Genomic DNA, 55,935 nt, shown 5'->3' with positions numbered 1-55,935 from the left:
ACGACGCCGACGACGAGCGGGTGCGCGCCGCGATCCGCACCGCCGTGGCCCACGACGTGGCGTCCGACCTCGGCCGGCCGATCGAGTGGTCCGGCCGCAACATCTCGGGCGGCCAGCGGCAACGGGTGCGACTGGCCCGGGCCGTGCACGCCGACCCCGAGATGCTGCTGGCCGCCGAGCCGACCTCGGCCGTCGACGCGCACACCGAGGCCGCCATCGCCGAGCGCCTCACCGCCACTCGCCGGGGCCGCGGCACGGTCGTGGCCACCACCTCGCCGGTGCTGCTCGACCAGGCCGACGTCGTGCACTACCTGGTCGAGGGCCGGGTCGCCGCCACCGGCACCCACCGCGAGCTGCTCGCCTCCTGCCCCGGCTATCAGGCCCTGGTAACCCGCGTCTTCGGGGAGGACATGTGAGCACGTCGCTTCCCGTCGCCGATCAGCGGCAGGTCGCCCGGGCCACGCTGCGCCTGATCGCCGCCGACCGGCGCTCGATGACCGCCGTGACCGTCCTCAACGTGCTGGCCGCCCTGGCCGGCCTGGGCGGCCCGTGGCTGCTGGGCCGCATCATCGACACGGTCGCCGAGGGTGGCGGCGTCGCGGCCGTCGACCGGCTGGCCCTGGGCGTGCTGGCCTGCGCGATCGCCCAGACCCTGCTGGCCCGCCAGTCGCTCGGCATCGCCTACCGCTTCGGCGAGCGCACCGCCGCCCGGATCCGCGAGGGCTTCCTGCGCCGCTCGCTCGGCCTGCCCGCCGCCGTGATCGAACGCGTCCCGGCCGGCGATCTCGCCGCGCGCGGCACCACCGACGTCGACGCGGTCGCCAACACGCTGCGCGACATCCTGCCCAACATCCTCATCGGCGTCGTCCAGATCATCTTCATCGTGATCGCCGTCCTGCTGCTCAACCCGCTGCTCGGCATCGTCGGCGTCCTCGGCCTGTCCGGCATCTGGTTCGCCACCCGGTGGTATCTGCGCGTCGCCCGCCCCGCTTATCTCAAGGAGGGCGAGGCCAACTCCCGCCTGGCCGACGAGCTGGCCGCGACAACCTCAGGCGCCCGTACGGTCGAGGCGTTCGGCCTGGCCGAGCGGCGCCTCGACGCGGGCCGCCGGGCGATCGACGAGACCCGGCGCACCCGGCTGGCCACCCTGGGCCTGCGCAGCGTCTTCTTCCCGTCGGTGGAGATCTCGTACGCGGTCCCGAGCGTCCTGGTGCTGCTGGTCGGCGGGTTCCTCTACTTCGACGGGCACGTGTCGCTGGGCACGGTCGGCGCCGCCGTGCTCTATCTGCGCCAGCTGGTCGGCCCGCTCGACATGATCCTGATATGGATCGAGTCGTTGCAGAGCAGCAGCGCGTCGTTCGCCCGCATCGAGGGGCTCTCCGCGGTGCCCGCCGGGCCCCCGGCGTCGACGACGCTGCCCGACGGTGACCGCATCGAGATCTCCGGCGTGCGTTACGCGTACGACGAGGGCCGCGACGTCCTGCACGACGTGACCTTGACCGTACGGCCCGGGGAACGGCTCGCGATCGTCGGCCTTTCCGGCGCGGGCAAGTCGACGCTGGGCCGCCTGATCGCCGGGGTGGACCGGCCGGCGTCCGGCTCGGTGGCCGTGGGCGGGGTGCCGGTGGCCGACCTGCCGCCCGACGAGCTGCGCCGCCAGGTCGTGCTGGTCACGCAGGAACACCACGTCTTCCGCGAGTCCCTGCGCGACAACCTGATGATCGCGGCCCCCGACGACGAGCTGCGGCGGGCCCTCAAGACGGTCGGGGCCGACTGGGCCGACGACCTCGACCGCGACCTGGGCGAGCACCCGCCCGACGGGGCCCAGGCCCAGCAGCTGGCCCTGGCCCGGGTGGTGCTGGCCGACCCGCACACGGTCATCCTCGACGAGGCCACCGCGCTGCTCGACCCGACCGCCGCCCGTACGGCCGAACGCGCCCTGGCCGCGGTGCTGCACGAACGTACGGTGATCGCGATCGCCCACCGCCTGCAGACGGCCCACGACGCCGACCGGGTGGTCGTGATGGAGGACGGCCGGATCATCGAAGCCGGCACGCACGACGCCCTGGTCGCGGCGGGCGGCCCGTACGCGGCCCTGTGGCGCTCCTGGCACAGCTAGCTTCTGAACACACCGTCCAGGGCCAGGTCGATAGTGCGATCGGCGGCGGCGCGGGCCTCGACCTCGCCGTCCAGGGTGCCCTCGAGCACGCCCTCGACCATGGTGAAGATCAGCACGAGGTCACCGGGTTCGAGATCACGGCGTACGTGCCCGTGCTCCTGCGCCCTTCTCAACGGCTCGGCCAACAGCGCCACAATGCGGCGCAGATAGCGGCCCTGCACGGCGGGCTCGAGGCGGCGGGCCAGCCGGACGAGGGGACGCATGCTCACCTGGGCCCGCAGCACGCCATCGAGCACCGCGCGGAAGGCCGCCGGCTGCTGCCCGGCCGCCTCAACACAGGCCTCGAGCCGCTCAACCTGAAAGGCGATCACGGCCGAGGTGAGGGCGTACCGATCGGGAAAGTGCCGATAGAGCGTCGCCTGCCCGACACCGGCGCGGCGGGCAATCTCCGGCATCCCCACGGCGGCGCGCTCACTGGTCATCAAATCGCAGGCGGCCCGCACGATGGCATCCCGGTTCCGCTGAGCATCACGGCGCCGCGGCGTCTGAACCCCGTACAGCATCCGGCCGCCCCTCCTGCCTGGGCTTCTGCTCCCCGAAGTGACCTACGTTACTGGCTAGTAACGATAATGTCATGAAGTTCAATTTCTCGGAACCGGCTCTTACGCTGCCGAAACTGGAGCGCTCCAGCCCCTCCCACAGGTGAACCCCTTCCCCGTACGGACGTGCCACCACGTCCGCACGCCGGGGCTCGCCGCCCTTGCTCTGCATGAGGAGAGCGCATGGAGCCCCGTCGCAAGATCCTGCTCAGCGTCGCCCTGTCCGCCGGCCTCGTCCTCCCCGGCGTCCTTCCTGCCCCGGCCTCGGCCGCGTCCCTCACCGCCGTTGCCCCGCCCGCTGCGCTCGCCGCCGCACCCGTCGCACTCGCCGCCGCACTTCCCGCCGCCCCGCCTGCCGGACTTCCCGCCGCCCCGCCTGCCGGACTTCCCGCCGCCCCGCCTGCTGCTCTCCCCGCCAAGGCGGCGGTCGCCACCACCGGCTACAAGTTCGTGGACATTTCGGGCGCCGGGGTCACGCTCAAGGCCAACGTGATCGCCCCGGCCGCCGCCGGTCGCTACCCCGCCGTGATCCTTCCCGCGAGCTGGGGCCTCAACGACCTCGAATACCTGGCGCAGGCCAAGAAGCTGGCCGAGGGCGGGTTCGTCGTCGTCTCGTACACGCCGCGCGGCTGGTGGGCGTCCGGCGGGGAGATCGACACGGCCGGCCCCAAGGACATGGCCGACCTGTCCAAGGTGGTCGACTGGACGCTCGCGAACACGTCCGCCGACCCCGCTCGCGTCGGCGCGGCCGGGATCTCGTACGGGGCCGGAATCTCTTTGCTGGGCGCCGCGTTCGACAAGCGCATCCGCGTCGTGGCCATGATGAGCGGCTGGACCGACCTGGTGTATTCGCTGTTCAGCGACTCGACCCGGCATCGCCAGTCGGCCGGGCTGCTGGAGCTGGCGGCCGAGCTGCTCGGCAACGCCGGCCCTGAGCTGAGCGGCAAGCTGGCCGACTTCAAGGCCAACCGCGACGTCGCCGAGGTGATGGCCTGGGCCCGCGTCCGTTCCCCGGCGACCTACCTCGACCGGATCAACGCCAACGCCCCCGCCGTGCTGATCGCCAACGCGTGGGGCGACTCGTTCTTCCCGCCCAACCAGCTGGTCGACTTCTATCGGCAGCTCACCGGCCCCAAGCGCCTCGAACTGCGGCCCGGCGACCACGCGATCGCCGAGCTGGGCGGCGTCTTCGGCTTCGAGAACGACGTCTGGACCGGCGTACGGGCGTGGTTCGACGAGCACCTGGCCGGCGGCGCGCCCGGCACCCAGCCGCCGGTGCTCGTGCGGCCCGACAACGCGGCCACCGAGTCGTACGCCGACTGGTCGGCCCTGAGCACGTCGACGACCCGCTACGGACTGGGCCGCATCCGCACGCTCGACGGCACCGGCCTGCTCGGCGGCGCGCCCACTGCCGGCTGGTCGAAGGCGCTGCCCACCGACAAGGACACGATCGCCAACGGCGGGGTCGTCCTGCTGACCAACGGTGTTTCGGCCTTCACCAACCAGCGCCCGTCGATCTGGCTCCCGACGGTCGACCGCGGCCGCGCCGGCGTCTGGGCCGCCGCCCGTCCCGGCACGGCCCTCAAGATCCGGGGGATTCCACGGCTGCACCTCGACGTGACCCAGTCCCAGGGTTCGGCCGTGGCCTACCTGTACGACCTGGACAGCCTCGGCACGGCCCGCCTGATCACCCACAGCCCCGTCACGTGGTCGGGCACCAACCAGGTCGACCTGGCCCTCTCGGCGGCCGCCTACGACGTGCCCGCCGGTCACTCGCTGACCCTGGTCGTCGACACGGTGGACCCGCTCTACTACGACGCCAACGCCCCCGGCCAGCAGATCACCATCACGGGCGGCTCATACCTGGACGTCCCGACCCGCTGACGCACCCGCCGCACTGCCCGCCCGGCGCCCGGCCTGCGCGGGCCGCGGTCGGAGCCTGGCCCACAACCCGAGGTCGTCTCACCCCGCCGGGGGTGGGGCGGCCTCAGCCGTGCTTACGCCCGCGCCCGCCCGCCGTGCCCGTGCCCGCCGCGTCCGCCGTGGCCGTGCCGGTGTCCGCCCCGGCCGCCCTGTCCCCCGTGCGCCCCGCTGGCCATGACCGCCCGCCGCGCCCGCCAGGCCAGCAGCGACCCGATCGAGACCGCGGACAGGATCGACCCGACCGACACGAACGAGGCGATCGACCCGACCGAGCCGAAGGACCCGATCGACCCGATGGACAGCGCCGACCCGGTGGAGCCGATCGACAGCACCGACCCCTTGGAATAGATGCTCAGCACGGAGCCCTCGGACTTGTACGACAGGATCGAGTCCTTTCTCATGCCGTGATTATCGCCCTCCTCCCCGCTGCCGCGCTGACCCCGGCGTCCGTCAGAAATCCGAGAAGATGTACGGCATCTTGCGCGGGAACATTCTGGTCAACGCACTTATGGCCGCCCCGTCGGCCCGCCCCAGCCCACGCGTGATCACCTCGATCGGGTCGAGCACCCCGTACAGCAGGCCGCTGAACCCACCCACCGAGAGCGTCGCCGCCGGATCGGCCGTCCCCTTGGTCACCGTGAGCCGCCCGCCCTCGCCGACCAGGCGCCACGACCCACCCACGAGCTCGTCGTCCGGGATCTCGATCGTCACGTCACCGTCCCCGACCGCCGTGCCGCTCAGCGCCGGCATGTCGAGCACGCGCACCATCGCCCCGCCGTGCGTCGGAAAGTCGACTCGCCCCTCGCTGGTGACCTGGAAGTCGGTGCCCCACAGCTCTGGCACTTCGTCGGTGCCCACCCGCACGTGCACGCGCGCGATCTGGTCGACGTGCCGCGCGAAGAACTGCAGCAGCAGCGCCCGCCCCAGCGGCCCCGTGGTCAGCAGATCAGAACCATGAAGATCCGCCCCGTACGCCTTCACCCGGTAATCCACGGCCCCGACCACCTCGCCGCCGGCCCGCGCGATCGCCAGCCACCGCTTGTCCTCCCGGAACTCGGCCGCCCGGGTCTCGTCGTAGATCGCGAACCCGTGCCGCTCGGGAAGCAGCCGGTGATGCAAGGCCCGCCACTCGTCGAACCCCTCCCGCATGGGCAGCCGCTCGACCTCACCGGGCAGCTCGGTGCGGGTCAGGTGAGAAAGCCCTTCGGGGGCAAACGTCGCGATGCGGTGGCGAGGCGTCCCGACATACCCGAACCGGGCATAGAAGCTCGGGCGGAACGGATACAACGCGCTGACCGTGTGCCCCTCCTCGCGAGCCTGCCGCAGCAGCCGCTCGAGCACCCCGCGCACCAGCCCCCGCCGCCGCGCCGACGGATGCGACGCGACCGAGGCGATGCCCGCCATCGGATGCACCGTGCCCCGCACGTTCTGCCGCATCCGCAACGCCGCCGCGCAGGCCAGCGTCACCCCGTCCTCCTCGGCGACCATGTTGATCGCCGTCTCGAAGAACCTCATGCGGCGCGCGTACACCACCTCGTCGTCCTCGGGCCAGGGCGAGGCCGAGAACGCGTACGACTGGAGGGGGAACATGGTCGCCGTGCGCTCCGCCGCGCTGATCTGTCGGAACTTCATGGGCCCATCCAACACCGGGAGGACCCTCCGCCGCCTGCCGGATTTCCGGCCTGTGGATAACTCGGAACGCCCTGGTGAACCCCGCCCCACGACTCGCCGGGGTACCCCGGTTTGGCAAGGCCCCTGGTGACCCGCTAATGTTTCTTCCGTCGCCGGGCAAGCCCGCAACACAGGGTGGAGCGAAGCGACATGCGGACGTAGCGCAGCTGGTAGCGCATCACCTTGCCAAGGTGAGGGTCGCGGGTTCGAATCCCGTCGTCCGCTCGGATGGGCCTTCGCAGTCGTGCTGGGCCTGCTCGGTGGAGTGGCCGAGAGGCGAGGCAACGGCCTGCAAAGCCGTCTACACGGGTTCAAATCCCGTCTCCACCTCGGCAGTATGCTGTACCCCAAAGGGCGATTGGCGCAGCGGGAGCGCGCTTCCTTGACACGGAAGAGGTCACTGGTTCGATCCCAGTATCGCCCACAAGTCGGAGGCGGCAGTGTGTCTGCGGAAAGCGCAGACCCTGCCGCCTTGTTCTTTCCGGCGCGACTTCGTCGCGCCAAAGCGGGGGCTTCGCCACCCGCACCCCCTCTGCCGCTCTCACCCTTTGGCCGCGGCTGGGCTGGAAATGGCTACGCCACCCTGCGCCGGCTCCGCGGCCCTCAACAGCAAGGGCTTCGCCACCCGCACCCCTTGCCGCTCTCACCCTCTAGCCGGGGCTGGACTGGAAGCGGCTACGCCACCCTGCGCCGGCTCCGCGGCCCTCAACAGCGGGGGCTTCGCCACCCGCACCCCTTGCCGCTCTCACCCTTTAGCCGGGGCTGGGCTGGAAGCGGCTACGCCACCCTGCGGCTCCGCGGCCCTCAACTTCGCTAGCTCTCGGCACTTTGCTGCTGCCCTTGCCCTTCGCGGGCTGCCTGAGCTGGAGAATGCTTTGCTGGCCGGTGAGTTTGAGGGGCGGGGACGCGGCTCGTTGTCCGGGCATTGTGGGAGCGGGCGCGAACAGGTTGGGAGTGTCGCTTGCGTCAGTCGAGTAGTAACATTGCTACACGGATTCGGGGGTGGGGGCAGTGACGGTCACCAGATTGTCAAGTCGCGAGTTCAATCAGGACACGGGCCGGGCCAAGAACGCAGCTCGCAGCGGTCCGGTTTTCATCACCGACCGGGGGCGGCCGGCACACGTGCTGCTGACGTTCGAGGATTATGAGCAGCTGACCGGCGGGCGAGAGAGCATCGTTGACCTGCTCGGCCTGTCTCCGGATGAGGCTGACATCGAGTTCGAGACCACCGCGTCCCGTGACCTGGCCCGGCCCGCGGATCTGAGCTGATGTTCCTGCTGGATACGAACGTCGTCTCCGAGTTGCGGAAGGCCAAGGCCGGCCGGGCCGACAAGAATGTTGTCGCATGGGCGGCCGGTGCTGCGGCCAGCAGTATGTTCGTGTCGGCGATCACCGTTCAGGAGTTGGAGATCGGGGTTCTCCTGGCTGAACGACGCGATCCGGCGCAAGGCATGATCCTGCGTCGTTGGCTGGAAGCGCAGGTGCTGCCCGCATTCGCCGAGCGGATTCTCTCGGTCGACACCGCGGTTGCCCGACGCAGCGCCACTTTGCACGTTCCCGATCCACGGCCTGTTCGTGACTCGCTCATCGCAGCGACCGCACTCGTACACGGCATGCCGGTCGTCACTCGTAACGGAGCCGACTTCGCGCCCTCCGGCGTTGAGGTGATCGACCCGTGGCGGCCCCTCGACGAGGGTGCCTGAGAATTCCCCAAACCGCGATCGAAGATCCGCCATCGCTCGCAGGCCCGGGTTTGCTACGCCTTTCGCCTTGTTCAGGTCTATCGACGGATCACCTGCAGGTTTGCGGTTGATCGGCCGAGCATGACCCACGAGATGCAGAGGCTGTGTGAAGTGCGGACCGCGGCCTCTCGTCACTTCTGCTCAAGAGCCGAGCCCTCAAGAACCGACCACCTCTCTGCGGAGGTCCGTTCCGGCGAACGAGCAGGCAAGTCGAAAATGGTAGATGAGGCGTGAGCGTCCAGGACTTCTCGAGCTACTGATCGGGCCCAACTCTGCCACGGCGGGGCCGTGACCCCGGGCTACCGCACCGGCACCTCGTTGGTGTAGCCGGTCCGTAGCAGGATTGTGTAGCGGGTCAGTTCGCCGGCCGTCCGGTCCTCCTCGGCCAGCGCCTGGCCGGTGCGGGGGTCGATGATCAGCGAGGTCTGGCCGGTCTTGCCGTTGTCGCCGACGCGTGTGTAGGTGATCGCCAGGCCGGGGCGGCCATGCCGGTCGGTGGCCGGGCCGAGCAGGGTGACGCCCTTGACGTCGGCGAGCATCCGGTATGCGGCGGCCCGCACCCCGGGCGAGACAGGCAGGTCGAAGACGAGGTGCCGCCCGCTCCAGAAGAGCGCGTAGTCGACCGGCTCGGAGATGCCGACGTCCTTGAAGAGCTTCAGCAGCCAGCTGCGCAGCGCCGCCGGATCGGTCGGCAGGGCCTCGAGCTGCGCGGCGGTCAGTGACGTGCCGCCGAGCGGATAGGTCCGGCTCCGGTTCGGCTGGTCGATGTGGCGGCGCGTCCGCGGGCCGGCCGCGCCCTCGACGGCCACACCGCCGTCGGTCCATCGGGTGGGGGAACCGTCGGCCTGCCAGGCGGCCCGGTCCGCGGCGGTGACCGGGGTGGCGGCGAGCCGCTGGAAGAACACCAGGCTGGTGTCGGCGGCTCGGGTCGGCTGCCACTGCTCGTCCTGGAGACGGAGCAGCATGTGGTACGGCCGTTTCGCGGGACCGAGCTGACGGAGCTCGCCGTGTTCTCGGACGACCAGCCAGTACCGCCCGTCGGCGGCGGCGGTGGCGGACCGCTCGGCGGCGACCAGGAGGAGTTCGCGGGCAGTCTTCGGCGCGGCCTCCGGCGCGGGTCCGTTCGTGCCGGTCGGGAAGGGCGCCGGCTGACCGGACTGGCCGAGGACCAGCACGCCGGCCACGGCGGCCGCGGCCACCGGAACCAGGGCGGCCAGCACGAGCCGGCGGGCGGCGGGGCGCGACCGCACCGTCGCCGCGCGGCGGGTCGTCAGGACGTCGTCCAGGACGCGCTGGCCGTCGCTGCTCTGCGCCCATCCGGCGGGTGGCTCGGGGCGTGCCGCCCGGACCATTTCATCGATGTTCATGAGGTCTCCTCACACTGCCAACGGGTTGCGGGCGGGCTTCGGCGCGGTCGACTCGTAGGCCGCCCGGAACCGTTTGCGGGCGCGGTGCAGGCGCACCAGATAGGTGGGCCGGGAGACGTCCAGCACCTTGGCGGCCTCCGCCGGGCTCAGGTCGAACCAGATTCCGGTGATCAGCACCTCGCGGTCCGCCTCGCGCAGTGCCGCCAGCGCCCGGTGCACCTGGTCGCGCAGGGCGACGTCGTCGTCGAGCCGGCCGGCGCCGACCGGCTCCCGGGCGATCCGGCCCTCGACCGCCGTCGACGCGGCGCTCTGCCGGTGCCGGGACAGCACCACTTTGCGGGCGACGCCGAAGAGCCACGCCCGCTCCTCACCCGCCCGGATCCGGTCGAGCGACCGCCAAGCGACGAGGAAGACCTCGCCCACCACGTCTGAGGCGTCCTGGCGGCCGACCCGCCACGAGGCGTACGCGTGGATGTCGTCGGCATGTCGCCGGAAGAGTTCCGTTACCCGTGCCTCGGGATCTTGCATGGCACCTCCGCAAGTAGCTCACTCGGACAGCGGGTACTTGTCGGCGCGGGTGCCGCGGATTACACCGGCGCAAAGATCGATGCTGAGCGAAAGCGCCCAAGTAAACATCGAAAGCGCCCAAGCAAACATCGAATGCGCTCAAGTGAACATCGAAAGCGCCCAAGTAGACCCAGCGCGACCACGCCGCTTGCTGGGTCCGGATATCTGGTCTCGTAAGCTTCTTGATCGATGTCGAAGATGCACAAGGCCTGGAACGGCAGCTGGGCGATCCTCTCGCTGCTCGGGATCACTTTCGGCGCGTTGGCGTTGGCCGGCATTCTCTACTTCGGCCCCGCCTCGAACGCGCAAGCCGTCCGCGACGCGACGGTCAGCAGCGCCTGTTCGCTGACCGGGTGCGACAACCGGGCGATGGCGGTCGTCGGTGTCCTGCTGGTTGCTGTGCCGCTGGGCTGCTGGCAGCTGTTCAAATACTTCTGGACCGGGGATCGGGAGCCGAAGGGCCACCCAGACTGGTACGTGGCCGGCTATGCGGTGCTCTGTTCGATCCTCGCGGTGTCCATCCTGTGGATGCCGGCCCCCAGCCACTCGGGCCGCGGCAACGGCCCGCCCGAGGTGGTGACCAGGCCGGAAGCCGCGTCTCTGGAGGGCGGCATGGGCTGGGGTGTGCTCGCCCTCATCATCGCCGCGATCGCCGTGCGGGTGCTGGAGTCGCGCGAGGCGACCAGGCAGCGCACGGTCTGGCTCGTCGGCCTGGTCCCCTTCCTCCTGGCCGCGATCGTCGCGGCGGCCCGGGCCTGACCCGCCGGTCAGCGGGCGCTCGGGGCGGCTCACGCCAAAACAAAGGGGCGGCTCGCGCCAAAGCAAAGGGGCGGCTTGCACCAGAGCGAACATGGACGATGATCGCTGCTAATCTGTCCGCTGAGTCGATCGGCCGGCGTCACTTTGTCCCGGCCGAACGGGAGTCGACACGAGGAGAGAAGTTTTGCGTACCCCTCTGCGTGCGGGCGCCATCGCGCTTGCCATCACCGCCGCCCTGCTCGGTGGCGCGCTCGCCGCCCAGGCCGCACCGGCCGCGGTCGCCCAGCCGACCGTCACGGTCGGGCCGTTGATCTTCAACCCGCGGGCGCAGGGTGATCACACGGGCAGCATCGACATCGCGATCAAGAACAACTCCGAGCAGCCGTTGAACAGCGGCATCTCCATCACCGAGCCTGTCGCGAACACCTTCGACTTCAACAGCTTCGACGGCGCCGACGGGTGCATCTTCGACTACACCGACGACAACCGCACGATCGTCAACTGCGGGCTCGCGGTCAGCGTCCCCGCCGGTGCGACCGAGATCGTCACCATCGGCTTCCAGTCGTCGGCGGCCCCGCAGCCGTACGCGCAGATCGTCTCGACCCTGGGCCACGTCAGGGTCGGCACCGCCACCGCCGACTTTCCGGCGCTGTTCCGCTCGACCACCGGCTCGCTGCACGACGCCCGCCCGTACGTGCCGGCACCCGTGACCGCCGGCTGACGATCCGCTCCACCACGACGGGCCCTAGTCATGATGACCAGGGCCCTTTCGTATGCCCTAGGAGCCTACGACGGCGAGGATGAAGCCGTCGTAGCCTCTTTCGCCGACTGTCTGGATGGCCACCGCCTCGACGTCGTTGCGGTTGGCCAGCATGTCGACGAGCCGGCGTACCCCTTCCGATCCCTCGTCGGTGGCGTGCAGGACACGGCCTTCGCGTACGACGTTGTCGACCACGATGACGGTGCCCGGGTGGCCGAGCCGAACCGCGTAGTCCAGGTAGATCGCGTTGGACGCCTTGTCCGCATCGATGAAGACGAAGTCGAACGGTTCCGGGTACTCGTCGACGAGCGCCGCCAGGCCGTCGGCTGCCGGCCCGACCCGGATCTCCACGAGATCTCCGACGCCGGCCTGATCGACGGCGGCCCGGGCGACCTCGGCGTGCAGGGGATCCAACTCGAAGGTGATGATGCGTCCGGGTGACCGGATCGCCCGAGCCATCCAGACGGCGCTGTGGCCGCCGAGAGTGCCGACCTCCAGGATCCGCTGGGCCCGGGCGCCACGGATCAGGAGGTGCAGGAATTTGCCTTGGGCCGCCGACACGCTGATCGGGGGCAGCCCCGCCTTCTCACTGGCCCGCTCGACCTCGACGATGACGGGGTCGGAGCCGATCAGGGCGGCGTCGAAATACTTGTCTACGGACGTCCAGGTCTGCTGGTCCGCTGTGGTCACGGCATGAGGCCTCTCGCAGTGCGTCTGCTGTCGGAGCGACGCTAGGCGCGCGGGGGTCAGGCGGTGAAACGATTCGCCGTGGCCGAATCGTGGCCCGGCTGCTCGAACACCTCCAACAACGCCCGCCCGGCCGGTTCGAGGGCGTAGAACACCTGCCGACCGGCCCGGACCTTGCGCACGACACCGGCGCCGTGCAGGGCCGCCAGCTGCTCGGACACCGTGCTGGCGGGCAATCCGAGCCCGGAGGCGAGCCCGGACGTCGTCGCCGGCGTCGTCAACGCCCGCAGGATCAACGCGCGGCGCGAACCGAGCAGGGCGCCCATCCGATCCGGACCCCGTACGTCTCGGCGGTCCGGTTCGGACGCGAGCGCCGCCGCACCGCGACACTGGTACGTCAGTCGCAGGACCGCGGCGTCGTCGGTCGAGCAGCCGACTCGTTGATCGGCGAACAGCATCGGCACCAGCAGCAACCGGCGGCCGTCGGCGGCCAGCCGGGACTCCTTCGCCTTGGGCAGGCTCAGCACCGGCCGTGCCCACCGCGTCCCGCCGTGCAGGTCGCTGAGAACAGCCTCCGGCCCGGCCGTCGCGATGACCCGGCCGCGGCGGAGGATCTCCTCGTCGAGTGCCGAGCGCATCCGTGACCAGAACGGCCGCAGCGCCCGCTGCCAGAAATCGAACAGGCTCTCGGCCAGCAGCGTGAACGATCGAGCCGGGTCCCGCTGATAGCCGGCCAGCCAATCCGGTGCCCCGGCCGGGAAGTGCTCGGCGAACTGCGCGTCGATCGTCGACCGGGGCGTCGCGCACAGCACCTCGAGCTCCTCCTCGACGCTGGGCGCCGGGGAGTCCGCCAGCGGGTGGAACACGTCCGGCGTCCGTTGCCGGGCCCGCACGGCCAGCAGCCGGCCATAGACCCGGAGCGGCGCATCGGCCGCCGTCGAGTCCAGCACGGCACCCGCATGTCGCGCCCATTGCGAATACGGCCACGGCACCGCCGAGCGGCCCCGGCTCAGCAGCTCGACCGCGCCGACGAGCTCGGAGAACTGGCTGACCCCGATCCTCATCGACGCCGTGGCCGAACGGTCCAACTCGATCCGAATCACGGCACCAACCTACGACCCGGCGGCTCGGACGGGTTCGATCGCGAGGTCGGTGATCTGGTCGTTCTTGATGCCGAAGACGAACGCGAAGGACAACGGGCCGCCCGGGAAGTCACCGTCCCCGGAGGCCACCAGCCGGTCGCCCGCGAACGAGGCCGGCGTGAGCACGATCCGGGGATCGATCAGGTGTCCCCGGATCCAGTCGCGGATCTCGGCCTCGCCGGTCCAGGTTTTCCCGTCATCCCGTACGGCGGCACTGTCGCTGAAGACCGCGGCCAGCGCGTCCGTGTCGTGCGCGTTGGTGGCCGCGACGAACTTCTCGACGGCCTTGGGCAGGGCGATGTCGTCGAAGTCCGCGCTGCGCGAAAGCTTCTCGTTCGCGCGTAGCTCCGCCAGTGCGTTCTCGTGCGTCGCGACGACGACGTCGTAACCGGAGTTGCCGAGCACGAGCCGTTGCGGTGGCACGGGTGCGTTCATCGCGGTGATCACGGCCTGCACCCCGCGTACGGGATCGCCGGCCTGGTTGCCGTTCTGGTCCACGAATGCCGCCTTGACGCTCTCGACCATCGGCACGTAGGCGTCGACGGTCTCGTTGACGGGCTCGTTCTGGAAGCCGGCGTAGGCCCGGGTGCGGAAGGCTCCCGGCTCCACGACGAGCACGCGGATACCGAACGGCTCGACCTCCTGGCGCAGGGTCTCCGACAGTCCTTCGAGCGCGAACTTCGCCGCCGTGTAGTAGCCGAAGCCCTGTGCGCCGACGAGGCCGGCCACCGACGACATGGTGACGATCCAGCCCTCGCCGCGGGCCCGCATGCCGGGCAGGACCGCGCGGATCACGTCGGCCACGGCGAACAGGTTGAGGTCGAACGTGCGGCGGATCGTCTCGTCGGGCGACCCCTCGACCGAGCCGAACCAGCCACGGCCCGCGTTGTTGACCAGCACGTCGATGCGGCCGAACTGTTCCTCCGCCGCCTTCACCGCCGTACGCACCTGCTCGGCATCGGTGACGTCGAGCGGGAGAACCAGCACCCGGTCGCCGTACGGTTCGGCCCATTCCCGCAGTTCGGCGGGGCGGCGCGCGGTCACCGCGACCTGATCGCCCTGGCGCAGCGCCGCCTCGGCGTAGACCAGGCCGAACCCGCCGGGCGTGGCCCCCGTGATGAACCAAGTCCTCATGGACTTCTCCCTTCGCTATAGAGCGCAATGTAGCGCTATAGCGTGTACTGTAGCAAGCATGCAGAACGCACGGGATCGCCTATTGCTGGCAGCGGCGGAGTTGTTGGAGAGCGGCGCCACGGTGTCCACCAGGGCGGTGTGCGAACGCGCCGGGGTGCAGGCCCCGACGCTGTATCACCACTTCGGCAGCAAGCAGGGCCTGATCGACGCCGTGGCGAATCACGGCTTCACCCAGTACACGGCGGTCGAGAGTTCCGGCGATCCGCTGGGCGACCTGCGCGAGGGCTGGGACAAGCACGTGCGGTTCGGGCTGGAGCACCCGTCGTTCTACGGGTTGCTCTACGGCCGGGCCGAGCCGGGGAAGCCCTGCGCCGTCACCGCTCCGGCGCACGCCGCGTTGCGGGAGCGGTTCACCGCCGCGGCCACCCAGGGCCTGCTCAAGGTGCCGGCGGAGGACGCGGCCGAGCAGCTGTTCGCCGCCAACATCGGCGTCACGCTCACCCTGATCAGTCAGCCGGAGCCGGACTTCGGACTGTCCGAGCGGGTGCGCGAGGCCGCGCTGGCCGGGGTCCTGCACACACCCTCCGCCGACGCCCCGGCGACCCGGGCCAGCGCCGCGCTGACGTTGCGGGCGCTGGTCGACCACGACCCGGCCGGCCTCACCCCGGGCGAGCGCACGTTGCTCGGCGAGTTGCTGGACCGCCTGGCCCGCTAGGGCATAGGCGGTCGGCTACAGGTTGTTGATCCGGGCCAGCAGCTCGGCCTCGGTCAGGTTTTCCAGGACCGCGTCCTGCTTGCGGCCCAGGACGGCGATCAGCTTCTCCTTCTCGAGCTTCTTGGCCGCCGCCGCCTTCGCCGCCTGGTCCTCCGCGAGGCGGACGGCGATGACGCGCTTGACGACCTCCAGCTTGGTCTCCAGGATCGCCTTGGCCGGGTTGGCCTCGGTGGCCACGAACGACTCGGTGTCGACGGCCTTGAGCTCGGCGTTGACGGCCTTGGCCACGTCGTCGAGGCTGAAGCCGGACTTGGCGGTCAGCGGCAGCTCCCACAGCTGTTCCGTGGTCAGCAGGCCCTTGGCCGACGGATAGCGGAACTTCTCGCGGGTGGCCTTCTCGAAGATGGTCACGATGCCTCTCTCACGTCTCAGAACTGGATGCTGATCAGGCGGCGCCGGCCGCCGGTCATCGTCACCTTGGCGACCACGGAGTTGCGGACCGTGGAGCTGAAGCCGACACCGGAGAGCTGATCCTCCGACGGCTCGCACTTGGTGCGGTCGCCGAGCACCTCGAACACCTTGCGGTGCGGCTGCAGGTCGCCGCGGAGGAACTCGTTGTAGATGCCCCGGGCCGGCTGGTCGTTCACGCACCCCTTCAGCATGAAGAAGTAGTGGCGGTTGCCGACCTCGTTGTCGTCGAAGTAGTTCGGCGAATACATGATGGTGGACACCGGCACGAACTGCTCGGTGGTGATGCCCCACAGCTCCTGACCGGCGCTGCCCGCCCGCATGTCCTTCCCCGGCCGGAAAGCGGTGATCACCTCGCCGGCGACCGTCATCCGGCCCACCTCGACTGTCTCCTTGTGGCCGACCGCCCGCTCGTGGCTGTAATGCTCCAGCTTGCCGTTGCTCTCGGTCTCGATCACGAAGCCGGCGTGGGCGCTCTCCCGCTTGTTGAACTGGTTGACCTCGATCCGGTACTCGCCGTCGGCGATCTTGCCGGCCCAGGTGACGTTCTCGACCGGCTCGCGGGTGAACCGTCCGCCCGCGTTCATGTCGACGTCGAGCTTGTCGCGCTTGTCCTTGTACCAGATGTGGTCGCCGTTGGGCTCGAACACGTGCAGGTCGAGGTCGTCATGGTTGAACCAGGACAGGCTCACCCGCAGCTTGCCGGTCACGTTGCCACCGGCCCGCTTGACCTTCTCCTTGATCGAGTCGGTGACGTTGCCGCCGTACGACCAGGCGAAGTCGTTGTCCCACGTGAACAGCCGCGGGGCATCCGGGTGCCGGCCGGTGGTGAGGCTGACGAAGTGCGGTTCGTGGCTGTTGGCGACCCAGAGGTCGATGGCCGCGGCACCGGGCAGGACGTCCTTCATGAACGCGACCACCGGAATCCGCTCCGGCTCCGCGTCACGAAGGCCCGCACCGGCCGGCTTGGTGGCCGCCCGCATGAGCAGCCCCTCGATGCCGTCCTTCATCCGCGTCTGGGTGTCGTTGTCGACCCACAACACGTTGTTGACCGAGATGTCGGACAGCCGGGCGAACCGCCGCTGCAACGACTCCTCGAGACCCAGCTCGTCGATGGTCTTCATGGCGGCCTTGACCATGGCGGGGGTGATCAACGCCGTCGGGCGCCGGTAGTTCTGCGGCGCCACCTTCGTCTCGAACGACCGGACCGCCTGCTCCAGGCCGACGCCCGCGGAGAGATCCTGGACGAGGGTGCCGATCACCGTGTTGCGGAACCGGGCCGCCGGGTTCGAGGCGAAGGCGTACACGAAGGCCCGCTTGTCGGTGGCCTGCGTCCACTGATTCCGCAGATATCGGAACTCGGTCACCGCCCGGAGATGCTCCGTACCGCGGTAAAGGGCGTTGGAGTCGATGAGGTCGGCGACCGTGTCCAGCGCGTCCGGGGTCAGCTCGGCCAGGCCCCGCTGGAACACCTGCACCGCGGTGTCGAACGCGCCCCGGGCCGCACCGACGTCCTGGGTGCGATGCCGCTTCGCCACCTGGCCGTGCAGGTGGTGCCACACCTCGACCTGGCCGTCGTGCAGCGAGCGGGTCGTCTTCGCCCCGTACTGCGCCTCGGTGGACCGGAAGACGCCGGACAACGGCAGCGTGCCGACGAACTCGTCCAGCGCGGCGGCGACCACGGAGAAGACCGGGTCGGCGGCCGACACCCCGGACCAGACCGTACGGACGTGTCCATTGTGGATCTCGACGACGTTGCCGAGATTCTTGACGAACCCGCGGCAGGTCGAGCAGTCGTACTCGGTCCGCTCCCGGAACCGGAGATTGGTGCCGGCGGGGAACGACTCGAGGAAGGTCAGCCAGAGCGAGTCGCGGTCGAGACCGTCGCCGACGACGTACAACTCGTCCTTGGACATCGCGGACAGACGCGCATTCACATCCGTCACGAACTGCTGGAAGTCGCCCACCGTGTCATCCCCCTTGATCTGCGGAGATCCTACGGAGCGCACGCATTCTTCAGAAACGCATTTCCGCCCGTCCGCACGGTCGCGGACGGGCGGAACGACAACGACCGGGGTCAGCGGTGGGCGCGGAGCCAGGTGCGGATGTCGGTGACGACCTGGTGGTCGGGGTCGCCGAACTCGGGGCGGAACTTCGGGGTGATGTTCATGGTGTGGGCCATGCCGGGGTAGACGATCACCTGGTGGTCCTGGTTGCCGGCCGCGGCCACGGCGGCGTCGGCGGCCAGGGCGACCCGGGCCGGGGTCTGCAGGTCGTTCTCGCCGTTGAGCAGCAGGGTGGGGCCGGTGAACTTGGGCAGGGCCTCGGTCACCGTCGGGAAGCGGGCGATGTCGGTGACGTAGTCCTTCAGCGTCTCCAGGCCCGGCGTGTCCGGGTAGTTGTCGATGCCGCTGGCCCTGCGGAGCACCGCGCCCGCCTCGGCGTCGATGGCGATCTGGCCGTCGTGGTTGGTGTCGGTGCTCGCCTTCACCTTGGAACCGTCGAGCAGCACGGAACGGAACTGGTCGGCCACCTCCTTCGGCTGACCGACGAGGCCGTCGGTCGCTTCGCGCACGGTGAGCCGGCCGTCGCCGTCGACGTCGAACTCGTCGTGCAGCTGCAGCAGCGAACGGCCGAACAGTTGCAGGGTCAGCAGGGTCTTGATGTCCTCGCCGACGACACCCATCGCGACCACCCCGGCCGGCTTCGGGATGCCGTACTTCTTCGGGTCGGCGGCAAGGTTGGCGGCCACGTTCGTACCCTCGCTGTGGCCGAGCAGGACGATCTTCGACGGGTCGATCCGCGCCGAGGCGGCCCCGAAGCGGATGGCCGCGGCGGCGTCGCGCTGGATCAGGTCGTACGGGTTCTTGGGGTTGAGCTGAGCGGGGTCAGTGCTCTCCACCGGCCCGATGCCGGTCACGCCGCGCTTGTTGAAGCGCAGGGTCGCGTAGCCCTCGCGGCTCGCGGCCTGGGCGAGCGGGACGAACGTGGCGCCCTTGCCCTCGGGCAGCGTCTGGTTCATGTCGTTGTGCCCGCTGCCGTGCAGGAACACGACCAACGGCAGCCGGCCCCGCGTGTGACTGGGGTACGTCAGCTCGGCGTCGGTGACCCAGCCGCGGCCGAAATCGATGCGGACCTGCTCGCGGGTGATGCCCTGCCAGCCCGGCGAAGGCGCGGCGGCGGCAGATTGAGCAGATTGAACAGCCCCGCCTCGGGTGTTGCCGATGACGTCCGCGTGGGCGACTCCGACACCGCCGGCGAGCACAGCAGCGGCAGTCAGACCGATGGTGAGGCTTCGGAAATTAGTCTTCGCTGTCATGGGACAAACGCTATTGAGCGCGCTCATCAAGATCGATCCCGTGAGCCCTACTTCTGCTGGTGCAGCAGGCTGTACCAGCCGCGTTCAAAGGACGGTCTCGCGCTCGCCCGCCTGCAGCTCGCCGCGGTCACGGGGCACCTATGCTCGCCTGTGGGAGGCCTGGGACTCTCGGCTCAGGACACGAAAGTGACGTCGGGGAACCGGGGCGACGGCCCGTCGAGCTCGTGACCGTCCCGGCCGCGCAGCCACTTGTCGAAGAACGCGGCCACCAGCTTCCGCTCGGTGTCGACGGCCCGGGCCGGGTCGATGCTGCCGATGATCCGGGTGACGAAGCTGTCGGGCAGGCCGAGCTGCCGGGCGATCTGCGGGATGAGCGGCACGGCGTCCTTGTAGGAGTCCTCGCCGCTCGCCCCCTTCAGCTGCAGGTCGACTCGCCAGCCGGTGCTGTTCTGCCACAACAGCTGCCAGGACGGGGTCTGATGGTGGTCGGTGCCGGGATAACCCATGAACATGAACGGCTGGGCGAGGCCGTGCCGTGCCACCGGCCACAATGCGAGAACGTCCGGGATGAGCGGTGACTCGATGCTGCCGCCGATGTCGATGGCGGCCCTGATGCGGGAGTCCTCGCCCATGGCCCGCAAGGCGGTGAGGCCGCCCGCGGAGACGCCGAACATGCCCGTACGGGAAAGGTCGAGGGCGCCGGAGAAAGCCGACGAGCCGCGGTTGAGGGCGGCGAGCCGGTCGAGCACGAAGCGGGTGTCGGCGAGCCGCGCGTCGAAGATCGTGCTCGCCAGCCGCTGGAAGTCCTCGGGCTGCTGCGCCTCCTCGAACAACTGGTTGAGCAGGCCCTCGACGACGCGACCGTCGGGGAACTGCACCTCGGAGGCGTCGTAGGTGTGGTCGATGGTCACCACCACGTATCCCCGGCTGGCCAGATCCTGCACCACGGTCGTCTCCCAGGTGCGCGGGTCGCCGGCGCCGGGTGAATACAACACCACCGGGAAGGGCCGGCGATGCCGCGCGATCGGGGCGCCGCGGTGACCGCTGGTCCGGGTCGCCGCGAAATCGATCGCCCCGGCCGGGATGCCGTACAGGGTGGAACCGGCGCCGGCGGCACTGCCGAAATGGGCCGCCGCTCCGGGCAACATGTGCGGCGTACGGGGAAAATGGGTGGTGCGGGCGGCCGGATACCAGAGGCTGACCATCAGTTCGCGATAGGGCGGACCGGCCGGCCACGGGTTGGGCCGGGAACGGTCGATCAGGTGCAGGTCCACCGTCCCGACCGGATACTCACCGGTGGGCGGCGGCAGCGTCAGCCGGCCCTGTGATGTGGCGTACGCGGCTGTCGCGGGCGCGATCGCAACACCCCCGACCAGCAACGAAGCAGCTAAGAACGTACGGCGATTCGTCATGAACTGACGCTATGAACGCCGCCCGCCGCGCAGAAGGCGGCTGCCACCCCTCTGCGGCCGGAGGAAAACCCCCTGGCGCCGCCCTGACAAGATCGGCGGTGTGAACCTGCCCGCGAACGTCGAGGCCGTCGTGTTCGACTGCGACGGTTTGCTCGTCGACACCGAAACCGCCTGGACGCGCGCCGAGACCGCGTTGTTCGCCGAGAACGGGCACCCTTTCGGCCTCGAACAGAAGCAGCTTCTGATCGGTCGCACGCTCGCCGACGCGGGCCGGGCCATGGCCGCTTACTTCTCCCGTACGGGTGAGGCGGCCGCGCTCGCGCAGCGACTGCACGACCTGGTCGCGGTCGAACTCGCCGCGGGCGCCGACGCGCTGCCGGGAGCCCGTGACATGGTGGCGAAACTGCGCGACCGCGTGCCGATCGCCGTGGCCAGCAACAGCCCGCGCGCTTTCGTCGACGCCGCCCTGACCTCGGCCAAGCTCGACGACCTGTTCACCGTGGTGGTCACCGCCGACGACGTGGAACACCCGAAACCCGCGCCCGACCTCTACCTCGCGGCGTGCGCGGCCCTGCAGGCCCACCCGTCGGCCGCGGTCGCGTTCGAGGATTCCCGTACGGGGGTCACGTCCGCCCGCACGGCCGGCATGTTCGTCGTCGGCATCCCGTCCCTGCCCGGCACCACCCTCGACACCGACGCCACGTTCACCACCCTCGCCGACCCCCACCTGACCCGCTGGGCGGCCACTGTCTGAAGAGGACCAATACGCGTGTTCAGGTGGTGCTGACGACGGTCTCGGGGGCGGCGGCCTTCGACTCCGTTCCAGCCGACTCGTGTTCCGCAGCAAGTTCTCGTCCCCGTCGCGGGCACAAGAACGCGAGCAGGCTGAGGGCATGCAGGCGCTTCTTGTCGTCGTCGGTACGCATGGACCACACGGTCACGGCGACGACGAGAAGCCATCGAACCAGCAGGACAGCGGCGCTCGCCCCTGCCGCCAGGCCGGCGGCGGCGCCCGCTGTCGCCAATAGATCAAGCACTTCAGTCACGTCCGCCTTGCATCAGAGCCGATCGGTGGGGACTGATCGCGGCCGCCGTTGCGGTAGTTTCGCCGTTCTCAGCGCTCAGCACCTTACTAGCGGGGATGGCTGAATTTAGGGTGCCTGAAAATGATCTAAGGCAATGGGCCGCTATGCGCTAATGATCCCGATAACGCCAAGTAAGTCGATGAGCCTCATCGATCCGCTCGGCGCAGCTGGGTTCCGTAGCTAGACGGCGGCGGGGAGGTTGGCTGAGCTGAAGGCGCGGCCGTCGTCGGTGACGACTGCGGAGTCGTAGCCGTCGGCGGCGCGCTTGGCCAGCCAGGCGATGCCGGCCTCGCCCATCGCGAGCGCGGCCGTGGCGTAGGCGTCGGCGATCGACAGGTCGGGGCCGACGACCGTGACCGAGCGCAGGCCCTTGGCGGCCTGGCCCGTTCGGGGGTTGATCACGTGGTCGCCGCGTTCGTAGGTGCCTGAGGTGGCTACCGCGCCGTCGGTCAGGGCGAGGACCCAGCTGACCTTGTCGGCCTCCCACGGGTGGCGGATGCCGACCCGCCAGGGGCCGCCCTCGGGATGGTAGCCGCGCATGCGGATGTCGCCGCCGGCGTTGATGTAGTGGTCGTGGGAGCCGGCCGCGGCCAGCCGGTGCGACGCCACCTCGACCGACCAGCCCTTGACGTAGCCGGACGGGTCGAGCGACCCCGCGGCGTACGCGTCGAAGTAACCGTCCGTAGCGCGCCACAGGTCGGCGCAGGCCTCCAGCACGTGCCGCAGGTCGGCCGAGCTGTCCTCCAGCCGCAGCTCGCCGCGGCCGAAGCGGGACACCTCGCTGTCCGCCTTGTAGGTGCTGAACCGCCCGTCGACCTCGTGCAGCCAGGCACACACGGCGTCGATGAGATCCGGCCGTTCATCGGCCAGCTCGATGCTGACCGTCGTTCCCATCACATGTTCGACATGGCGCACAGAGCGTGACCTTACGCCTTTGCGGCGTCCAGCGCTGCCTGCAGTGACTTGACATAGGACTCGCTGGTGTAGGTGGCCCCGGAGACGGCCTGGACGTCGGCGGCCTTCTGGGCTTGGAGCGTCGACTGCTTGAGGGCGTCGATCGCGGGCGGGTTGATCGTGCCGCTGTCGTTGGCGGTCGGATACGTCGCCTCGGCCGCGGTGATCTCGCCGCCCTCGACCTTGATGGTGACCTGGATCTTCCCGTACGGGTTGGCGGCCGCGTTGCCCTTGAACACGCCGTCCTTGAGGCCGCTCTTGGGCTTCTCGGGCGCCTTCGCCTCTTCCTTCTCCTCCTCCTTCGCCGCGCCACCGTCGCCGGCCGGCTTGGTGGTGGGCTTGGCGGCCGGCTTCTTGGACGGCGCCGACGTGCTGTTCTCCAGGTTGGAGACCGGCGCCTGGGCGACCGGGGCCTCGGGCGGCGTCACGCTCAGTCGCACCCCGATGATCAGGGCGGCGCCGGTCAGGGTGCCGACGGCGGCTGCGGTACTACGTCGCATGGGGGCAAACTCCTTGTCAGAACTCGAACGGGTCGAGGTGCAGCTGGCTGTCCGGGACGTCCAGATCGCGCAGGGTGCCCACCGCGGCCTCGACGAGCCCGGGCGGGCCGCAGAGGTAGACGTCGCGGCGGCTCACGTCGGGCACCAGGCCGAGCAGGCCCTCCGGCGTGAACAGCCGGCGCGGGCCGGGGTCGTTGCGGCCGCCCACGATGTAACGCACCCAGGCGTCCCGCTGCTCGGCGAGCTCCTCGAGCTCACCGCGGAACACCAGCTCGTCGGGGCGGCTGGCGCGGTAGATCACGATCGTGTCGGCCGGCATGTCTTCGAGCAGGGCCCGGATCGGCGCGATGCCGCTGCCACCGGCGATCAGCAGGGCGCGGCGGCGGGTGCGGCGCTGCGCGGTGAAGGTGCCGAACGGGCCCTCGGCCCAGATCGGCGTGCCCGGCTTCATGTCGGCCAGCTTGCGGGTGTGGCCGCCGACCGCGGTCACGGTCAGGCGCAGCCACTGGGAATTCGGCGCGGCCGAGAGCGAGAACGGGTGCGACTGCCACCAGCCGTTGCGGGTCAGGAACCGCCAGCGCATGAACTGGCCGGCCTGCGCGGGCAGACGCTGCAGGTTTTTGCCGTCGATGTAGATCGAGAACGTGTTGCCGCCCTCGGAGACGACCTCGGCCACCTCGAACTTGTGCCGCAGGTTGAGCCACACCGGCTCGACCAGGCGGCCCCAGACCAGCGCCGAGATCACCAGCGCGGTCAGGGCCGGCCAGAAGATCGAGGCGAACGGGCCGCTCAGGTTGGCCCCCGTCGCGACCTGGTGGCCGTAGCCGAGGACCAGCACCAGATAGCCGGTCAGGTGGATCAGGTGCCACAACTCGTACGGCAGCTTGGTCTTGGCGGCCCGCATCGAGATCAGGCTGATGACCACGAGGATGATCGTCGCCGCGGTGGCGCTGAGCATCTCGGGCAGCGTCGTGATGATCGTGATGCCCTGCTCGACGACGCCCGTCTCGGCGGTCAGCGCGTAGCCGTAGATGATGAAGACGGCGTGGGCCAGCACGAAGACGCACAGCGAGGTGCCCAGCCAGCGATGCCAGCGCAGCAGGTCGCGGGCGCCCACCCACTCCTCGAGCCAGCTGACCCGGCTCATCATGATCAGCTGGATGAACAGCAGATAGCCGCCGATGAGGCCGGTGATGCGCCCGGCCGCGAGCATCAGGCTGGCAGTGTCGCTGACCGCGCCGGCCTCGGTCTCGAACAGCCAGAGCGAGACGCTGGTGGCCAGCCCGCCGAAGAACAGCAGGACCGTGAGCAGGCGGTTGCCCGAGATGGCCTCGGCCGGCGGGCGGTCGTCGGGGATGGGCGGCTGGGCCGGGCCGGAGGCCTTCCAGCCGGTCGGGTCGGTGTTCGACTCGACGACCAGGTCGCTGCGGCGATAAGGATCGTCGCGATAGGGGTCGTCGGGCCAGGGATCACGCGCCTCGTCGACCTCGCGGACACCCCAGCCGTCGGACAAGCCGCGGTCGTCGTCCTGCTCGCCCCACGGGTCGGAGCGTCGCTGAGCGGGCCACTGCTCCTCGTCGTCGGGCGCGGCGCGCAGATCGGCGAAGTATTGCGCGTCCTCGTCGGCCTGGCGGCGCTGATCTCGAAAGGTCTCGAACGTCGGCGGTCCCTGCGCCATGGTCCTCACCCGTTCAGCGGTCGTCTTCGGCGTCGGCCACCCCCTGCGGCTGACGTGACGACCCGGTCTCGGCAAGCCGTCGGGGTGTTGTACGCACCTGGCCTCGGCTTCGCTCAACCGGACGCGGAAATTCTCGCGACTGCCCCGCGCGATAGGTTCGGCGTGTGAATGCAGCGTGAATGCCGAGGACCCCGGCCTGGTCACGGTGGTCGGCATCGGCGCCGGCGGCTGGCCCGGCCTTCCCCGTACGTCGCAGGACGCGCTCGCCGCGGCACAGGTGATCATCGGCAGTTCGCGGCAATTGTCGCTGCTGCCCGACTCCGTGACCGCGCGCCGGGTTCCACTGCCGTCGCCGCTGCTCCCCGGCCTGAGCACCCTGCTCCGGGGCGACGTCACCGTGCTGGCCAGCGGCGATCCGATGTTTTACGGCATCGGGGCGACGCTCGCGCGGCTGACCTCGCGGATCAAGATCCTCCCGCACCCCTCGTCGGTCGCGCTGGCCGCCGCCCGCCTGGGCTGGCCGCTCGCCACGACCGAGGTGCTGAGCCTGGTCACGGCCGACCCGGCGACCGTACGGCGGGCCTTGAACCCCGGGCGGCGCCTGCTCGTGCTGTCGCGGGACGCCTCGACCCCGGCCCAGGTGGCCGCGCTGGTGCGCGAGGCCGGCTACGGCTCCGCCGCGATCACGGTGTTGTCGCAGCTGGGCGGGCCCGCGGAGGAGGTCGTGACCGGGGTCGCGGGGTCGTGGGAGCACCCGCCGGGCGACCCGCTGAACGTGGTCGCGATCGACTGCGGGGACGGGCCGCCGACGTCGCTCGTGCCGGGGCTGGCCGATTCCTCGTACGAGACGGACGGGCAGCTGACCAAGCGCGAGGTGCGGGCCGTGACGCTGGCCGTGCTGGCGCCGGTGCCGGGTGAGCTGCTGTGGGACGTGGGTGCGGGGTCGGGGTCGATCGGGATCGAGTGGATGCGTAGTCACCCCTCTTGCCGGGCCGTTGCCGTCGAGTCTTCCGCGGCACGCTCAATGACAATTCGGACAAATGCGTCAACTCTCGGCGTGCCCGGCTTGAGAGTGGTGACTGGGCAGGCGCCCGCTGCTCTGGATGGTTTGGACACCCCCGACGTCGTGTTCATCGGCGGGGGCCTGACACACCCGGGCGTGCTCGACGCGTGCCTGGCCGCGCTGCGCCCCGGTGGCCGGCTGGTGGCCAACGCGGTGACGCTGGAATCCGAGGCAGTGGTGGCCGCGGCCCACGCCAAGCTGGGCGGCGAGCTGATCCGCTTGTCGGTGAGCCGGGGCTCGCCGGTGGGCGGCTTCACGGGATGGAGACCCATGATGCCGGTGACGATCTGGTCGGTGACGCGATGACGGTCCACTTCATCGGCGCCGGGCCCGGCGCGGCCGACCTGATCACCGTACGGGGGCAGCGGTTGATCTCGTCGTCGCCGGTGTGCCTCTATGCGGGCAGCCTCGTGCCGGCCGAGCTGCTCGAGTCGTGCCCGCCGGGCTGCCGCAAGGTCGACACATGGCCGCTGACCCTCGACGAGATCATCGCCGAGCTGGCCGCCGCCCACGCGGCCGGTCACGACGTGGCCCGCCTGCACTCGGGCGACCCGTCGGTGTTCAGCGCCGTGGCCGAGCAGATGCGCCGCCTCGACGAGGCCGGCATCCCGTACGACGTGACGCCCGGGGTCCCGGCCTTCGCCGCCGCGGCCGCCTCGCTGGCCCGCGAGTTCACCGTGCCCGGGGTGGCCCAGACGGTGATCCTGACCCGGACCGCCGAGCGCGCCACCGCCATGCCCGCCGGGGAGGATCTCGCCACCTTGTCGGCCAGCGGGTCGACCATGGTGCTGCACCTGGCCGTCCAGCGGATCGACGCCGTGACCGCCGAGCTGATCCCGGCCTACGGCGCGGACTGCCCGGTGGCCGTGGTGGCCCGGGCCAGCCGCCCCGACGAGGTCATCCTGCGCGGCACCCTGGGGGACATCGCCGCCCAGGTCACCGCGGCCGGGATCCGTCGCACGGCCGTGATCGTCGTGGGGCCCGCGCTGACCGCGAGCCAGTTCCCCGACAGCCACCTGTATTCGGCGGCCCGTTGCCGCGATGCCTGACCGCGTCCTCATCCTCGGCGGCACCAGCGAGGCCCGGGCCCTGGCGGCCGCGCTACCCGGCATGACCGTCATCAGCTCGCTGGCCGGGCGCACCTCGTCGCCCCTGCTGCCGGCGGGTTCGGTTCGCATCGGCGGTTTCGGCGGCGCTTCCGGGCTGGCCGACTATCTGCGGACCGAACGCATCGACGTGCTTGTGGACGCGACCCACCCGTTCGCCGCCCGAATCAGCGCTCACGCGGCGGCTGCGGCCGTCCTGGTGGGGCTGCCACTGATCGTGCTGCGGCGGCCCGGCTGGACCGAGCAGGACGGGGACGTGTGGCACCGCGTACGGGATCTGGACGAAGCCGCCATCCTCCTCCCCCGGCTGGGCCGGCGCGTCTTCCTCACCACCGGCCGCCAGGGAATCGCCGCGTTCGCCGAGGTGGACGCCTGGTTCCTGGCCCGCTCGGTGGAACCCCCGGCGCCCCCGATGCCGGAACGGCTCGAGGTGCTGCTCGACCGGGGACCCTTCACGCTCGAGGGCGAACGGCGACTGCTGGCCGCGCACCGCATCGACGTGCTGGTCACCAAGGACAGCGGCGGCCCGGACGCCAAGCTGGCGGCGGCCCGGGAACGGGGCATCCCGGTCGTCATGGTGAATCGCCCGGTCACACCGGCGACGGCCCACGAGGTGCCGACCGTCGCGGCGGCGGTGGCCGCGATCAGTTGAGTGCCGCCTCGGTGTGCCGCAGGGCGAACGCGCGTTCCTCCCGGACCCGCAGGACGTTGATCGCGCGCGGGCTGGAGCGGTAGTGCCAGCTCAGGCCGTCCTCGTCGGCGATCCGCTCCGGCTGGAGGCGATCGAATCCGGCGCCCAGCGTCACCGCCCCGCCGGTGCTGAAGCGGATGTGCCGGTCGTGCGGGAAGTCGGACACCTTGGCCGGCGTCGCCAGCGTCACCGTCGCCCGGACACCGCGGGGTGCCCAGATCGCCCGGAGGGCCGCCGCGGTGCTCTCCGCATCGTGCTCGGGGTACGACTTGTCGGCCATACCCACGAGCCTGATCTCCGCGCCCGGGGACGACACGGCCTGAATGCGCTCCAGCAGCCAGCTCAGGTGTTCGCCGCGCCAGCGTCTCGTCCAGTGCCTTCCCGCGTCCAGGTCCCACAACGCCTTGAACAGGTAGCGGTCGAGCAGCGTGACCTGGAGGGCGCCGGTGGCCAAGGGTTTCAGCACGTCGGTCCAGAACTGCTCGCGGGGGCTGCCGTATTCGGCGGTCGCGTCCTCGGCCAGGTCGCGGATCCGGCGCAGGGCGGGACTGTGGACGAAGGTCTCGGCGGTCGCCACGTCGGGGGCGGCGACCGCGTTCAGGACCGTACGCGTCTCGGGGGCGACGACGGCGACGTCCGTGTCCGAGCCCCAGTGCCGGCGCAGGTCGTCGGGCGCGCTGATCGACGCGAGCGCGGCCGCCGCCGGCGTACGAATGGTCCATCGGTTCTGTTTGCGCAGCTCGACCAGGACTGCCTGCCACACGGCGCGGGCGCTCGGCGAGAGCTTCCCGTGCCGCAGAATCGCCCCGACGAGCTCCTTCGCCTCCTGATCGCTGCCGACCACGATCCGTCCGTGTTTCGCTATGTTCTCGGCGGCGGCCCGGTGGAGGTCGTCCGCGCCCTCGCCCGACAGGGTGCCGCCGTCGAAGGCGTTCGCGGCGATCGCGACCCGGACGTACATCAGAGACCGCCGAAGAGCTCGTCGAGGCGCTCGTCGAAGAAGCCGTGGGGCCAGTCGTCGAGGAAGTCGCCCTTGTCGTTGAGGCGCAACCGGCGTGCCGTCGTCCGGCCCCGCTCGTCCTGGTCGACGTAGACGACCGAGACGTGGGCCGCGTCGACAGCGCCTTCCCGGATCCGCCGCTGGGTGCGCAGGATCAGGTGCTCGCTGTGGGTCTCCACGATCAGCTGGTTGCCCCGCCCGCCGGGCCGGGTCGCCTCGATGAACAGGTCGGCCAGCTCGGCCTGCAGACGCGGATGCAGGTGGGTCTCCGGCTGTTCGACCAGGATGATCGACTCTTGCCGGGCCAGCGACTCCACGATGATCGGCAGGATTTGGCTGATCCCGAACCCGACGTCGGCGGGGGTGATGCCGACACCGGTCCGGCGGTCGGTGAGCACCACGGCCACGAGGTCCCCGACGACGCTGAGCCCGCCTCCGGTGCCCAGCGGGAGCACCGCCAGTGAATACGGCACCCCCATCCGCTCCAGCCACTCGTTCACCTGGTCCGCGGCCGTGGCGTTGTCGAACAGGAACATGGCGACGTGCCCTCCGTCGCCGGAGGACCCGGCTTCGGAGGACCGGTCGTAGAACCGGCGCGGCGCCGACCGCAGCGGCCCCAGCCAGACCACGCTGTCCAGCAGCGCGCGGATCTCGGTGGACACGCCGCCGGCGAGCCGGCCCAGCCGGGCGGCGTACGCCTCCAGGCGCCGGCGGTCGGGCTCGGCCAGCCCCGCCACGGCCCGCCGGTCCAGCATCGTTTCCGTGGTCGGCAGGAGCCCGTCGGAGCGCAGCGCCAGCTCCGTGACTCCCCTCCTCCGCAAGGCGCCGGCGACCCGCCTCGCCTCCTGCTCGTGCTCGGTGCCGCGCGTCTCGAACGGGTACAACAGCCCGCCACCGGCGACCGCCGGCCAGGCTTCCCCCAGCTCGACGACCAGGCTGCCGGCGTCCTCGGGATCGCTCCTGGAGAACGAAAGCGCGAGATCATCGACGCCGAACCGGGTGCGGCGGAGGGTGCCCCGGCCGTCCTCCCCGAAGGTCCAGAGGATGTCGCGCAGGCGGGCGGGATCGGCCGTGCCGCCGGGCGGGATCCACGACGGCAGGGCGCCGTAGGTGAAGCCCAGCCCGACGCTCTCGCCGGTGTGGCGGTGCACGACACCGGCGAAGCCGCCGACGTCGGCGACGGGGCCCTGGGTCACCAGCCCGCGCTGCCCGATCGACTGCTTCAGCAGCAGCAGGGCCTGCAGGACGCTCGACTTGCCGGCCGAGTTCGCCCCGTAGACCAGGGTGAGCGGGGCCAGGGGCACGCGGGTGTCCGCCCCGAACGACTTGAAGTTGGCCAGCCGGACCTCGGTGAGCAGGCTCCGGTCCGGGGTGGGGTGGGTGACGGCGGCCTCGGGCGGCTCGGCCAGATAGGCCTGGGGCACCAGCCCGAGCGCGGGATCGAGCTCGGCCCGGGCGAGCACCCGAGCGACATGGCCGGCCGCTTCGACCCGGCCGGTGCTCCGGAAATGACGCACCAGGCCGGCCAGCTGGTCGACGGCCTCGGCCGGGAATTCCAGATCGCGCCGGCCCGCGGACCGGACGAGGGTCTCGGCGTCGACCAGGAGCACCCGGCCGCGCGAGGCCGCCGCGCCGGTCCGCCGGAGCACCCAGATCGCGGTCTTGATGCTGATGTTGCGGAACACGCCGCCCGGGACGGCGATGATCGCCTCGACGGCGTCCCGGTCGAACAACTCCGAGTACGCCGCCGCACGATGACCCCACATGCTGTTCTGGGGCATGACCACGGCGGCGTGCCCGCCGTCCCGCAGCGCCTCGAAGGCGAGGTAGAGCCAGGGCATGTCGCCCTTGGCCACGTCCCAGCCCCACGACTGCACGACTCGGGCTTTCTGCCGGTCGTTGAGCCGCACGCCCCACGGCGGCTGGGCCAGCACCACGTCGGCGAATGCGGACTCGTGCTCCGCGACCTCGAACGCGTCGGCCGCGGTGATCCGCGCGTGCAGGCCGTGCACCTGCAAGCGCAGCTCCGTGCGACTGGCCGCGCGCTCGACGATGTCGGTGCCGACCAGTTCCACGCCCTCGGCCTGCTCGTGCGCCGCCAGCAGCGTGCTTCCCGTACCGCAGACGGGGTCGTAGACGACCGCGCCGGCCCGGACCACGAGGGCCGCCATCAGCTGGGCGACCGATCTCGGCGTGTGGAACTCGCCGACGAGCTTCGAGCTGGTGGTCAGCCCGGTCAGGACCGCCTCGAACGTGTCCGGGATGTCATCGGTCTCGACCCGGTCGACCGCGGCGACGATGGCCGCGTAGGCGTCGGACTCCCCGGCCGCCGGCGGGAGGGGATCCGAGCCGGTCCAGCGCGCGTGCAGGGCCTGCAGGATCAGGTCGACGCCGCGCTCGACGCCGATGCCTCGCGCCAGATCCAGCAGCTGTTTCACGGTCACGGAGAGCGACCCTATTTCATCGACCCACTTCAAGATCGCGGCCCAGCCGGCCCAGTGAGCGGTCCGCCACCACCATGACGAGCAGCAGGGCGGCGACGACGGTCAGGAAGACGGCCAGGTCGTGCAGGCCCGCGGTGTCGGCCCCGCCCACGAAGAACACCCCGGTCGCGGCCGACGAGACCATGGCGCCCAGGTAGGAGAACGTGCGGAGCAGGCCGGAGGACGCCCCGATGCGCGCCGGGTCGGCCTGGTAGTAGACGGCGTTCTGGTTGGCCAGCGAGTTGAGCCCCTGGGGCAGGCTGCACAGCACCGACAGCAGCACCGGCAGCCACAGCGGGGAGTCGCCGTTGAGCAGGAGCATCAGCAGGCTGACGACCAGTTGGCCACCCGCGCCGATCAGCAGCTTGGCCCGGAAGCCCTCGCGCCGGCCGCTCAGGGTCGACACGCCGATGGCCAGCAGCGACATCGGCAGCAGGATCAGGCCGGCGTGGGTGGCGGTCAGGCCGCGGCCGGCCTCGAGCCACTGGGTGAAGCCGTAGAGGTAGGCGTAGGCCGCGGTCTGGGCCAGCAGCGCGCGGACGTAGGTGGCGATCAGCGGCCCGTTGCCGCCGAAGACCCGCAGGTCGAGAAACGGTGCCGAGGTGCGCAGCTCGCGGAGCGCGAAGGCCGCGCCGAGGACGACCGCGACGGCGAGCAGCCACGGGCTCGTCGTGACCAGCATCAGCGCGGTCAGCATGCCGATGAACAGGGCTATGCCGAGCAGGTCGAGCGGCTCCCGGGCCGGGGCCGGGGGCGCGGCGGGGAGGCGTACGAGGGCAAGAATCACGCACGCGACGGCGAGCGGAATGTTGACCGCGAAGATGGCCCGCCACCCGGCCACGCCGATGAGCAGGCCGCCCAGGCTGGGGCCGATCACCACGGTGGTCTGGGCGGCGACCGACAGGGTGGTCAGCACGCCGCGCGGGTTCTCCGCACCCGTACGGCGGATCAGGTACATCGCCGCGGGGAAACCGGCGCAGGTGCCGAGGCCGAGCAGCACCCGCGCGACGACCAGCACGCCGAGGGTCGGAGCGAGCAGGCCGATGACGCCGGCCAGGCCGACCAGCGCGCTGCCGGCCAGATAGAGGCGCCGGGGGCCGTAGCGGTCGACGAGCTTGCCGACGATCGGCTGGCCGGTGGCGGTGGCCAGGTAGAGGCCGGTGACCAGCCAGGCGGTCTGCGCGGGCCGGGCGTGCAGGGCGACACCGATGGGCACCAGGGCGACCGCGATCATCGACGAGTTGATCGGGTTGAGGATCGAGCCCAGCACCATGGGCGCGATCAGCTTGCGGTCGAAGGTAGCGATGTCGTTCACCAAGCTAACGACATTCCCGGAAATTGAGGTGCGAACCGCGGAACGCCGCCGTAGAAAGCGGGGATGCTTTCGCTTCTCTACGCCGCCCAGGATCCTCGGCGACTCGAACGGTTCTGGTCCACGCTCACAGAGGGGCAGGAAAGCATCCCGATCCGCTTCTTCCCCACCGACCGGCCCAAAACCGGCCTCAACCGGGTCCACCTGCATCTCACGAGCGAGACCGAGGAGCATCAGCGGCGGACCGTCGCCCGCGCCCTCGAGCTGGGCGGCGCGCACCTCGACGTCGGGCAGAAGCCGGAGGAGGGTCACATCGTGCTGGCCGATCCCGAGGGCAACGAGTTCTGCGTGATCGAGGCGGGCAACAAATACCTCGCGAACACCGGATTCCTCGGCGAGCTGGCCTGCGACGGGTCACGGGCGACGGGCCTCTTCTGGAGCGCCGCCCTGGGCTGGCCGCTGGTCTGGGATCAGGACGAGGAGACGGCGATCCAGTCACCCACGGGCGGCACGAAGATCGGGTTCGGCGGCCCGCCGGTGGCGCCGCGCACCGACAACGAACGCATGCTGTTCGGGATCGACGGCGACCTCGACCGGCTGCTCACCCTGGGCGCGAGCCTGGTCGAAGGCGAGCCCGTCGACCCCGACGGCATCCCCTTCAAGATCTACTGACCTAGCAGCCACCGGTGCGGCGCGGCCAGCTTGCGGGCGGCGGCCGGCCCCCACGACCCCTGCGCGTACGAGGCGGGCTTGGGCCGGTCGTCGAGCAGCGGCCCGACCGCCTTCCAGGTCGCGCTGAGCCCGTCGGGCCGGGTGAACAGTGCGCGGTCGCCCAGCAGCACGTCGTGGATCAGCCGGGCGTACGGGGGCAGGGGCTCGCCGTTGGGCAGGTTGTCCAGCGGCAGGCGCACCGTGGCCGGCTCCAGGTCGAGGGCCACGCCGGGCTGCTTGACGAGCATCGACAGGTCGATCGTGCCGTTGCCGGCCAGGTCGAACGAGAGCACGTTGGCCTGCGGCGGCAGCCCGGGCAGGGGCCGCTCAGGGGTCCGCAGCACGAGGCTCACCACCTGGCGGCTCTCGGCCATCCGTTTCCCCGTACGCAGCAGGAACGGCACCCCGCGCCAGCGCGCGTTGTCGATCCACAGCTTGGCCGCCACGTACGTGTCGGTGGCCGAGCCGCGCTCGATGCCCTTGATCTGCTTGTAGCCCGCGTGCTGCCCGAGCACGACGTCGGCCGGGTCGAGCGGCCGGAACGCCCGGATCACCCGCTCGCGCGCGGCCTGCAGGTCGGCCGACCCGAGGCTGGCCGGTGGCTCCATGGCGACCTCGGCGGCCACCTGGAACAGGTGCGTGACCAGCATGTCGAGCACCGCGCCGGTGGCGTCGTAGAACCCGGCCCGCTGCTCGACCCCGAGCGTCTCGGGCACGTCGATCTGCACGCTCTCGATGTGGTCGCGGTTCCACAGGGCCGCGAACGCCTCGTTGGCGAACCGGGCGACGTGCAGGTTCTGCGTCGCCTCCTTGCCGAGGAAGTGGTCGATCCGATACACCTGCTCCTCGTCGAGCACCCGGTGCACGAGCCGGTTGAGCGAGCGGAACGTCGACGGCGACGTGCCGAACGGCTTCTCGAAGACGACGCGCGACCCCTTGGCCAGCCCGTGCTCCCCCAGCGCCTTGGTCGTCTCCTCGAAGGCCACCGGCGGAATTGCCAGATAGTGCACCAACTGAGACGAGCGCCCCAGCCTCTCGTGGGCGGAGTCGATCACGTCGAGCAGGCTGCCCGGATCGTCGGAATTGAACCCGCCGCCGGCGAAGTGGAGCCGTGAGGCGAACTCCTTCCACGGCCCCTTCGACGGCTTCGGGCCAAATTCCTCGAGAGCTTCCCGTACGTGACCACGAAAGTCCTCATGACTGACGTCGCCGCGGCCGTTCCCGATCAGCACCCAGTCCTTAGGGAGCAGCCCCTCGATCGCGAGCGTGTAGAAGGCCGGGAGCACCATCCGCCGGGCCAGGTCGCCGGTCGCCCCGAAGAGCACGAACACGGTGGGACCAGGAGTCTTCGCCATGACCGTCGAGATGCCCGGCGACCGCCCGGCTCACACCGGCTGTGACGATCGGAACGTCCCCCGGTATGCCTGCGGGGTCGTGGCCAGCCGCTGCGCGAAGTGATGCCGCAGGGTCGCCGCGCTGCCGAACCCGACCCGGGCCGCGATCGCGTCGATGCCCAGCCCGGACTCCTCGAGCAGGTTGCGGGCGAGCAGCATGCGCTGGCTGATCAGCCAGTCGTGCGGCGTGGCGCCCGTCTCGTCGCGGAACTTGCGGGCGAACGTGCGCGGGGCCATGTGTGCCAGGCCGGCCATCGTGTCGACGGTGTGCGGCTGGTCGAGTGAGGCCAGCACCGCGGTCAGCACGGGCTGCAGGGTCGCGCACTCGACGGCCTGGAGCGGGGTCTCGATGTATTGCGCCTGGCCGCCCTCGCGGTGCGGCGGCACGACCATCCGCCGGGCCAGCATCCGGGCCACGGCCGTGCTGTGCTCCTGGCGGATCAGGTGCAGCCCGGCGTCGATGCTGGCGGCCGTGCCGGCGCTGGTCAGCACGCGGCCGTCCTGCACGTAGAGCACGTCGGGGTCGACGATCGCGGCCGGATAGAGCCGGGTCAGGCGGGCCGTGTGCAGCCAGTGGGTGGTGCAGCGGCGGCCGTCGAGCAGGCCGGCCGCGCCCAGCGCGAACGCGCCGGTGCACACGCTCATCACCCAGGCGCCGCGCTCATGGGCCCGGCGCAGCGCGTCGAGGACCGGTTCGGGCGGCGCGAACTCGGGGTTGTCGAACGGGGCCACCACGACCAGGTCGGCCTCGCCCGTACGGGAAAGGTCGTGGCGGACGGCGATGTCGAACCCGGCCCGGCTCGGGACCGGCCCGCCGTCGATCGAGCAGACGGCGAAGTCGTAACTCGGCAGCCCGTCGGCCGTGCGGTCGTATCCGAAGAGCTCGCAGAGCACGCCGAGCTCGAAGACGGCCACCTCGGGCAGGGCGATCACGGCCACGTTGCGCAGCATGTGACGGAGCATACGGCCGCTTGGCAGGATTTTGAAGATGTATGGCATCACTGCCACTGTCGACCATGAGCGAGCGGGACGAAGCTCTAAGTCATGGCTATCGCAATCGCACTGTTCTTCCTGATGATCCTCGCCGCCGCCGTCACGGGCCACACTGTGGACACGCGTGACAGCGCCGACTGGAAGCCTTCGGACGGGGGCTTCCGCCACACCTAGGGCGGCCTGGCGGAAGCCCCGCCGGTCAGTCCGCGATCAGAATCGAGTCGGGACGGATCGTCGCGACGGGCGGCCGCTGCTTGGCGGTGGCCGCCTTCGTGGTGGCCGAGGCCGCGGGCAGCGGCTCGGTGAACGGCTGAGCGGCGTCGGTGCAGGTCTTACCGTCCTGCGGGGCCTGGCCGGTCAGCAGATAGTTGTCGATCGTCGTGGTCGCGCAGACCCCGGAGCCGTACGCGGTGTGACCCCAGTTGTTGCTGGAGAGCAGGCTCGCGTTCGGCGCCAGCGCCCGCGACGACACGGCGCCGCGGTAGTTGGTCGCCGGGTCCCAGAAGTTGCCGACGATCAGGAACTTGTTCGCGGTGCGCTTGGTGAAGGGCCCGGTGTACGCGTTCTTGTCCTGGACGGTCCAGGTCTTGTTCGCACACTGGCTGTCGATCCAGCCCCACGAGCGGCCGAAATACTTGGCCTCGCGCTCGCGGCGGTCGACGAGGGCCGGCCACGAGGACGCGTCGGCCGGGTGCCTGCCGTCGGTGCAGATCACCGTGGCGCCGGCCTCGAAGCCGTTCTCGTACGGGAAGTCGTACGCCCGGGAGGCCTTGGCCGCGTTGACCCGCGCGAGCAGCGGCGCGGTCGTGCCGCCCTCCTGCGCCGTGGCGATCTCGGCGGCCAGCTGCGTGACCCCGGCCCCCGCCTCGGTGCTGTAGAGCGTGCTGAGCACGGCGCTGATGAAGATCGCGTACGTCACCTGGATCGTGCCGCCGGCCCCGTCGGGGAAGTCGAGCGGGTCGGTCTTGAGCCGCTCGGCGATCTGGTCGAAGTGCTTGACCGGATCGCCCTCGGCGAAGACGCACTTGCTCTCGCCCGCCTTGTCGCAGCGGACCAGGATCTCGTGCAGCGCCTTGTACGCCCCGTCGCTGGAGCGCAGCCGCTGGTCGAGGATCTGCCGGGTGTTGCCGACCCACGCCGTCGGGTCGAGCACGCCGTCGACGACCAGGGCCCGGAAGCGGTCCGGGAACATGTTGGCGTAATACTGACCCAGCGCGCTGCCGTAGCTGAAGCCCAGGTAGCTGAGCTTCTTGTCGCCGACGGCGCGGCGCACGACGTCCATGTCGCGCGCGACCTCGGCGGTGGACGCGTGGGCGGTGAGCGGCCGGCCCGTGGTCGAGCAGGCCTGGCCGAGCTTCTTGGAGCCGGCCACGTAGTCGCGTTCCTCGGCGGCGGTGACGGGGAACGGCACGTTCAGCAGGTTGAGCACCTCGGCCTGCGCCCGCACCGAGGGGAAGCACTTGACCTGCTCGCTGGCGCCGATGCCGCGCGGGTCGACGCCGACGACGTCGAAGCGCTCGGTCAGGGCGTCGCTGAGGAAGTCGGGCGAGGCGAGCGCGAACTGCGTCGCGGAGCCGCCGGGCCCGCCCGGGTTGACGAACAGGCTGCCGATGCGCTTGGCCTGATTCTTGGCCTTGACCCGCAGCACGGCGATCTCGGTGGTCTTGCCCTTGGGCTGGCGATAGTCGAGCGGCAGCCGGACGGTGGCGCACTCGGCGATCCCGTAACACTTGTACCAGTCGAGCTTCGGCGTAGGCACAGCGTCGACAAGCCGAGCTTCTGATTGAGCGCGTCCGGCCGCGGCGGGAGCGGCACCGGCGAAAGCCGAGCCGGTCACCAGTGCGCCGGCGAGCGCGATGGTCAGTAGTCGGTGCGTTCGTGGCATACGGACGACCCTTCTGCTGGTGGAGTCGCGGCGGCGGTGCCGCGACCCTCGGCATTGTAGAGAGTCGATGCACGCTCAGTGATCATGAGCGATATCGCAAAACCGGCGATTCAGCCCGAGACCTTCGGTTCGGCGTCACGGGTGGTGATGGGCCTTTTCGCGGAAGGCCCGCGTCCGGGGCCGTAGGGGGGTGTGATCGCCCCGGCGGCGTTTGGCACAGTGGACGGATGCGCACCGATGTCGACCTGCCCGCCCCGGGACTGCTCTGGACCCGCTGGGCGACGCTGTCCGCCGCGCTGACCGGCATCGGGTATGCCGACGTGTGGTTCGTCGACGACCGCGGGGCGCACCACGACGACCACGGCGGCAGCTGGGCCCGCCTCGCGCTGGTCGAGGGCGCCCGCGCGGTGCTGTTCGGCTACGACCGTGACCACAGCGCCACCGCCGAGGCCGACCCGCCGATCGACCTGCTCACCGGCGCGCCCGAGTGGCTGCCCTGGGACGACCTGACCGCGCTGGCCGAGGCCGACCGGCTGGGCTTCGTGGTGTGGCACGCCGAGGGCCGCTGGTCGCGCACCCGCTATCGGGACGGGCTGGGCGACGGCCTGGTGCAGACCGTCGGCCCGGTGCTCAGCAACGAGAACACGCTGCAGGAGCTGGCCGAGATCATCACCGAGTGGGGCCGGCACGAGCTGGCCTCGCCGGCCGAGCGCGACGACGTGCGCGGCGCGGGCGAGGATCTGCTGACCGCGGCCATCCGCGGCGAGGTCAGCGGCGCGTCGTTCGAGCGGCTGCTGGGCCGGCTCACCGATCCCGCCCTCGACCTGCGGGCCGCGCTGTTCGCGTCGGGCCGGGGCGGCATCACCGCGGGCACCCGCCCGCCGCGCATCCCGGCCGGGGAGCGCCCGCCGATGCGCCGCGTGCGACGGCTCAGCCAGGGCGAGCACGACCGGATGGTGTGGGCCGCCATGCACGAGGCTAGCGAGCTCAACCGGCCCGAACCACCGGAGACGGCCGAGCTCGAGTCGCTGGCCGCGTGGATGCGCGACCGCGCGCCGCAACAGGACGGCCGCTGCACGGTGCTCGCCTACGCCGACGCCACCAGCCTGAGCGTGCAGGCCGGCAAGCACCCGCCGGCCGACCGCCCGGGCGAGCGCCGGTTCGGCGCCTTCCAGGAGGTCAGCGATCTGCTGCGCGGGCTGCGGCGGGCCGAGTCCGACCCCCGGTACGGGCGGTGGCTGTTCATCCGCGTGCAGACGACCCCGACCGAGATCCTCGTCGAGCGCCGGTACGACTCGTGGCCGAAGTGGTGGTCCGACGACGGCGTCTCCGGCCCGTGGCGCACCAACCTGCTGGACGAGATGGGCAGCCGGGCCGTGCCGTGGCGACCGGAGTGGACGCGCCTGCTCGACAACGAGGTGGCCTACCGGCCGGCCGGTTAGCGGGCCTTGCCCGAGGCGAGCAGGGCGACGGATTTGGCCAGTCGCCGCTCGCGGGTCTCGGCCGTCTTCGCCCCGGTGAGCTGGTCGACGTGGTAGCGCTGGTTGGAGAACGACAGCGTCGCCCAGAAATCGCGCGCGGCGGGTTCGGCGTCGAGGGCGGCCCGCAGGTCGTCGGGCACCTCGATCTCGCGCGGCGCGGTGTCCAGCTCGACGTCGAGGTCGTACGTCTCCCCGCCGCTCACGCCGGCCGCCTCGCGCCGCTCCGCGCTGACGCCCAGCCAGTAGCTGCCGCCCATCTTCGCGATCGTCGAGCGGAACGTGAAGCCGTTCACCACCACGACCACCTTGGGCCGGCCACCGCCACCGAGCCCGGCCACGAACTCGTCGGGCACCTCGAAACCGGTGGTATTCCCGCCCGTACGCTGCAGCTCCGCACGCAACTTCATGAACGTCAGACTAGCGTCTCCTCGATCAGCGCGGACCAGTCCGTGACCAGCGGAATCAGGTCGCCGCGCTGCCACAGCGGGAGCTGGTCGGCGAAGTGCGGCGAGGCCGGATCGCCGGACGCCCCGAACGGCACGACCCAGCGGCTGCGTTGCCGATCGGCGATGTCCCACACGTAGCGGGCGACCGGGCCGCGCGAGCACCGATCGGTCACGCCCGGCACGCTGTTGAGGCAGAGCACGGAGTCGCGTTCGCCGCCCAGCTCGGTGCGCGGGATCCCGGCGGTCAGCCCGGGAAGCCGTACGGGCTCGAGAAGGTGCCGCTCGCCCCACGGGCCCGACTCGATCGACGCCGGATCGACCAGTTCCTCGGCGGTCAGCCCGAGCCCGGCCAGCACGGCGTCCAGCATCCCGCCGATCTTGGCCCGCGGATCGGTCCAGCCGTCGAAGAGCGGATCGAACCCGTGCGGCTGCATGAGCGGCTTGAGCGCCGGATGCTCGTGCAGCCGCCGCGCGACCTCGAACCGCCACGCCGCGAGCCGACCGGCTTCGACGCTGCCCGCGGGCATCGGCGTGTCCATGTGGATCCGCGCCGACGGCACCCCCTCGTCGATCAGCTCCCGGATCCGGTGCGCGCGGGCCTTCGAGGCAAAAGCGTTCCCGTACGCCTCCGTGTCCGGCCGCCGATCGTTGGCGTTCACGGTCACGCCCGTCAGCTCCACCCGGGTCATCGGCACATAGCCCGGCCGCCATGCGTACGTCTGATCCCACGCCGGCACCGGCACCCGCCCGTTGCGCGCAAGGCGAACCGGCACCCGGCCCACCGTGAGCTGCAGCGCGCGTCCCGTGGTGTCGGCCGTGAGGATGCTGTTGACCGGCTCCGACCAGCGCTCGAGGGCGGCCGCCACGTCGTCCACGGTGGACGCGTGCAGCAGCGGCAACAGCGCCGAGAACCCGAGATCGAACTCGGCCCGGGTCGGCGTGCGCAGGCTCAGGGCGTCGTCGATCATCGGCCCGCGCGCCGTCTCGATCACCTCGACCAGCTCGCTGCCTCCCCCTCGTACGGGAATGGTCTCGGTGTGCACCGCGACGCGCTCCCACCCGTGGGGACCCCGCGCCTCGACCCCCGTCGGCGTGCGGCGCAGCTCCTCGACGAACAGATCCTGATAGTCGGCCATCGCGTTGGTCACGGCCCAGGCGACGCCGCCGGTGTGCCCGAAATGCTGCACGCCCGGGACGCCCGCGAAGGTCAGCCCGGCCACGTCGAACTCGGGGCAGGCCAGGCGGACCTGCTGATAGACGCCGGGCAGCTCGATCAGCCGATGCGGGTCGCCGGCGATCTCGCCCTCTTTGAGCCACGCGTTGCTGCCGTCCTTGTCACCGTCGGCGAGGAACCAGGCGACGGCGTGCGGGCCCAGTGTGCGCTCGACATGCGAGTTCCACAGCTTGCTGGGAAAACTCGCGAACATGATGTGCCGGGCCAGAAAGACCCCCAGCGACGACCACGGATGCCAGGTGATCCCGCCGGCTTTGACACCGTCGGCATAGGCCCGCAGCCAGGCCTTCGTACGGGAATCGAGCTTGGCGAACGCGCGGCGCGCGGTGTCGTCGATGCGGGCCCGCCGGGCGAACCTGTCCCAGCCCAGCGCGTCGGGGCCCTCCCGCTCGGCCAGCAACCCCTCGGAGCGGCGGCGCTCGACCTCGATCTGAGCCCCCCGATCGGCCGCGGTCACCCGCCCCTGCAAATAGGCCAGCTCATCCACCGAGTCGGCCCGCAGATGCGGAACCCCGAACCCGTCCCGAAAAACCCGCATCCCCCATCCTTACCGAAGCCCACCCCGCAGAGCGACCCGGATCTCAGCCCCACCCCGCCCGGCCGCATCCAGGCCCTCACCCAGCGGCCGGGCCGGTCAGCGCGCGACCCAGCGCTTGATCACGCACTGGTGCGCCGGATCGGCTTGCTGATGAGCGCTTCCACCGGCGAACTACACCCCGCATGTCGGCCGAAACCGGCATCAGCCCGCCGCCCAGCAGCGCCTCAGCGCCTCGCCCGCCTCGCCCCGATCGGCGTCCCGCTCGTAGCACAGTTTGTGCCGCACGCCGGAGTTATCCACAGTCCGCGGTTGTCCACAGGCGCCGCTCCCAAGATCGGCGGAAGGCGACACAATTCTGGGCAGGGCGGAGGCCCCCGGTTGGGGTGGGTTACACGGGCCGCACGGGGCATGATCGTTTGCTTCGGGGCCGGGCTGAGCTGCGAGGGGGGCGACGGTGGACGGGTTCGCGGTGGTGGTGGGGGCCGGGTCGTTCCGGGTCGAGGGTGGCGTGCGGTTTCCGCATCGGTGGACCGAGGGCGGGGTCAGCGTCGGGGCGGAGTTCACCGGGGCTCATCTGTTGCATCTCGCCGCGGCCGGGTGTGTGCTGAACGACCTCTATCGCGAGGCGGCCGAGTTGGGGCTGCGGCTCGGCGGGGTGCGGGTGACGGCATCGGGTGGGTTCGACTCGGAGAGCTGGGCCTCGACAGGGATCGCGTACGGGGTCGAACTGGACACGTCGGCCTCGGCCGAAGAGCAGGCCGCCTTGATCGAGCGGGTCGACCGGATGGCCGAGATCCCGCGGGCGATCCGGGCCGGGGCTCCGGTGCGACGCCGGGAGGGGTCGCACCGGAGCGACGAACCGGCCTAGCGGGTCAGCTTGGCGACGCGGCCCTTTTCGCCGGAGGCCCAGCACGCGCCGCCGGGGGTGCAGTCGACGGCGTCGAAGCTGCCGGTGTCGAAGCGCTTCCAGGTGCGGCCGCCGTCGTAGGACAGGTCGCTGCCGGTGGGGCCGACCGCGAGCGCCGTGTGGCCGCGCCAGGCCGAGCCGGAGCGGTATTCGCCGGGGGCCTTCGCCGCGACCTTCCACGTGCGGCCGTGCAGGTAGGCGGCGCCGTCAGGGGCCGCCGTGGGGGTCACGTAGTCGCCGCCGACCGCGATCGTGGCGCCGCCGGGGCGTGCGGCCAGGCTGTAGATGCCGGCGCTGGGGCCGCTCGGCACGGGAGTGTTCGTGACCGACCAGGTGCGGCCGAGGTCGCGGGACGTGAAGACCCGGGCCGTCGCGCCGCCGCCGGTGGCGAACAGGGCCTTGCCGCCCGCCGAGACCACGCAGGTGCCGCTGGCGGCGAACGCGAACTCGCCGGTCAGCGCGGCGGGCATGCCGGTGGTGGGCCGCACCGCCCAGCTGCGGCCGCCGTCGCGGGTGGCCAGGATGCGGAACTTGCCGTCGACCGGGTCGGAGAGGGCCAGCCCGTGCCGCCGGTCGAGGAACGTCAGGCAGTCGTAGAAGGCGGCCGGGTCCTCGTTGCGGAACGTCTCCGTCCAGGTGCGGCCGCCGTCCGAGGTGGCGTACAGGCGGGAGTCGGGGCCGTTGCCGATCGTCAGGGCCACGGCGTGCCGGGCGTCGAACGCCTCGATGTCGCGGAACTCGAGCCCGGCCGCCGCCGCGGGGCCGACGGACGCCCAGGTGCGGCCGCCGTCGACGGTGCGCAGGATCGTGCCGGCCGACCCGGCGACCCAGGCGGTCGAGCCGCTGACCGGGGCCAGGCCGCGGAACCGGGCCTCGGTGCCGGTGGGGGTGAGCTTCCAGCCGAGGTCGCCGCCGGCCTGGGCGGGCGACGGGGTCAGGGCGAGCAGGGCGACCGCGGCCACTGCCATCGACAACTTTCGCTGCAAGGTCATGTGCCGGAACCTACCGTGTGGGCCACGGCACGGAAACCGGAAGCGCGGCGTGCCGGAAACCCCGGGATACCACAATGTGAGACATGCAGTCTCCCGCCGTCACCGTCGCGATCACCCGCCGCGCCGATCCGTCCCGTAACGCCGAGATGTCCGCCTGGGTGAACGCGGGCACCACGCTGGCCGAGGATTTCCCCGGCTTCCTCGGCACCGGCTGGGTGCGGCCCGACCAGCGCTCCGACGAGTGGCACATGCTCTACCGCTTCGCCGACGAGGAGTCGCTGCGCAACTGGGAGGAATCCCCGCAGCGGCGCTGGTGGCTGTCGTCGGCCGAGGGCTTCGTCGAGCACACGCGCACGGAACGGCGTACGGGAATCGAGGGTTGGTTCGATCCCCCGCAGGGCCACGAGACGAGTGAGACCGGGCCGAAGCCGCCGCCGCGCTGGAAGCAGGCCGTGACGATCTGGCTCGGCTTCTTCCCGGTGAGCCTGCTGGCCGCGGTGAGCCTCAACCACCTGCTCGTCGACCTCAACGTCGTGCTGCGCACGCTGATCAGCACGCTCTGCCTGACCCCGGTCATGACCTATCTGGTGTTGCCGCGGGTGACCCGGCTGCTCCAGCCCTGGCTACGACGCTGACTCGGCGTCCGCCGGGCCCTCGAGGCCGGCCTTCTCGTCGCGCTCGGCCCATTCGAGCAGCTGCTCGAGCGAGTGGGCCTTGTCGTCGATCGTGGCGTGCAGGTCGCCCAGCTCGGCGAAGCGGGCCGGGACGGTCTGGATCGTGAAGTCGCGCGGGTCGGCGTCGGGGATCTCCGCCCACGTGACCGGGGTCGAGACCGTGGCCGTGGGCACGCCGCGCACCGAGTAGGCGCTGGCGATCGTGTGGTCGCGCGCGTTCTGGTTGTAGTCGACGAACAGCTTCGACGGGTCGCGATCCTTGCGCCACCAGGTGGTCGTCACGTCGTCGGGGGCCCGGCGCTCGACCTCGCGGGCGAAGGCGAGCGCGGCCCGCCGCACGTCGCCGAAGCCCCAGTTCGGCTCGATCCGCACATAGATGTGCAGGCCACGGCCGCCCGACGTCTTCGGGTAGCCGGCGATGCCGAGGTCGTCGAGCACCGTACGGGCGACGGCGGCCACCTGCCGGACCCGGTCGTACGGGCAGTCGGGCATCGGGTCGAGGTCGATGCGCCACTCGTCGGGCTTCTCGGTGTCGGCGCGGCGCGAGTTCCAGGGGTGGAACTCGACCGTCGACATCTGCACGGCCCAGATGACGTCGGCCGGCTTGGTCACGCAGAGCTCGTCGGCGTGCCGGTTGTAGCGCGGGAACTTCACCCGCACCGTCTCGAGCCACGGCGGCGCGCCGTGCGGCACCCGCTTCTGGTGCACCTTGTCGCCGGCCAGCCCGTCCGGGAAGCGGTGCAGCATGCACGGGCGCTCGCGCAGCGCCCGCACGATGCCGTCACCGACCGCGAGGTAGTAGTTGACCAGGTCGAGCTTGGTCAGCCCGAGCTCGGGGAAGTAGACGCGGTCCGGGTTCGACACCCGCACGGTGAGGTCGCCGACCTCCACCTCGGTGGCCGGGCTCTTGCTCGAAGAGGCCATGAGATCAAAGTAGCGCCTGTTTCGCGGCTGGGGTGGGAGCGAGGCCGGGTCCAGATTTCGTCTGGTGGTGGCCCGTGGAAGCCCGGCTCCCGGTGTTGGAACCGGGCTTTCGCGGGACGCCGCCAGGCGGGATCTGGGCCCTGCCGCAGCCCCGCCCCAGCCGCGAAACAGGCGCTAACCGAGAACCGCGTCGTCGAGGTCGGCCAGCAGGGTGTCGCCCGAGTCGAGCAGGTCGAGCAGGGGGCCGATGCGCGGCAGCTCGTGGGTGATGAAGTAGCGCGCGGCCAGGCGCTTGCCGTCGTAGAACGGGCCCTCCCGGCCGGCCGCCGCGTTGAGCTGCGAGAGCCACAGCCAGGCGATCACGAGGTGACCGGTGGCCTCCAGGTACGCCGTCGAGTTGGCCAGCGCCGTGGTCGGGTCGCCCGCGGCCCACAGCTTGCGGGTGGTCGTGGCCAGGCGGTCGCACAGGGCGATCACCGGCTGGCCCAGCTCGGCCGGGGCGGCCACGGCGGTGGTGACGATCCGCCCGATCAGCAGCTGCAACCCCGCCCCGCCCCGCATGATCACCTTGCGGCCGAGCAGGTCGAGGCCCTGGATGCCGTCGGTACCCTCGTGGATCGAGTTGAGCCGGTTGTCGCGGTAGAACTGCTCGACCGGATATTCGCGGGTGTAGCCGTAGCCGCCGTGCACCTGGATCGCATGGTCGTTGGCCAGCCGGCACCACTGCGACGGCCACGCCTTGACGATCGGCGTGAGCACGTCGAGCAGCAGGTCGTTCTCGTCGGAGGGCTCGTCGAGCAGCTTCGAGGCGAACAGGATCAGGGCCAGGCCACCCTCCACGTACGCCTTCGAGGCGAGCAGCATGCGCCGCACGTCGGGGTGCCGCACGATCGGCACGGCCGGCGCCGACGGGTCCTTGTCGGCCACCGGGCGGCCCTGCGTGCGTTCCCGGGCGTAGTCGAGGGCGTGCAGGTAGCCCGTGTAGCCCAGCGCCACCGCGCCCGAGCCGACGCCGATCCGGGCCTCGTTCATCATGTGGAACATGTAGGCCAGGCCCTTGCCCTCCTCGCCCACCAGATAGCCGGTGGCGTCCTCGAAGGAGAGCACGGCGTTGGTCGTGCCGCGATAGCCCATCTTGTGGTTGAGCCCGGCCAGGGCCACCCTGTTGCGCTCGCCGACCGTGCCGTCGGCCTCGATGTGGTGCTTGGGCACGATGAACAGCGACAGCCCCTTGACCCCGGCCGGGGCACCGGCCGCCCGGGCCAGCACGAGGTGCACGATCGTCTCGCTCAGCTCGTGATCGCCGCCCGAAATCCACATTTTCGACCCGTTTACCCGATATGTCCCATCAGCGGCGCGAGTCGCCCGAGTTGTCACATCGGCCAGCGCCGACCCGGCCTGCGGCTCCGACAAGCACATCGTGCCGGTGAAGCGTCCCTCCAGCATCGGCCGGACAAAACGGTCAATTTGCTCAGGGGAGCCGTACCGCAGCAGCAAGCTCGCGTTGCCCGCCGTGAGCAGCGAATACGACGAGGTGGCGAGGTTGGCCGCCTGGAACCAGACGAAGCAGGCCCGGGCCACGACGTGCGGCAGCTGGAGCCCGCCGACGGAATCGTCCATCGTCGCGCTGAGCAGCCCGGTCTCGTTGAAGACCTTGAGCGCCGCGGCGACCTCGGGGATGACCGACACCCGGACGCCGTCGAAGGTGGGCTCCTCGAGGTCGGAGCGCCGGTTGTGCGGCGCGAAGTCGCGCTCGGCGATCTGGGCCGAGACGTCGAGGAACGCGTCGAAAGTGTCGCGGGAGTGGTCGGCGAACCTCTCGTTGGCCGTGAGCGCCTCGACGTCGAGCCACTCGTAGAGCAGGAAGTCGAGGTCGCGACGCGAAAGGATCTTGGACACAGCCGGCACCGCCGTTCTCACGAAGGAGGGGTCAGGTCCCTAGTGTGCCCGTTCAGTCCGCCGCGCGGTGTCTCCCCGCCCGCGGCTGTGGATAACCCTGTCGTGACCTCTTGACCGAATACATGGCGTGGTCGGCCGCCCGCAGCGCCTCGTCGGGATCGGTCGCCCCGGCCGCGAGGTGCTCCCCCACGCTGGCCCCTATCCGCACCTGGTTGCCGCCGATGAGGAAGGGCTGGCCGAGGGCGTACCGGATGCGCTCGCTCATGGCCGCGGTGTCGGCCGGCGCCATCACCCCGGGCATCAGGATGACGAACTCGTCGCCGCCGACCCGGGCCAGCACGTCGCGCTCGCGGATGCAGGCGCTGAGCCGCTCGGCCACCTGACGCAGCAGCTCGTCGCCGGCCTCGTGACCGTGGGCGTCGTTGACCGGCTTGAACCCGTCGAGGTCGACGAAGAGCACGGCCACCGGCTGCTCGCGCAGGGAGGCGCCGAGCGCGTCCTGCATGCGGCGGCGGTTGGGCAGCCCGGTGAGCGCGTCGTGCTGGGCCTCGTGGGCCAGGCGCTCCTGGAACGCGCGGTTCTCGGAGATGTCCCGGGCGTTGATGACCACGCCGTGCAGCGACGGGTTGTGCATCTGGTTGGACGCGGTGAACTCGAACCAGCGGTACTCGCCGTTGCCCGAGCGCACCCGGCACTGCAGGCGCAGCACGGCGTCGCGCCGCGAGAGCAGCACGCCGAACTGCTCGCGCATGTAGTCGCGGTGGTCGGAGTGCACGATGTCGAACACGCTGCTGCCGACCAGCTGGCCCTCCGCGAACCCGAGCACGGCGGCCGCGCTGGGACTCGAATACTCGATCTTGCCGTCGGCGTCGAGCACCGAGACCAGGTCGGGGGCGTGCTGGAAGAGGGCCTGGAAGCGCTCGTCGGCCCGGCGGCGCTGGATCTGGGTGCGGTAGCCGAGCACACCCATCGCGAGCACGCCGATCAGCAGCATCGCGCCCAGCGTCATGTTGAGCGTCTGGCTCTTGGTGTGCACGGCGCCGTCGAACGACTTCTTGGTCTGGATCCGCGCGTACGACCAGCCGCCGGGCAGGCCGCGCACGACGATCGCGATCATCTCGGTGCCGGCCACGGTGCTGTACTCGACAAACTCCTGGTCGCCCGCGGCCACGGCATGCCGTACGGCCGGGTCGATCTGGGTTCCGAGCAGCTTCTCCTGGCTGGTGGCGGCGATCGTGCCGGTGCTGTCGGCGACCGCGGTCAGGTGCACGGCCGAGCTCAGCGTCACGGTGTACTGCTGCAGCGCGGTGGTGGCGACGTTGTTGAGGCCGATCAGCACCGAGGCGGGGCGGCCGGCCATCCGTACGGGCACGCCGACGGCCTCGAGGTAGACGCCGTCGACCACCATGATCGAGGAGAAGCCGGCCCGCTGACCCGATTCGAGCATGGCGAACAGGGGTGTCCAGCCGGCGTTGTCCGCGGCGGGTAACCCGGAGGCGCGCGAGCTGGTCAGCATCTTGCCGTCGGCGGTCATCAGCAGGGCCCCGTACGAGAATGTGCTGCTCTTGGCGGCGAAGGCGACCAGCGCGGCCCGGTCGGTGGTGCTGCCGGGGCTCAGGTTCAGGGCGTTGTCACCGAGGAAAGTGCCCAGCTCGCCCGCGGAGAGCATCTGCAGCTGCCCGACGAGCGTCGCGTTGTTGACGGCGAGCGCCCGCGAGTCGGCCTTGTGCACGTCATCCGCGGCCTGGAGCGCCGAGTGGTTGACCCAGAAACCGATCCCGCCCGCGGCGGCCAGCAGCACGACGCCGACCACCACGGCGATCCAGTTGCGCAGCCGCATGAATTCGCCCCTCCTCGCCGGTTGAGATCGGCAGAAAGGGCCGGAACGTAAGAAAACTCAGCGTTCGATCAGCCAGACAAAGCCCAAACCAGGCAAAAGCGCACGACCTTCCCGTACGGCGAGAGGGCCGTCGCTGCTCAGCGCGGTCTCCAGCCAGCCGTAGTGCCCGATCGCCGCCGCCTCGACGGTCTGCGGCTGCTCGCTGAAGTTGGCCAGCCCCACGAACGTGCCGCTGCGCGGATGCCGGCGCCGCCAGGCGAACACGTGGCCGTTGTCGACCCCGACCGTCGCGGTCTCGCCCCCGCCGCGCAGGGCCAGCAGATCCTTACGGGCGACGATCAGCTCGCGCAGCCCGGCGAACACCCGGCCCTCGAGCGTCGCCGGGTCGTGCCGGCGGGCCGCGGCCGCCCAATCCATGTGCGGGCGGTGCATCCAGCGGTTGTCGTCCCGCAGCGCCTCGTCCCGAAGGTAGGCGTCGTCGTTGCGCAGGCCGAGCTCGTCGCCCATGTAGATCAGCGGGATGCCCCCGTACGCGAACGCCACGGCATGCAGCAGAAGCAGCCGCCGTACGCCCATCGGCCAGCTCGCCGGGTCCTCGGTGATCCCGCACAGCGACGCCGCCGAGCCCGAGATCCGCGCGTCCCCCGTGTCCGGATTCTCCTGAAAGAGCGCGCCCCGGGCGTACGAGGAAGGGAACTTGCCGGAGAAGAACGAGTTGAGAAAATTGCGGTGGTTCCACCAGTCCCAGCCGACCGCCGACGCGTCCTCGGCGCTGATCGCCCAGCCGATGTCGTCGTGCCCGCGCACGTAGCTGACCCAGGTCGCCTCGGCCGGGATCGGCTTCATCCGGGCCAGCGACTGCGTCATGAGCCGCGCGTCCTTGGTCGCCAGGCTGCTCCAGAGCATGACCATGAGCTGGTTGTGATAGGCCAGCTCGCACTCGGGGCGGTAGCGGTCGTGCCCGCCGAGATAGGGCACGAGGTCGTCCGGGGCCACGATCGCCTCGGCCTTGAAGATCACGCCGGGGGCGGCGATCCGGACGAGCGCGTGCAGCGCCTGCACGATCCGGTGCACCTCGGGCTCGTTGAGGCAGGTCGTGCCGAGCCGCTTCCACAGGAACGGGACGGCGTCGAGGCGGAAGACGTCGACACCCCGGTTGGCCAGCCACAGGATCGTCTCGAGCATGGCCCGGAAGACGTTCGGGCTGGCCCAGTTGAGATCCCACTGGTAGCTCCAGAACGTGGTCCAGACCCATTCGCCGTCGAAGAGCGTGAAGCTGCCCGGGGCGCGGTCGGGGAAGACCGGCACGATGGTCCGCTCGTACGCGTCGGGCATCTCGCGGTCGGGGAAGGACAGGTAGAAATCCCCGTACGCGGGATCGCCGGCCCGCCAGGCCTCGGCCCAGGGGTGCTCCTTGGCCGTGTGGTTGAGCACGAGGTCGACGCAGAGGCTCATGTCTCGCTCGTGCAGCCGGTCGGCCAGCGCGCTCAGATCGTCCATCGTGCCCAGCCGCGGGTCGACCGCGCGGTAGTCGGCCACCGCGTACCCGCCGTCGTTCTCCCCGTCGCGCGGCCGGAGCAGCGGCATCAGGTGCAGGTAGGTAACTCCCAGCTCGTCCAGATAGTCCAAGTTGTCGGCTACCGCACGAAGGGACCCGGCGAACCGGTCCGCGTAGCAGACGTACCCGACCTGCCGCGCCCGCTGATACCAGCGCGGATCGATCTCCCGCCGCCGGTCGAGCTCGCGCAGCCCGGCCGGGCGCTCGGCGGCCGCGTCCAGAGCCGTCCTCACCAGGTCGTTCAGCGGCACCGAGCCGTAGACGAGCTCCAACGACTCGTAGATGTCGAGCAGCGACGTCTCGAATCGGGCAAGAAAGGCAAGGCCCTCCGAACGGCCCAGCCGATCGGTGGCGTCGGCGGTCAAAAATGGGAGCAGGGCCTCGAACGCGGTTGCGGCCCGGGAGCGAACGGAAGATCCTGCCATCGGGTCAACGTAACCGCCGGTGGCGAGCAGGGGGTGCGCATGCGCAAACTGATTGCCGCTCCTTTGATCCCCGCCCAGCGGCGCGTGCGCGAGGTCGTGACCGCCCCGACCGTCGTGAGCAGCCGCCGCGTCGTCCGCTGCGGCCTCAGCGTGACCGGGGCCGGGCTGTGCGCCGTCTTCTACTGCCTCACCTACACGCCGTCCCTGCTGCCGAGGCCCTGGTTTCTGCAAGGCGTCGTCGCGGGCCTGACCGCCACCTTCGGGTACGCCGGGGGGACGGCCGTCGGGGCGGTGGTGCGCCTGCGCTGGTCGCCGTCGCGCCGGGTTGAGAAGATCGCCTGGCGCGTGCTGCTGGTGCTGGTCCCGCCGCTGATCCTGCTCTCCCTCTGGCTCGGCACCCGCTGGCAGCGCGAACTGCGGCTGCGCCTGGGCATGCCGCCCCAGCAGGAGTACGACCTGATGCGCACGGTCGGCATCAGCATCCTGGCCTTCGGCGTCCTGCTGCTGCTGGCCCGCTGCCTGCGCCTGGCCGCGCACGGCTTCGCCCGCCTCTTCGGCCGGCTGGTGCCCGAATCGGCGGCGTACTGCGCGGGTTTCGTCGTGGTGACCGTGCTCAGCTACACCGCGTTCGACGGCCTGCTGGTCGGCAACCTCGTCACCAGCGCCGACCGGTCCGCCGCGATCACCGACAGCGGGACGGGCAACGGCGTCGTGCAGCCGGCCTCCGCCCTGCGCTCGGGCAGCCGGGGCTCACTGGTGACCTGGGACTCGCTCGGCCGCCAGGGCCGCAACTTCGTGACCAAGGCGCCCCCGATCGGCTCGCTCGCCGAGTTCTCCGGCCGTACGGCGCTCGACCCGATCCGCATCTACGCCGGGCTCTCGTCGGCCGACACGGTGCAGGACCGCGCGGCGCTGGTCGTGCGCGAGATGGACCGTACGGATGCCTGGGACCGCTCGGTGATCGCGGTGTTCACGCCCACCGGCACCGGCTGGGTCGACAACGACGTGCCGAGCTCGCTCGAATACATGTATTCCGGCGACACCGCGCTGGTGTCCATGCAGTACAGCTACCTGCCGAGCTGGATCTCGTTCGCGGTCGACCGCACCACGGTGGTCGACGCCGCCTCGGCCCTGATCACCGCCGTCCGGTCCCGGTGGGCCGCGATGCCCGAGACCGACCGGCCCAAGCTGCTGATCTTCGGGGAGAGCCTGGGCACGTACGGCACCGAGAAGACCTTCGGCACGGCGGCCGCGATGGTCGACGGGGCCGACGGGATCCTGCTCGAGGGCCCGACCTTCGCCAACCCGGTGCACCGCGAGCTGACCGCGGGCCGCGCCCCCGGGTCGCCGGTGTGGGACCCGTCCTATCCCGGCCTGCCGGTCGAGTTCTCGTCGGAATCCCACGAGCTGCGCGACCTGGCCGGGCCGCCGCGCAAGGTCGTCTACATGCAGAACTCGTCGGACCCGGTCGTCTGGTGGAGCCCGAGCCTGCTCTGGCACAAACCGGAGTGGCTCAAGGGCACCCGCGGCCCCGACGTCACCCCCGACATGCACTGGTATCCGGTCATCACGTTCTGGCAGACCACTGTCGACTTGCTCTTCGCGAACAAGGCCCCGATCGGGCACGGCCACGTCTACAAGTCGGGAGCCGTCGACGGGTGGGCCGCGCTGGCCCCGCCACCGGGCTGGACGGTCGCCGACACCCTCCGGTTGCGCGCCCTACTCGACGGCTGAGGCGGCGATCTCGTGGGCGAGCACTTCGAGGCCGGCCCGGAACTCGTCGTCCGCGCGGCCCCGGAGGTCGTCCTCCAGGCGGTCGAGCAGCCGGAGCAGCCGGTCGGTGCTTGCTTCGTCGTCAGTTCGGGCCAGCGCCCCCAGCAACCGATGACCGCCGGTCTCGGCCGGGATCGTGCCGTCCAGGATCCGCCGGCTCAGGTCGACCGCCACGAGGGCGGCGCTCTCGGGCGGGCTCGGCGCCACGACCCGCCACTCGTCGAGCATGCCCCGGAGCAGCACTTCCGCATGCTGCACGGGCAGACACGCCGGTGACTGCACCGCCAGTTCGACGGTAGCCTCCCCCGACAGACCTTCGGCCAAAAAGTCACAGGCGAGCATGACCACGTCGTACGGGTCGATCTGCTCGACCTCCAGCCGCGCGGCCAGCATCAGCAGTCGCCGGCACAGGTTGTCGCCCGGTTGCACGGCGCTATCTTTCACCGAGCGGCTGACCGACGCCGCCCCGGGCCGTCGGGTCACCCTCGGTGTCGCCGGCGCCTTCGTTCGCGGCCGCCGGTAGCGCGTTCAACACCAACCGGAGCGCGGTCGCGGCGTCGGTCTCGTCGTGAGCCCGGCGGCCCGGCACGTGCACCAGATAGCGGCCCGGGTGGGCGGCGGGCTCGACGGCGATCGGCACGCCTTCGAAGCGCAGGACGAAGTGGCTGGTGAACGGGAACAGCGCCCGCAAGCGGGGCTCGTGGAAGGCCAGGGCGACGAAGGCCGCCAGCCGGTTCTCGATCAGGCGGTCGCACTGGTTCTCATACATCCACAGCCACTTCGCCTCGCGCCGGTCGCCGCGCTCGCGGGCCTCGGCCTGGGCCACCGAGCCCAGGAACGGCCACGCCGCCGCGATCCTCCCGGGGCGTTCGCCGCGCAGCCACCGGCCGGCGACGCCGGTTGCCGTGGCCAGATCCGGAGGCAGGCCGTGAAGCAGGTTCATGCGACCGGTCCGCAGCGAAAGACGGAAAGGGTAGGAGATCGTCCGCAAGTCGGCGGCCCGCTCACCGAACTCGACAGTCGCGGCCTGGGCCGGGTCGACATCCCCGAGAGTTGTCGGCCGGAACGGTAGCCCCTGCCGGTCGAACTCGGCCTGCCACGCCCGCCACACGCGGTCCAAGGTAACTCGTCGACACGATTGCGTGGCGGTGCGATCTTTGGCGGGTGATGGACGAGGCGCGCACGGCTGACGCGGATGCGGGAAGCACCGGAGGCGTGGGCATGCTGCGGTACTACCGCCGCGCGGGGCTCTAGGCGGTCGTGCCGCGGACCCAGGGCAGGGCCATGCGTTCGATGGCCACGATCGCGTAGTACAGGATGATGCTGACCACGGCCATCAGGGTCAGGGCGGCGAAGGCCGTCGCGGTGTCGCCCTGGCCCGCGGTCTGCACGATGATCGTGCCGAGGCCCTCGTCGACGCCGCCGGATTGCATCTCGCCCACGGCTACGCCGATGACGGCCAGGGGCATGGCCAGTTTGAGGCCGACGAAGATCTGGGGCAGGGCGGCCGGGACCCGTACGCGCAGGAAGGTCTGCACCCGGGTGGCGTCGAGCGACTTGGTCAGCTCGACCAGGTCGGCCGGGGTGCTGGTGAGGCCGGTCGCCGTGGACAGGACGATCGGGAAGAAGCAGAGCAGGAACGCCATCGCCAGCACCGGCGTGGTGCCGAAGCCGAACCAGGCGATCATCAGCGGGGCCACCGCGACCTTGGGGACGGCGTTGAGGGCGACCAGCAGCGGGCCGAACGCGCGCTCGAACGGCTTCCAGGCGGCCAGGGCGGTGCCCAGCGCGACGCCGATCACGATCGACAGGGCGAAGCCGATCAACGTGACCCGTACGGTATCCCAGGTGGTGCTGAGCAGCAGGTCGGGATAGGTGCCGAAGCTCTCGGCGACGGCGGCCGGCGAGGGCAGGATGATCGACTGGATGTCGAAGATCTCGACGACCGCCCACCAGACCGCGATGGTCACGACGATGCCCAGCACCGGCCAAGCCACCGCCGACAGCGAGATCCGCCGGGCCGGGCGGGTGGGACGGGCCACTGTGGCCTCCGACGGGGGCGTCATGGTGTCTTGCACCGGTGCTCCTCGAAACGGGCGGGGGCACGCCGTCGCCGGCGCACCCCCGTCACACTAGAGAACGATCAGGCCTTGGGGGTCAGATCGAAGTTGATGACCTGCTCGGGCTTGAGGCCCGGGTCGATCTGGCCGGAGCCCTGCAGGATCGCGATCGAGCGGGCGACCCGCTCGGCGTCGAGCGCGCCGACCGGGATGCCGGCGGCGGCCGACTTCACGTACGGGCCCATCAGGGTGAGCTCGGCGGCGACGCCCTCCGGCTTGGCCGTCTGCACGTACTTCTGCGTGATCGTGCCGGCCTCGTTCGGGTTCGTGATGGCGTCGTTGAGACCCTTGAGCAGCGCCTCGGTGAACTTCTTGACCTTCTCCGGGTTGTCCTGCGCGTACTTGGACGACGTGATCAGCACGTTGCCGTACAGGTCCTGGAGGACGTCGCTGTAGGGCAGCACGACGGCCTTCTTGCCCTTGGCCACCGTCTCGACGGTCGGCTTGCCCACGACGAACTGGCCGATGCCCTGCACCCGGCCCGACGCGAGCGTGCCGATCAGCGTCTGCGCCTCGCCGTTGACGAACTTGACCTTACTGTCGTCGACGTTGGCCAGCTTGGCGTACGTCGGGAAGAGGGTCTTGACCACCGAGCCGGGCTGGTCGGCGATGGTCTTGCCCTCGAGGTCCTTCGGCGTGTTGATGCCGTTGCCGTCGAGCGCGATGATCGCGGCCATCGTGCGCTGCTGGATGGCGCTCACCGCGGTGAAGCCGGTGACCTTGTCCTTGCCGCCGGCCGCGATCAGACCACCGGTCAGGTCGATCGGCGTGAACTGGGCCTGACCGGCCACGATGGCCGCGATGTTCTTGCCGGAGCCCTGGCCCGGGTTGATCGTGACGTCGAAGCCGGCGTCCTTGAAGTAGCCCTTCTCGAGGGCGACGTACGCATATGAGTCGCGGCCGAACGTGCCGAACGAGGTCAGGTAAGTGATCTTTTCGAGCGAGGCGCCGCTGCCACCGTCGCCGTCAGCCGAGTCGTCGCTGCACCCGGCGGCCGCGCTCATGGTGAGTGCGAGTGCGCCGGCGACAACGGAACGAACGAGGGTCCTTCTGTGCACCGTGATCCTTCCAGAAGGGCATCGAGGCAAATGGCGCGCCGAGGCCTAAGGGGTCGAACGTGGGACAGGGGTGCCCCGACCGGGGATCGTAGGGCAAACTGGCACATGCATCGATGACAAGTTCGTCTCAAACGCCGAAGTAGACGTATCTCTCACGATGGATCATGATGAGCCGCTATGCGTCCTAACAGCGTCTATTGGGGTCGATGATGCGCGTCTGTCTGTTCATCGAGCCCCATCGGGGTGCCTCTTATGACACCCAATCGAGGTTCGCCCGGCATGCGGAAGACGCAGGTTACGAGGGGCTTCTCCGGGCCGACCACTATCGGGCGCTGACCCCTGACCCTGGGCTACCGGGCCCGACCGACGCCTGGGTCACGCTGGCCGGCCTCGCCCGCGAGACGAAAAGGCTGCGTCTGGGCACGTTGGTGAATTCGGCCACATTCCGTCTTCCGGGTCCTTTGTCGATCATCGTGGCGCAGGTCGACCAGATGAGCGGCGGCCGCGTCGAGCTGGGCATGGGCGCCGGCTGGGTCGAGCGCGAGCACACCGCGTACGGGATTCCGTTCCCCCCGGTCGGCGAGCGCTTCGACCGGCTCGAGGAGCAGCTCGAGATCCTGACCGGCTTGTGGGGCACGGCCGAGGGCGAGACCTACTCGTACGAGGGCAAGCATTACCACCTGGTGGACGCGCACGCGTTGCCGCTCCCGGTGCAGCGGCCGCACCCGCCGATCATCGTCGGGGGCAAGGGCCCACGCCGTACGCCGGAGCTGGCGGTCCGGTTCGCCGACGAGTTCAACATGCCGTTCAAGACGGTGGCCGAGACC

At 70.8% G+C, this 55,935-nt stretch carries 52 protein-coding genes and 3 tRNA genes (2 of these 55 running past the window's edge); 22 read left to right on the top strand and 33 right to left on the bottom strand.

What is annotated here, in order from left to right:
* Positions 1-416, top strand: partial view of an ABC transporter transmembrane domain-containing protein gene (locus tag JKJ07_RS06170; protein WP_202990780.1) — the final stretch only. It extends 1,177 nt beyond the left edge of the window; only the last 416 of its 1,593 coding nucleotides appear in the window; the start codon falls outside the window, past its left edge; it ends in the stop codon at positions 414-416.
* Entirely contained in the window at positions 413-2,119 is a 1,707-nt protein-coding gene (locus JKJ07_RS06165; protein ID WP_202990263.1) for an ABC transporter ATP-binding protein, read from the top strand. The genes JKJ07_RS06170 and JKJ07_RS06165 overlap by 4 nt, the downstream gene beginning before the upstream one ends.
* Here JKJ07_RS06165 and JKJ07_RS06160 read toward each other — a convergent pair.
* Complete coding sequence (locus JKJ07_RS06160) at positions 2,116-2,601, bottom strand: TetR/AcrR family transcriptional regulator (protein WP_236028440.1); 486 nt, start codon at positions 2,599-2,601, stop codon at positions 2,116-2,118. The two genes, JKJ07_RS06165 and JKJ07_RS06160, sit on opposite strands and share 4 nt — an antisense overlap.
* Before the next feature lie 300 nt (positions 2,602-2,901).
* On the opposite strand from JKJ07_RS06160, the gene JKJ07_RS06155 reads away from it, so the two are divergent.
* Positions 2,902-4,602, top strand: a complete 1,701-nt coding sequence (locus JKJ07_RS06155) for a CocE/NonD family hydrolase (RefSeq protein WP_202990261.1) — start codon at positions 2,902-2,904, stop codon at positions 4,600-4,602.
* Positions 4,603-4,715: 113 nt separating this feature from the next.
* Here JKJ07_RS06155 and JKJ07_RS06150 read toward each other — a convergent pair whose 3' ends face one another.
* Both JKJ07_RS06150 and JKJ07_RS06145 read right to left on the bottom strand, forming a co-directional pair.
* Entirely contained in the window at positions 4,716-5,042 is a 327-nt protein-coding gene (locus tag JKJ07_RS06150) for a hypothetical protein (protein ID WP_202990260.1), read from the bottom strand.
* A 49-nt stretch (positions 5,043-5,091) separates the two neighbouring features.
* Positions 5,092-6,273, bottom strand: a complete 1,182-nt coding sequence (locus JKJ07_RS06145; protein WP_202990259.1) for a GNAT family N-acetyltransferase — start codon at positions 6,271-6,273, stop codon at positions 5,092-5,094.
* Between the two features lie 191 nt (positions 6,274-6,464).
* Here JKJ07_RS06145 and JKJ07_RS06140 point away from each other — a divergent pair.
* From JKJ07_RS06140 to JKJ07_RS06120, 5 genes are all read left to right on the top strand, one after another.
* Positions 6,465-6,537: transfer RNA gene (locus JKJ07_RS06140), tRNA-Gly, on the top strand.
* Between the two features lie 34 nt (positions 6,538-6,571).
* A tRNA-Cys gene (locus JKJ07_RS06135) sits at positions 6,572-6,642 on the top strand.
* Between the two features lie 22 nt (positions 6,643-6,664).
* Positions 6,665-6,736 (top strand) — tRNA-Val (locus JKJ07_RS06130).
* Between the two features lie 587 nt (positions 6,737-7,323).
* Positions 7,324-7,581: a type II toxin-antitoxin system Phd/YefM family antitoxin gene (locus JKJ07_RS06125; RefSeq protein WP_202990258.1), complete on the top strand. Its 258-nt coding sequence runs from the start codon at positions 7,324-7,326 to the stop codon at positions 7,579-7,581.
* Positions 7,581-8,015, top strand: coding sequence for a type II toxin-antitoxin system VapC family toxin (locus tag JKJ07_RS06120; protein WP_202990257.1), 435 nt, complete (start codon positions 7,581-7,583; stop codon positions 8,013-8,015). Before JKJ07_RS06125 ends, JKJ07_RS06120 begins: the two co-directional genes overlap by 1 nt.
* A 338-nt stretch (positions 8,016-8,353) precedes the next feature.
* Here the strand turns inward: JKJ07_RS06120 and JKJ07_RS06115 are convergent, their stop codons facing one another.
* Both JKJ07_RS06115 and JKJ07_RS06110 read right to left on the bottom strand, forming a co-directional pair.
* Positions 8,354-9,421 carry a CU044_5270 family protein gene (locus JKJ07_RS06115; protein WP_202990256.1) on the bottom strand — a complete coding sequence of 356 codons (1,068 nt, stop codon included), beginning with the start codon at positions 9,419-9,421 and terminating at the stop codon, positions 8,354-8,356.
* A 9-nt stretch (positions 9,422-9,430) separates the two neighbouring features.
* Positions 9,431-9,949 carry an RNA polymerase sigma factor gene (locus tag JKJ07_RS06110; RefSeq protein ID WP_202990255.1) on the bottom strand — a complete coding sequence of 173 codons (519 nt, stop codon included), beginning with the start codon at positions 9,947-9,949 and terminating at the stop codon, positions 9,431-9,433.
* Positions 9,950-10,177: 228 nt separating this feature from the next.
* On the opposite strand from JKJ07_RS06110, the gene JKJ07_RS06105 reads away from it, so the two are divergent.
* Together JKJ07_RS06105 and JKJ07_RS06100 are read left to right on the top strand one after the other, a co-directional pair.
* On the top strand, positions 10,178-10,747 hold the full coding sequence (locus JKJ07_RS06105; RefSeq protein ID WP_202990254.1) for a hypothetical protein: 570 nt from the start codon (positions 10,178-10,180) through the stop codon (positions 10,745-10,747).
* Positions 10,748-10,931: 184 nt separating this feature from the next.
* Positions 10,932-11,468, top strand: coding sequence for a hypothetical protein (locus JKJ07_RS06100; protein WP_202990253.1), 537 nt, complete (start codon positions 10,932-10,934; stop codon positions 11,466-11,468).
* A gap of 57 nt (positions 11,469-11,525) precedes the next feature.
* On the opposite strand, the gene JKJ07_RS06095 is transcribed toward JKJ07_RS06100, so the two are convergent.
* The 3 genes from JKJ07_RS06095 to JKJ07_RS06085 are packed head-to-tail and all read right to left on the bottom strand — an operon-like array spanning position 11,526 to position 14,470.
* Entirely contained in the window at positions 11,526-12,197 is a 672-nt protein-coding gene (locus tag JKJ07_RS06095) for an O-methyltransferase (RefSeq protein WP_202990252.1), read from the bottom strand.
* Between the two features lie 56 nt (positions 12,198-12,253).
* The gene (locus JKJ07_RS51605) at positions 12,254-13,297 is read right to left on the bottom strand and encodes an ArsR/SmtB family transcription factor (RefSeq protein WP_202990251.1); all 1,044 of its coding nucleotides are present in this window, start codon (positions 13,295-13,297) and stop codon (positions 12,254-12,256) included.
* Between the two features lie 9 nt (positions 13,298-13,306).
* Entirely contained in the window at positions 13,307-14,470 is a 1,164-nt protein-coding gene (locus tag JKJ07_RS06085; protein WP_202990250.1) for an SDR family NAD(P)-dependent oxidoreductase, read from the bottom strand.
* A gap of 58 nt (positions 14,471-14,528) precedes the next feature.
* On the opposite strand from JKJ07_RS06085, the gene JKJ07_RS06080 reads away from it, so the two are divergent.
* Positions 14,529-15,185, top strand: coding sequence for a TetR/AcrR family transcriptional regulator (locus tag JKJ07_RS06080; RefSeq protein ID WP_202990249.1), 657 nt, complete (start codon positions 14,529-14,531; stop codon positions 15,183-15,185).
* A 15-nt stretch (positions 15,186-15,200) separates the two neighbouring features.
* Here JKJ07_RS06080 and JKJ07_RS06075 read toward each other — a convergent pair whose 3' ends face one another.
* The 4 genes from JKJ07_RS06075 to JKJ07_RS06060 form a co-directional block, all read right to left on the bottom strand.
* Positions 15,201-15,596, bottom strand: a complete 396-nt coding sequence (locus JKJ07_RS06075) for a hypothetical protein (protein WP_202990248.1) — start codon at positions 15,594-15,596, stop codon at positions 15,201-15,203.
* A gap of 17 nt (positions 15,597-15,613) precedes the next feature.
* A complete protein-coding gene (locus JKJ07_RS06070) occupies positions 15,614-17,620 on the bottom strand; it encodes a DUF8224 domain-containing phage-derived protein (protein WP_202990247.1) in 2,007 nt (668 codons plus the stop codon).
* Positions 17,621-17,730: 110 nt separating this feature from the next.
* A complete protein-coding gene (locus JKJ07_RS06065; RefSeq protein ID WP_202990246.1) occupies positions 17,731-18,972 on the bottom strand; it encodes an alpha/beta fold hydrolase in 1,242 nt (413 codons plus the stop codon).
* Positions 18,973-19,145: 173 nt separating this feature from the next.
* A complete protein-coding gene (locus JKJ07_RS06060) occupies positions 19,146-20,384 on the bottom strand; it encodes an alpha/beta hydrolase family protein (protein WP_202990245.1) in 1,239 nt (412 codons plus the stop codon).
* Positions 20,385-20,484: 100 nt separating this feature from the next.
* Between JKJ07_RS06060 and JKJ07_RS06055 the strand changes: the two genes are divergently transcribed.
* On the top strand, positions 20,485-21,138 hold the full coding sequence (locus tag JKJ07_RS06055; protein ID WP_202990244.1) for an HAD family hydrolase: 654 nt from the start codon (positions 20,485-20,487) through the stop codon (positions 21,136-21,138).
* A gap of 19 nt (positions 21,139-21,157) precedes the next feature.
* Here JKJ07_RS06055 and JKJ07_RS06050 read toward each other — a convergent pair whose 3' ends face one another.
* The 4 genes from JKJ07_RS06050 to JKJ07_RS06035 form a co-directional block, all read right to left on the bottom strand.
* Positions 21,158-21,430, bottom strand: a complete 273-nt coding sequence (locus tag JKJ07_RS06050) for a hypothetical protein (protein WP_202990243.1) — start codon at positions 21,428-21,430, stop codon at positions 21,158-21,160.
* A gap of 219 nt (positions 21,431-21,649) precedes the next feature.
* On the bottom strand, positions 21,650-22,363 hold the full coding sequence (locus JKJ07_RS06045; RefSeq protein ID WP_202990779.1) for an FAD:protein FMN transferase: 714 nt from the start codon (positions 22,361-22,363) through the stop codon (positions 21,650-21,652).
* A gap of 32 nt (positions 22,364-22,395) precedes the next feature.
* Positions 22,396-22,923 (bottom strand): FMN-binding protein, encoded by a 528-nt coding sequence (locus JKJ07_RS06040; protein WP_202990242.1) that lies wholly within the window; start codon positions 22,921-22,923, stop codon positions 22,396-22,398.
* Positions 22,924-22,939: 16 nt separating this feature from the next.
* Positions 22,940-24,601 (bottom strand): ferredoxin reductase family protein, encoded by a 1,662-nt coding sequence (locus tag JKJ07_RS06035; RefSeq protein ID WP_236028439.1) that lies wholly within the window; start codon positions 24,599-24,601, stop codon positions 22,940-22,942.
* A gap of 175 nt (positions 24,602-24,776) precedes the next feature.
* Between JKJ07_RS06035 and cbiE the strand changes: the two genes are divergently transcribed.
* The 3 genes from cbiE to JKJ07_RS06020 are packed head-to-tail and all read left to right on the top strand — an operon-like array spanning position 24,777 to position 27,422.
* Positions 24,777-25,970: a precorrin-6y C5,15-methyltransferase (decarboxylating) subunit CbiE gene (gene cbiE, locus JKJ07_RS06030; RefSeq protein WP_202990241.1), complete on the top strand. Its 1,194-nt coding sequence runs from the start codon at positions 24,777-24,779 to the stop codon at positions 25,968-25,970.
* Positions 25,925-26,713, top strand: coding sequence for a precorrin-4 C(11)-methyltransferase (cobM, locus tag JKJ07_RS06025; RefSeq protein ID WP_236028438.1), 789 nt, complete (start codon positions 25,925-25,927; stop codon positions 26,711-26,713). Before cbiE ends, cobM begins: the two co-directional genes overlap by 46 nt.
* On the top strand, positions 26,706-27,422 hold the full coding sequence (locus tag JKJ07_RS06020) for a cobalt-precorrin-6A reductase (protein ID WP_202990240.1): 717 nt from the start codon (positions 26,706-26,708) through the stop codon (positions 27,420-27,422). The genes cobM and JKJ07_RS06020 overlap by 8 nt, the downstream gene beginning before the upstream one ends.
* Here JKJ07_RS06020 and JKJ07_RS06015 read toward each other — a convergent pair.
* The 3 genes from JKJ07_RS06015 to JKJ07_RS06005 are packed head-to-tail and all read right to left on the bottom strand — an operon-like array spanning position 27,415 to position 32,259.
* A complete protein-coding gene (locus JKJ07_RS06015) occupies positions 27,415-28,422 on the bottom strand; it encodes a hypothetical protein (protein WP_202990239.1) in 1,008 nt (335 codons plus the stop codon). The two genes, JKJ07_RS06020 and JKJ07_RS06015, sit on opposite strands and share 8 nt — an antisense overlap.
* The gene (locus JKJ07_RS06010; RefSeq protein ID WP_202990238.1) at positions 28,422-30,905 is read right to left on the bottom strand and encodes an N-6 DNA methylase; all 2,484 of its coding nucleotides are present in this window, start codon (positions 30,903-30,905) and stop codon (positions 28,422-28,424) included. Before JKJ07_RS06010 ends, JKJ07_RS06015 begins: the two co-directional genes overlap by 1 nt.
* Positions 30,906-30,921: 16 nt before the next feature.
* On the bottom strand, positions 30,922-32,259 hold the full coding sequence (locus JKJ07_RS06005; protein WP_307834136.1) for an MFS transporter: 1,338 nt from the start codon (positions 32,257-32,259) through the stop codon (positions 30,922-30,924).
* A gap of 63 nt (positions 32,260-32,322) precedes the next feature.
* Here JKJ07_RS06005 and JKJ07_RS06000 point away from each other — a divergent pair, with 63 nt between their 5' ends.
* Positions 32,323-32,928, top strand: a complete 606-nt coding sequence (locus JKJ07_RS06000; protein WP_202990237.1) for a VOC family protein — start codon at positions 32,323-32,325, stop codon at positions 32,926-32,928.
* On the opposite strand, the gene zwf is transcribed toward JKJ07_RS06000, so the two are convergent.
* Positions 32,922-34,322 carry a glucose-6-phosphate dehydrogenase gene (gene zwf, locus JKJ07_RS05995; RefSeq protein WP_202990236.1) on the bottom strand — a complete coding sequence of 467 codons (1,401 nt, stop codon included), beginning with the start codon at positions 34,320-34,322 and terminating at the stop codon, positions 32,922-32,924. The genes JKJ07_RS06000 and zwf overlap by 7 nt on opposite strands.
* A 30-nt stretch (positions 34,323-34,352) precedes the next feature.
* Positions 34,353-35,312 (bottom strand): GlxA family transcriptional regulator, encoded by a 960-nt coding sequence (locus tag JKJ07_RS05990; protein WP_202990235.1) that lies wholly within the window; start codon positions 35,310-35,312, stop codon positions 34,353-34,355.
* A 93-nt stretch (positions 35,313-35,405) separates the two neighbouring features.
* On the opposite strand from JKJ07_RS05990, the gene JKJ07_RS51045 reads away from it, so the two are divergent.
* Positions 35,406-35,528: a hypothetical protein gene (locus tag JKJ07_RS51045; RefSeq protein WP_268919085.1), complete on the top strand. Its 123-nt coding sequence runs from the start codon at positions 35,406-35,408 to the stop codon at positions 35,526-35,528.
* Positions 35,529-35,553: 25 nt separating this feature from the next.
* Here the strand turns inward: JKJ07_RS51045 and JKJ07_RS05985 are convergent, their stop codons facing one another.
* Positions 35,554-37,113 (bottom strand): alpha/beta fold hydrolase, encoded by a 1,560-nt coding sequence (locus JKJ07_RS05985; protein ID WP_307834135.1) that lies wholly within the window; start codon positions 37,111-37,113, stop codon positions 35,554-35,556.
* A 353-nt stretch (positions 37,114-37,466) separates the two neighbouring features.
* On the opposite strand from JKJ07_RS05985, the gene JKJ07_RS05980 reads away from it, so the two are divergent.
* Positions 37,467-38,681 (top strand): hypothetical protein, encoded by a 1,215-nt coding sequence (locus tag JKJ07_RS05980; protein WP_202990233.1) that lies wholly within the window; start codon positions 37,467-37,469, stop codon positions 38,679-38,681.
* Here the strand turns inward: JKJ07_RS05980 and JKJ07_RS05975 are convergent.
* Together JKJ07_RS05975 and JKJ07_RS05970 are read right to left on the bottom strand one after the other, a co-directional pair.
* On the bottom strand, positions 38,678-39,127 hold the full coding sequence (locus JKJ07_RS05975) for a YdeI/OmpD-associated family protein (protein WP_202990232.1): 450 nt from the start codon (positions 39,125-39,127) through the stop codon (positions 38,678-38,680). The genes JKJ07_RS05980 and JKJ07_RS05975 overlap by 4 nt on opposite strands.
* Positions 39,128-39,132: 5 nt before the next feature.
* Positions 39,133-40,938, bottom strand: coding sequence for a penicillin acylase family protein (locus JKJ07_RS05970; RefSeq protein WP_202990231.1), 1,806 nt, complete (start codon positions 40,936-40,938; stop codon positions 39,133-39,135).
* Between the two features lie 454 nt (positions 40,939-41,392).
* On the opposite strand from JKJ07_RS05970, the gene JKJ07_RS05965 reads away from it, so the two are divergent.
* Complete coding sequence (locus JKJ07_RS05965) at positions 41,393-41,806, top strand: OsmC family protein (RefSeq protein WP_202990230.1); 414 nt, start codon at positions 41,393-41,395, stop codon at positions 41,804-41,806.
* Here JKJ07_RS05965 and JKJ07_RS05960 read toward each other — a convergent pair.
* Positions 41,803-42,837 carry a beta propeller repeat protein gene (locus JKJ07_RS05960; RefSeq protein WP_202990229.1) on the bottom strand — a complete coding sequence of 345 codons (1,035 nt, stop codon included), beginning with the start codon at positions 42,835-42,837 and terminating at the stop codon, positions 41,803-41,805. The two genes, JKJ07_RS05965 and JKJ07_RS05960, sit on opposite strands and share 4 nt — an antisense overlap.
* 83 nt (positions 42,838-42,920) lie before the next feature.
* Between JKJ07_RS05960 and JKJ07_RS05955 the strand changes: the two genes are divergently transcribed.
* Entirely contained in the window at positions 42,921-43,472 is a 552-nt protein-coding gene (locus JKJ07_RS05955) for an antibiotic biosynthesis monooxygenase (RefSeq protein WP_202990228.1), read from the top strand.
* Here the strand turns inward: JKJ07_RS05955 and ligD are convergent.
* The 4 genes from ligD to JKJ07_RS05935 form a co-directional block, all read right to left on the bottom strand.
* On the bottom strand, positions 43,461-44,435 hold the full coding sequence (gene ligD / locus JKJ07_RS05950) for a non-homologous end-joining DNA ligase (RefSeq protein WP_202990227.1): 975 nt from the start codon (positions 44,433-44,435) through the stop codon (positions 43,461-43,463). The genes JKJ07_RS05955 and ligD overlap by 12 nt on opposite strands.
* 174 nt (positions 44,436-44,609) lie before the next feature.
* Positions 44,610-46,343, bottom strand: coding sequence for an acyl-CoA dehydrogenase (locus JKJ07_RS05945; protein ID WP_438871372.1), 1,734 nt, complete (start codon positions 46,341-46,343; stop codon positions 44,610-44,612).
* A gap of 43 nt (positions 46,344-46,386) precedes the next feature.
* Positions 46,387-48,174, bottom strand: a complete 1,788-nt coding sequence (locus JKJ07_RS05940) for a sensor domain-containing diguanylate cyclase (protein ID WP_202990225.1) — start codon at positions 48,172-48,174, stop codon at positions 46,387-46,389.
* A 57-nt stretch (positions 48,175-48,231) separates the two neighbouring features.
* Positions 48,232-50,157, bottom strand: coding sequence for an amylosucrase (locus JKJ07_RS05935; RefSeq protein WP_202990224.1), 1,926 nt, complete (start codon positions 50,155-50,157; stop codon positions 48,232-48,234).
* 39 nt (positions 50,158-50,196) lie between these two features.
* Here JKJ07_RS05935 and JKJ07_RS05930 point away from each other — a divergent pair, with 39 nt between their 5' ends.
* The gene (locus tag JKJ07_RS05930; protein ID WP_202990223.1) at positions 50,197-51,891 is read left to right on the top strand and encodes an alpha/beta hydrolase; all 1,695 of its coding nucleotides are present in this window, start codon (positions 50,197-50,199) and stop codon (positions 51,889-51,891) included.
* On the opposite strand, the gene JKJ07_RS05925 is transcribed toward JKJ07_RS05930, so the two are convergent.
* The 4 genes from JKJ07_RS05925 to JKJ07_RS05910 form a co-directional block, all read right to left on the bottom strand.
* Positions 51,877-52,359, bottom strand: coding sequence for a hypothetical protein (locus tag JKJ07_RS05925; RefSeq protein WP_202990222.1), 483 nt, complete (start codon positions 52,357-52,359; stop codon positions 51,877-51,879). The two genes, JKJ07_RS05930 and JKJ07_RS05925, sit on opposite strands and share 15 nt — an antisense overlap.
* A gap of 4 nt (positions 52,360-52,363) precedes the next feature.
* Complete coding sequence (locus JKJ07_RS49635) at positions 52,364-53,041, bottom strand: DUF6193 family natural product biosynthesis protein (protein WP_202990221.1); 678 nt, start codon at positions 53,039-53,041, stop codon at positions 52,364-52,366.
* A 139-nt stretch (positions 53,042-53,180) separates the two neighbouring features.
* Positions 53,181-53,996: an ABC transporter permease gene (locus JKJ07_RS05915; RefSeq protein ID WP_202990775.1), complete on the bottom strand. Its 816-nt coding sequence runs from the start codon at positions 53,994-53,996 to the stop codon at positions 53,181-53,183.
* A gap of 77 nt (positions 53,997-54,073) precedes the next feature.
* Positions 54,074-55,054 carry an ABC transporter substrate-binding protein gene (locus JKJ07_RS05910; protein ID WP_202990220.1) on the bottom strand — a complete coding sequence of 327 codons (981 nt, stop codon included), beginning with the start codon at positions 55,052-55,054 and terminating at the stop codon, positions 54,074-54,076.
* A 263-nt stretch (positions 55,055-55,317) separates the two neighbouring features.
* Between JKJ07_RS05910 and JKJ07_RS05905 the strand changes: the two genes are divergently transcribed.
* Positions 55,318-55,935 carry the 5' portion of an LLM class F420-dependent oxidoreductase gene (locus tag JKJ07_RS05905; RefSeq protein WP_202990774.1) on the top strand. Its footprint extends 315 nt past the window's final position, so 618 of the gene's 933 nt are visible here — the first part of the coding sequence; it begins with the start codon at positions 55,318-55,320; the stop codon falls past the right edge of the window.

The organism is Paractinoplanes lichenicola, from assembly GCF_016785085.1.
GTDB classification, from domain to species: domain Bacteria; phylum Actinomycetota; class Actinomycetes; order Mycobacteriales; family Micromonosporaceae; genus Actinoplanes; species Actinoplanes lichenicola.
Note: the sequence above shows the minus strand (reverse complement) of the source record. Positions and strands in the feature narration are given on the sequence as shown.

Bases quoted from the DNA above. Each gene is read 5' to 3' on its own strand.
- JKJ07_RS06065 (WP_202990246.1), bottom strand. From the start codon at position 18,972: ATGACAGCGAAGACTAATTTCCGAAGCCTCACCATCGGTCTGACTGCC.
- JKJ07_RS06060 (WP_202990245.1), bottom strand. From the start codon at position 20,384: ATGACGAATCGCCGTACGTTCTTAGCTGCTTCGTTGCTGGTCGGGGGT.
- JKJ07_RS06035 (WP_236028439.1), bottom strand. From the start codon at position 24,601: ATGGCGCAGGGACCGCCGACGTTCGAGACCTTTCGAGATCAGCGCCGC.
- JKJ07_RS06115 (WP_202990256.1), bottom strand. From the start codon at position 9,421: ATGAACATCGATGAAATGGTCCGGGCGGCACGCCCCGAGCCACCCGCC.
- JKJ07_RS06015 (WP_202990239.1), bottom strand. From the start codon at position 28,422: ATGTACGTCCGGGTCGCGATCGCCGCGAACGCCTTCGACGGCGGCACC.
- JKJ07_RS06080 (WP_202990249.1), top strand. From the start codon at position 14,529: ATGCAGAACGCACGGGATCGCCTATTGCTGGCAGCGGCGGAGTTGTTG.
- JKJ07_RS05970 (WP_202990231.1), bottom strand. From the start codon at position 40,938: ATGCGGGTTTTTCGGGACGGGTTCGGGGTTCCGCATCTGCGGGCCGAC.
- JKJ07_RS06120 (WP_202990257.1), top strand. From the start codon at position 7,581: ATGTTCCTGCTGGATACGAACGTCGTCTCCGAGTTGCGGAAGGCCAAG.
- JKJ07_RS06110 (WP_202990255.1), bottom strand. From the start codon at position 9,949: ATGCAAGATCCCGAGGCACGGGTAACGGAACTCTTCCGGCGACATGCC.
- JKJ07_RS06000 (WP_202990237.1), top strand. From the start codon at position 32,323: ATGCTTTCGCTTCTCTACGCCGCCCAGGATCCTCGGCGACTCGAACGG.
- JKJ07_RS05915 (WP_202990775.1), bottom strand. From the start codon at position 53,996: ATGACGCCCCCGTCGGAGGCCACAGTGGCCCGTCCCACCCGCCCGGCC.
- JKJ07_RS05910 (WP_202990220.1), bottom strand. From the start codon at position 55,054: ATGAGCGCGGCCGCCGGGTGCAGCGACGACTCGGCTGACGGCGACGGT.
- JKJ07_RS05960 (WP_202990229.1), bottom strand. From the start codon at position 42,837: ATGACCTTGCAGCGAAAGTTGTCGATGGCAGTGGCCGCGGTCGCCCTG.
- JKJ07_RS05990 (WP_202990235.1), bottom strand. From the start codon at position 35,312: ATGCTGCGCAACGTGGCCGTGATCGCCCTGCCCGAGGTGGCCGTCTTC.
- JKJ07_RS06040 (WP_202990242.1), bottom strand. From the start codon at position 22,923: ATGCGACGTAGTACCGCAGCCGCCGTCGGCACCCTGACCGGCGCCGCC.
- JKJ07_RS06105 (WP_202990254.1), top strand. From the start codon at position 10,178: ATGTCGAAGATGCACAAGGCCTGGAACGGCAGCTGGGCGATCCTCTCG.
- JKJ07_RS06155 (WP_202990261.1), top strand. From the start codon at position 2,902: ATGGAGCCCCGTCGCAAGATCCTGCTCAGCGTCGCCCTGTCCGCCGGC.
- ligD (WP_202990227.1), bottom strand. From the start codon at position 44,435: ATGGCCTCTTCGAGCAAGAGCCCGGCCACCGAGGTGGAGGTCGGCGAC.
- cobM (WP_236028438.1), top strand. From the start codon at position 25,925: ATGGAGACCCATGATGCCGGTGACGATCTGGTCGGTGACGCGATGACG.
- JKJ07_RS06085 (WP_202990250.1), bottom strand. From the start codon at position 14,470: ATGAGGACTTGGTTCATCACGGGGGCCACGCCCGGCGGGTTCGGCCTG.
- zwf (WP_202990236.1), bottom strand. From the start codon at position 34,322: ATGGCGAAGACTCCTGGTCCCACCGTGTTCGTGCTCTTCGGGGCGACC.
- JKJ07_RS06020 (WP_202990240.1), top strand. From the start codon at position 26,706: ATGCCTGACCGCGTCCTCATCCTCGGCGGCACCAGCGAGGCCCGGGCC.
- JKJ07_RS05930 (WP_202990223.1), top strand. From the start codon at position 50,197: ATGCGCAAACTGATTGCCGCTCCTTTGATCCCCGCCCAGCGGCGCGTG.
- JKJ07_RS05940 (WP_202990225.1), bottom strand. From the start codon at position 48,174: ATGCGGCTGCGCAACTGGATCGCCGTGGTGGTCGGCGTCGTGCTGCTG.
- JKJ07_RS06145 (WP_202990259.1), bottom strand. From the start codon at position 6,273: ATGAAGTTCCGACAGATCAGCGCGGCGGAGCGCACGGCGACCATGTTC.
- JKJ07_RS06160 (WP_236028440.1), bottom strand. From the start codon at position 2,601: ATGACCAGTGAGCGCGCCGCCGTGGGGATGCCGGAGATTGCCCGCCGC.
- JKJ07_RS05975 (WP_202990232.1), bottom strand. From the start codon at position 39,127: ATGAAGTTGCGTGCGGAGCTGCAGCGTACGGGCGGGAATACCACCGGT.
- JKJ07_RS06045 (WP_202990779.1), bottom strand. From the start codon at position 22,363: ATGGGAACGACGGTCAGCATCGAGCTGGCCGATGAACGGCCGGATCTC.
- JKJ07_RS05955 (WP_202990228.1), top strand. From the start codon at position 42,921: ATGCAGTCTCCCGCCGTCACCGTCGCGATCACCCGCCGCGCCGATCCG.
- JKJ07_RS05935 (WP_202990224.1), bottom strand. From the start codon at position 50,157: ATGGCAGGATCTTCCGTTCGCTCCCGGGCCGCAACCGCGTTCGAGGCC.
- JKJ07_RS06150 (WP_202990260.1), bottom strand. From the start codon at position 5,042: ATGAGAAAGGACTCGATCCTGTCGTACAAGTCCGAGGGCTCCGTGCTG.
- JKJ07_RS51045 (WP_268919085.1), top strand. From the start codon at position 35,406: ATGGCTATCGCAATCGCACTGTTCTTCCTGATGATCCTCGCCGCCGCC.
- JKJ07_RS05980 (WP_202990233.1), top strand. From the start codon at position 37,467: ATGCGCACCGATGTCGACCTGCCCGCCCCGGGACTGCTCTGGACCCGC.